General features: G+C 48.5%; 54 protein-coding genes, 1 tRNA gene and 2 pseudogenes. 41 read left to right on the forward strand and 16 right to left on the reverse strand.

Features of this window, described 5'->3' with window-relative positions; all coding sequences use genetic code 11:
* The first annotated feature begins 51 nt into the window (after positions 1-51).
* The 29 genes from rpsJ to rplQ all read left to right on the forward strand — a co-directional run bounded on the left by rpsJ (position 52) and on the right by rplQ (position 14,042).
* Positions 52-363, forward strand: a complete 312-nt coding sequence (gene rpsJ / locus HMPREF2661_RS07005; protein ID WP_002642322.1) for a 30S ribosomal protein S10 — start codon at positions 52-54, stop codon at positions 361-363.
* Positions 364-612: 249 nt separating this feature from the next.
* On the forward strand, positions 613-1,257 hold the full coding sequence (rplC, locus tag HMPREF2661_RS07010) for a 50S ribosomal protein L3 (RefSeq protein WP_003749272.1): 645 nt from the start codon (positions 613-615) through the stop codon (positions 1,255-1,257).
* Positions 1,257-1,877: a 50S ribosomal protein L4 gene (gene rplD / locus HMPREF2661_RS07015; RefSeq protein WP_003684798.1), complete on the forward strand. Its 621-nt coding sequence runs from the start codon at positions 1,257-1,259 to the stop codon at positions 1,875-1,877. Before rplC ends, rplD begins: the two co-directional genes overlap by 1 nt.
* Positions 1,874-2,188 (forward strand): 50S ribosomal protein L23, encoded by a 315-nt coding sequence (gene rplW / locus HMPREF2661_RS07020; protein WP_003749274.1) that lies wholly within the window; start codon positions 1,874-1,876, stop codon positions 2,186-2,188. The genes rplD and rplW overlap by 4 nt, the downstream gene beginning before the upstream one ends.
* A gap of 5 nt (positions 2,189-2,193) precedes the next feature.
* Positions 2,194-3,027 (forward strand): 50S ribosomal protein L2, encoded by an 834-nt coding sequence (gene rplB, locus HMPREF2661_RS07025; protein WP_003684813.1) that lies wholly within the window; start codon positions 2,194-2,196, stop codon positions 3,025-3,027.
* Between the two features lie 5 nt (positions 3,028-3,032).
* Entirely contained in the window at positions 3,033-3,311 is a 279-nt protein-coding gene (rpsS, locus tag HMPREF2661_RS07030) for a 30S ribosomal protein S19 (protein WP_002215422.1), read from the forward strand.
* 8 nt (positions 3,312-3,319) lie between these two features.
* Positions 3,320-3,649, forward strand: a complete 330-nt coding sequence (gene rplV, locus HMPREF2661_RS07035; RefSeq protein WP_003749277.1) for a 50S ribosomal protein L22 — start codon at positions 3,320-3,322, stop codon at positions 3,647-3,649.
* A 9-nt stretch (positions 3,650-3,658) separates the two neighbouring features.
* The gene (rpsC, locus tag HMPREF2661_RS07040) at positions 3,659-4,351 is read left to right on the forward strand and encodes a 30S ribosomal protein S3 (protein WP_003684753.1); all 693 of its coding nucleotides are present in this window, start codon (positions 3,659-3,661) and stop codon (positions 4,349-4,351) included.
* Complete coding sequence (gene rplP, locus HMPREF2661_RS07045; RefSeq protein WP_003749279.1) at positions 4,335-4,751, forward strand: 50S ribosomal protein L16; 417 nt, start codon at positions 4,335-4,337, stop codon at positions 4,749-4,751. Before rpsC ends, rplP begins: the two co-directional genes overlap by 17 nt.
* Positions 4,751-4,942 (forward strand): 50S ribosomal protein L29, encoded by a 192-nt coding sequence (gene rpmC, locus HMPREF2661_RS07050; protein ID WP_003684705.1) that lies wholly within the window; start codon positions 4,751-4,753, stop codon positions 4,940-4,942. The genes rplP and rpmC overlap by 1 nt, the downstream gene beginning before the upstream one ends.
* Positions 4,942-5,205, forward strand: coding sequence for a 30S ribosomal protein S17 (gene rpsQ, locus HMPREF2661_RS07055; RefSeq protein WP_003749281.1), 264 nt, complete (start codon positions 4,942-4,944; stop codon positions 5,203-5,205). Before rpmC ends, rpsQ begins: the two co-directional genes overlap by 1 nt.
* Positions 5,206-5,432: 227 nt before the next feature.
* A complete protein-coding gene (gene rplN, locus HMPREF2661_RS07060; protein WP_002215434.1) occupies positions 5,433-5,801 on the forward strand; it encodes a 50S ribosomal protein L14 in 369 nt (122 codons plus the stop codon).
* Positions 5,802-5,812: 11 nt separating this feature from the next.
* A complete protein-coding gene (rplX, locus tag HMPREF2661_RS07065) occupies positions 5,813-6,136 on the forward strand; it encodes a 50S ribosomal protein L24 (protein ID WP_003684754.1) in 324 nt (107 codons plus the stop codon).
* Between the two features lie 9 nt (positions 6,137-6,145).
* Positions 6,146-6,685 carry a 50S ribosomal protein L5 gene (gene rplE, locus HMPREF2661_RS07070; RefSeq protein WP_003684750.1) on the forward strand — a complete coding sequence of 180 codons (540 nt, stop codon included), beginning with the start codon at positions 6,146-6,148 and terminating at the stop codon, positions 6,683-6,685.
* A 2-nt stretch (positions 6,686-6,687) separates the two neighbouring features.
* Positions 6,688-6,993, forward strand: coding sequence for a 30S ribosomal protein S14 (gene rpsN, locus HMPREF2661_RS07075; RefSeq protein ID WP_003684736.1), 306 nt, complete (start codon positions 6,688-6,690; stop codon positions 6,991-6,993).
* Positions 6,994-7,007: 14 nt separating this feature from the next.
* A complete protein-coding gene (gene rpsH, locus HMPREF2661_RS07080) occupies positions 7,008-7,400 on the forward strand; it encodes a 30S ribosomal protein S8 (protein WP_003684738.1) in 393 nt (130 codons plus the stop codon).
* Between the two features lie 13 nt (positions 7,401-7,413).
* Positions 7,414-7,947 carry a 50S ribosomal protein L6 gene (gene rplF / locus HMPREF2661_RS07085; protein ID WP_003749285.1) on the forward strand — a complete coding sequence of 178 codons (534 nt, stop codon included), beginning with the start codon at positions 7,414-7,416 and terminating at the stop codon, positions 7,945-7,947.
* Between the two features lie 13 nt (positions 7,948-7,960).
* Positions 7,961-8,314: a 50S ribosomal protein L18 gene (gene rplR / locus HMPREF2661_RS07090; RefSeq protein ID WP_003749287.1), complete on the forward strand. Its 354-nt coding sequence runs from the start codon at positions 7,961-7,963 to the stop codon at positions 8,312-8,314.
* 17 nt (positions 8,315-8,331) lie between these two features.
* Positions 8,332-8,850 carry a 30S ribosomal protein S5 gene (gene rpsE, locus HMPREF2661_RS07095; RefSeq protein WP_003684704.1) on the forward strand — a complete coding sequence of 173 codons (519 nt, stop codon included), beginning with the start codon at positions 8,332-8,334 and terminating at the stop codon, positions 8,848-8,850.
* On the forward strand, positions 8,843-9,028 hold the full coding sequence (gene rpmD / locus HMPREF2661_RS07100; protein ID WP_003684808.1) for a 50S ribosomal protein L30: 186 nt from the start codon (positions 8,843-8,845) through the stop codon (positions 9,026-9,028). Before rpsE ends, rpmD begins: the two co-directional genes overlap by 8 nt.
* A 1-nt stretch (position 9,029) precedes the next feature.
* A complete protein-coding gene (gene rplO / locus HMPREF2661_RS07105; protein WP_003749291.1) occupies positions 9,030-9,464 on the forward strand; it encodes a 50S ribosomal protein L15 in 435 nt (144 codons plus the stop codon).
* Between the two features lie 13 nt (positions 9,465-9,477).
* Complete coding sequence (secY, locus tag HMPREF2661_RS07110) at positions 9,478-10,791, forward strand: preprotein translocase subunit SecY (RefSeq protein WP_049323404.1); 1,314 nt, start codon at positions 9,478-9,480, stop codon at positions 10,789-10,791.
* A gap of 4 nt (positions 10,792-10,795) precedes the next feature.
* The gene (infA, locus tag HMPREF2661_RS07115) at positions 10,796-11,014 is read left to right on the forward strand and encodes a translation initiation factor IF-1 (protein ID WP_003684714.1); all 219 of its coding nucleotides are present in this window, start codon (positions 10,796-10,798) and stop codon (positions 11,012-11,014) included.
* Positions 11,015-11,032: 18 nt separating this feature from the next.
* Positions 11,033-11,146 carry a 50S ribosomal protein L36 gene (rpmJ, locus tag HMPREF2661_RS11215; RefSeq protein ID WP_003697674.1) on the forward strand — a complete coding sequence of 38 codons (114 nt, stop codon included), beginning with the start codon at positions 11,033-11,035 and terminating at the stop codon, positions 11,144-11,146.
* Between the two features lie 67 nt (positions 11,147-11,213).
* The gene (rpsM, locus tag HMPREF2661_RS07120) at positions 11,214-11,576 is read left to right on the forward strand and encodes a 30S ribosomal protein S13 (protein ID WP_003749295.1); all 363 of its coding nucleotides are present in this window, start codon (positions 11,214-11,216) and stop codon (positions 11,574-11,576) included.
* Positions 11,577-11,595: 19 nt separating this feature from the next.
* The gene (gene rpsK, locus HMPREF2661_RS07125; protein ID WP_002216249.1) at positions 11,596-11,991 is read left to right on the forward strand and encodes a 30S ribosomal protein S11; all 396 of its coding nucleotides are present in this window, start codon (positions 11,596-11,598) and stop codon (positions 11,989-11,991) included.
* A gap of 19 nt (positions 11,992-12,010) precedes the next feature.
* The gene (gene rpsD, locus HMPREF2661_RS07130) at positions 12,011-12,631 is read left to right on the forward strand and encodes a 30S ribosomal protein S4 (RefSeq protein WP_070822961.1); all 621 of its coding nucleotides are present in this window, start codon (positions 12,011-12,013) and stop codon (positions 12,629-12,631) included.
* Between the two features lie 25 nt (positions 12,632-12,656).
* Positions 12,657-13,643, forward strand: coding sequence for a DNA-directed RNA polymerase subunit alpha (gene rpoA / locus HMPREF2661_RS07135; protein WP_003749298.1), 987 nt, complete (start codon positions 12,657-12,659; stop codon positions 13,641-13,643).
* A gap of 24 nt (positions 13,644-13,667) precedes the next feature.
* Entirely contained in the window at positions 13,668-14,042 is a 375-nt protein-coding gene (gene rplQ, locus HMPREF2661_RS07140; protein WP_003684792.1) for a 50S ribosomal protein L17, read from the forward strand.
* 211 nt (positions 14,043-14,253) lie between these two features.
* Here rplQ and cas2 read toward each other — a convergent pair whose 3' ends face one another.
* From cas2 to HMPREF2661_RS07170, 7 genes and pseudogenes are all read right to left on the reverse strand, one after another.
* Positions 14,254-14,568, reverse strand: coding sequence for a CRISPR-associated endonuclease Cas2 (cas2, locus tag HMPREF2661_RS07145; RefSeq protein ID WP_049323409.1), 315 nt, complete (start codon positions 14,566-14,568; stop codon positions 14,254-14,256).
* Positions 14,561-14,769, reverse strand: a pseudogene (locus tag HMPREF2661_RS11670) (type II CRISPR-associated endonuclease Cas1); the annotation flags it as partial. The pseudogene HMPREF2661_RS11670 and the gene cas2, both read right to left, overlap by 8 nt.
* Positions 14,758-15,285, reverse strand: a pseudogene (locus HMPREF2661_RS07150) (type II CRISPR RNA-guided endonuclease Cas9); the annotation flags it as partial. The pseudogenes HMPREF2661_RS11670 and HMPREF2661_RS07150, both read right to left, overlap by 12 nt.
* Before the next feature lie 102 nt (positions 15,286-15,387).
* A complete protein-coding gene (locus tag HMPREF2661_RS07155; protein ID WP_070822963.1) occupies positions 15,388-16,812 on the reverse strand; it encodes an alanine/glycine:cation symporter family protein in 1,425 nt (474 codons plus the stop codon).
* A gap of 262 nt (positions 16,813-17,074) precedes the next feature.
* Positions 17,075-18,586 (reverse strand): lysine--tRNA ligase, encoded by a 1,512-nt coding sequence (lysS, locus tag HMPREF2661_RS07160; RefSeq protein ID WP_049323415.1) that lies wholly within the window; start codon positions 18,584-18,586, stop codon positions 17,075-17,077.
* A gap of 179 nt (positions 18,587-18,765) precedes the next feature.
* Positions 18,766-20,208, reverse strand: a complete 1,443-nt coding sequence (aldA, locus tag HMPREF2661_RS07165; protein ID WP_049323417.1) for an aldehyde dehydrogenase — start codon at positions 20,206-20,208, stop codon at positions 18,766-18,768.
* Positions 20,209-20,521: 313 nt separating this feature from the next.
* Positions 20,522-20,597 (reverse strand) — tRNA-Lys (locus HMPREF2661_RS07170).
* A 181-nt stretch (positions 20,598-20,778) separates the two neighbouring features.
* Between HMPREF2661_RS07170 and HMPREF2661_RS07175 the strand changes: the two genes are divergently transcribed.
* Positions 20,779-21,210: an Ag473 family lipoprotein gene (locus HMPREF2661_RS07175; RefSeq protein ID WP_049322437.1), complete on the forward strand. Its 432-nt coding sequence runs from the start codon at positions 20,779-20,781 to the stop codon at positions 21,208-21,210.
* A gap of 63 nt (positions 21,211-21,273) precedes the next feature.
* On the opposite strand, the gene HMPREF2661_RS07180 is transcribed toward HMPREF2661_RS07175, so the two are convergent.
* Together HMPREF2661_RS07180 and HMPREF2661_RS07185 are read right to left on the reverse strand one after the other, a co-directional pair.
* Positions 21,274-22,248: a TerC family protein gene (locus HMPREF2661_RS07180; protein WP_049322438.1), complete on the reverse strand. Its 975-nt coding sequence runs from the start codon at positions 22,246-22,248 to the stop codon at positions 21,274-21,276.
* Between the two features lie 33 nt (positions 22,249-22,281).
* A complete protein-coding gene (locus HMPREF2661_RS07185; protein ID WP_036493576.1) occupies positions 22,282-22,731 on the reverse strand; it encodes a CopD family copper resistance protein in 450 nt (149 codons plus the stop codon).
* Between the two features lie 254 nt (positions 22,732-22,985).
* Here HMPREF2661_RS07185 and HMPREF2661_RS07190 point away from each other — a divergent pair, with 254 nt between their 5' ends.
* On the forward strand, positions 22,986-23,198 hold the full coding sequence (locus tag HMPREF2661_RS07190; RefSeq protein WP_003684747.1) for a glycine zipper 2TM domain-containing protein: 213 nt from the start codon (positions 22,986-22,988) through the stop codon (positions 23,196-23,198).
* 64 nt (positions 23,199-23,262) lie between these two features.
* Here the strand turns inward: HMPREF2661_RS07190 and HMPREF2661_RS07195 are convergent, their stop codons facing one another.
* From HMPREF2661_RS07195 to HMPREF2661_RS07215, 5 genes are all read right to left on the reverse strand, one after another.
* Entirely contained in the window at positions 23,263-24,183 is a 921-nt protein-coding gene (locus tag HMPREF2661_RS07195; RefSeq protein ID WP_003749313.1) for a hydrogen peroxide-inducible genes activator, read from the reverse strand.
* Positions 24,184-24,186: 3 nt separating this feature from the next.
* Positions 24,187-24,450, reverse strand: coding sequence for a cell division topological specificity factor MinE (gene minE, locus HMPREF2661_RS07200; protein ID WP_003680625.1), 264 nt, complete (start codon positions 24,448-24,450; stop codon positions 24,187-24,189).
* Between the two features lie 3 nt (positions 24,451-24,453).
* Positions 24,454-25,269, reverse strand: a complete 816-nt coding sequence (minD, locus tag HMPREF2661_RS07205) for a septum site-determining protein MinD (protein WP_049348491.1) — start codon at positions 25,267-25,269, stop codon at positions 24,454-24,456.
* Positions 25,270-25,295: 26 nt separating this feature from the next.
* Positions 25,296-26,015: a septum site-determining protein MinC gene (gene minC, locus HMPREF2661_RS07210; RefSeq protein ID WP_003749320.1), complete on the reverse strand. Its 720-nt coding sequence runs from the start codon at positions 26,013-26,015 to the stop codon at positions 25,296-25,298.
* A gap of 147 nt (positions 26,016-26,162) precedes the next feature.
* Positions 26,163-27,398 (reverse strand): FAD-binding domain-containing protein, encoded by a 1,236-nt coding sequence (locus HMPREF2661_RS07215; protein WP_065423764.1) that lies wholly within the window; start codon positions 27,396-27,398, stop codon positions 26,163-26,165.
* 125 nt (positions 27,399-27,523) lie between these two features.
* On the opposite strand from HMPREF2661_RS07215, the gene HMPREF2661_RS07220 reads away from it, so the two are divergent.
* The 6 genes from HMPREF2661_RS07220 to HMPREF2661_RS07245 all read left to right on the forward strand — a co-directional run bounded on the left by HMPREF2661_RS07220 (position 27,524) and on the right by HMPREF2661_RS07245 (position 36,680).
* Entirely contained in the window at positions 27,524-28,366 is an 843-nt protein-coding gene (locus tag HMPREF2661_RS07220) for an ATP-grasp domain-containing protein (protein ID WP_049322441.1), read from the forward strand.
* Positions 28,367-28,669: 303 nt separating this feature from the next.
* A complete protein-coding gene (locus HMPREF2661_RS07225) occupies positions 28,670-30,061 on the forward strand; it encodes an alanine/glycine:cation symporter family protein (RefSeq protein ID WP_049322442.1) in 1,392 nt (463 codons plus the stop codon).
* Positions 30,009-31,400, forward strand: a complete 1,392-nt coding sequence (locus HMPREF2661_RS07230) for a D-amino acid dehydrogenase (protein ID WP_349267274.1) — start codon at positions 30,009-30,011, stop codon at positions 31,398-31,400. The genes HMPREF2661_RS07225 and HMPREF2661_RS07230 overlap by 53 nt, the downstream gene beginning before the upstream one ends.
* A 380-nt stretch (positions 31,401-31,780) precedes the next feature.
* Positions 31,781-32,773, forward strand: a complete 993-nt coding sequence (locus HMPREF2661_RS07235) for a WG repeat-containing protein (RefSeq protein WP_070822969.1) — start codon at positions 31,781-31,783, stop codon at positions 32,771-32,773.
* Positions 32,774-32,942: 169 nt separating this feature from the next.
* The gene (gene zupT, locus HMPREF2661_RS07240; RefSeq protein WP_002224778.1) at positions 32,943-33,752 is read left to right on the forward strand and encodes a zinc transporter ZupT; all 810 of its coding nucleotides are present in this window, start codon (positions 32,943-32,945) and stop codon (positions 33,750-33,752) included.
* A gap of 96 nt (positions 33,753-33,848) precedes the next feature.
* Positions 33,849-36,680, forward strand: coding sequence for a valine--tRNA ligase (locus HMPREF2661_RS07245; RefSeq protein ID WP_070822971.1), 2,832 nt, complete (start codon positions 33,849-33,851; stop codon positions 36,678-36,680).
* Between the two features lie 72 nt (positions 36,681-36,752).
* On the opposite strand, the gene HMPREF2661_RS07250 is transcribed toward HMPREF2661_RS07245, so the two are convergent.
* The gene (locus HMPREF2661_RS07250) at positions 36,753-37,694 is read right to left on the reverse strand and encodes an ABC transporter ATP-binding protein (RefSeq protein WP_070822974.1); all 942 of its coding nucleotides are present in this window, start codon (positions 37,692-37,694) and stop codon (positions 36,753-36,755) included.
* A gap of 15 nt (positions 37,695-37,709) precedes the next feature.
* Positions 37,710-38,600: an NUDIX hydrolase gene (locus HMPREF2661_RS07255; RefSeq protein WP_070822977.1), complete on the reverse strand. Its 891-nt coding sequence runs from the start codon at positions 38,598-38,600 to the stop codon at positions 37,710-37,712.
* Positions 38,601-38,720: 120 nt separating this feature from the next.
* Between HMPREF2661_RS07255 and HMPREF2661_RS07260 the strand changes: the two genes are divergently transcribed.
* The 4 genes from HMPREF2661_RS07260 to hrpA all read left to right on the forward strand — a co-directional run.
* The gene (locus HMPREF2661_RS07260; RefSeq protein ID WP_049336840.1) at positions 38,721-39,305 is read left to right on the forward strand and encodes a beta-class carbonic anhydrase; all 585 of its coding nucleotides are present in this window, start codon (positions 38,721-38,723) and stop codon (positions 39,303-39,305) included.
* 18 nt (positions 39,306-39,323) lie between these two features.
* Positions 39,324-39,929 carry a nicotinate-nucleotide adenylyltransferase gene (nadD, locus tag HMPREF2661_RS07265; protein WP_070822979.1) on the forward strand — a complete coding sequence of 202 codons (606 nt, stop codon included), beginning with the start codon at positions 39,324-39,326 and terminating at the stop codon, positions 39,927-39,929.
* 58 nt (positions 39,930-39,987) lie between these two features.
* Complete coding sequence (gene rsfS / locus HMPREF2661_RS07270; RefSeq protein ID WP_002246503.1) at positions 39,988-40,374, forward strand: ribosome silencing factor; 387 nt, start codon at positions 39,988-39,990, stop codon at positions 40,372-40,374.
* Positions 40,375-40,482: 108 nt separating this feature from the next.
* Positions 40,483-41,851: ATP-dependent RNA helicase HrpA (gene hrpA, locus HMPREF2661_RS07275; protein WP_070822983.1), on the forward strand; the 1,369-nt coding region annotated here is incomplete at its 3' end.

Consider the following 41,851-nt stretch of genomic DNA (forward strand, 5'->3'; position numbering starts at 1 on the left):
AGGTGCAGGTGTGGTTTCTTCTATTATCGCTTAATTGAGGGATATTGATAAATGGCAAACCAAAAAATCCGTATCCGCCTAAAAGCTTATGACTACAGTCTGATTGACCGTTCTGCGCAAGAAATCGTTGAAACTGCTAAACGCACTGGTGCTGTTGTTAAAGGTCCGATTCCTTTGCCAACTAAAATCGAACGTTTCAACATTTTGCGTTCTCCTCACGTGAACAAAACTTCTCGTGAACAATTGGAAATCCGCACCCACTTGCGTCTGATGGACATTGTGGACTGGACTGATAAAACTACTGATGCATTGATGAAACTGGATCTTCCAGCAGGTGTAGATGTAGAAATTAAAGTTCAATAAGAACTGGAAAACCGAACAGCTTAGCTGTTCGGTTTTTTATAAAATTCTTAGGCCGTCTGAAAATTTCTGATATTTTGTAGTATTCTCCAGAAAAAAAGAGGGGCTTAAGAAGTTAAATTGAAATTTTTGTTGATATTTCTTTGAGTTGTCAATTATAATGGCGGACTTGGTACATCCGTATCAAGTTTAACTTTGTCTGAAAGGCAGGCCAATCGTAGCCCGCCCCTTTACTTAAAAAGGAAAATAATCATGACTTTAGGTCTGGTTGGACGCAAAGTTGGTATGACTCGCGTGTTCGACGAACAGGGTGTTTCTGTTCCGGTAACTGTTTTGGATATGTCTGCCAACCGCGTTACACAAGTAAAATCCAAAGATACTGACGGCTACACTGCTGTACAAGTTACCTTTGGTCAGAAAAAAGCTAATCGTGTCAACAAAGCTGAGGCTGGTCACTTTGCGAAAGCAGGTGTTGAAGCCGGCCGTGGTTTGGTTGAATTTGCTTTGACTGAAGAGAAATTGGCTGAATTGAAAGCCGGTGATGAAATTACCGTTTCCATGTTTGAAGTTGGTCAATTAGTGGATGTAACCGGCACCTCTAAAGGTAAAGGTTTCTCTGGTACGATCAAACGTCATAACTTCGGTGCTCAACGTACTTCCCACGGTAACTCCCGTTCACACCGTGTTCCTGGTTCTATCGGTATGGCACAAGACCCTGGTCGAGTGTTCCCTGGTAAACGTATGGCAGGTCAATACGGTAACACTAAAGCAACTGTTCAAAAATTGGAAGTTGTACGTGTTGATGCTGAACGCCAACTCTTGTTGGTTAAAGGTGCTGTTCCGGGTTCGGTTAACAGCGACGTCGTGGTTCGTCCTAGCGTGAAAGTAGGTGCGTAATGGAATTGAAAGTAATTGACGCTAAAGGACAAGTATCTGGCAGCTTGGCTGTTTCTGATGCTTTGTTTGCTCGTGAATACAATGAAGCTCTGGTTCACCAACTGGTTACTGCTTATTTGGCAAATGCCCGTTCTGGTAACCGTGCTCAAAAAACTCGTGCCGAAGTAAACCACTCTACTAAAAAACCATGGCGCCAAAAAGGTACCGGCCGTGCTCGTTCCGGTATGACTTCTTCTCCGCTGTGGCGTAAAGGTGGTCGTGCATTCCCAAACAAACCTGACGAAAACTTTACTCAAAAAGTGAACCGTAAAATGTACCGTGCCGGTATGGCGACTATTTTGTCCCAATTAGCTCGTGACGAACGTTTGTTTGCAATCGAAGCATTGACTGCTGAAACTCCTAAAACTAAAGTTTTTGCCGAACAAGTGAAAAACTTGGGTTTGGAGCAAGTTCTGTTTGTAACTAAACAGCTCGACGAGAATGTTTACTTGGCTTCACGCAACTTGCCTAACGTATTGGTTTTGGAAGCCCAACAAGTTGATCCTTACAGCTTGCTGCGTTACAAAAAAGTCGTTATCACTAAAGATGCAGTTGCACAATTAGAGGAGCAATGGGTATGAATCAACAACGTTTGACTCAAGTAATCTTGGCACCTATCGTTTCTGAAAAAAGCAACGTATTGGCTGAAAAACGTAACCAAATGACGTTTAAAGTTTTGGCAAATGCAACCAAACCTGAAATTAAAGCAGCAGTTGAGTTGCTGTTCGGTGTTCAAGTTGCAGACGTTACTACTGTTACCATTAAAGGTAAAATTAAACGTTTTGGTCGCACTTTAGGTCGTCGCAGCGATGTTAAAAAGGCTTACGTAAGCCTGGCTGCCGGTCAAGAGTTGGATTTGGAAGCCGCTGCTGCAGCTGCAGATAAGGAATAAACAAAATGGCAATCGTTAAAATGAAGCCGACCTCTGCAGGCCGTCGCGGCATGGTTCGCGTGGTAACAGAAGGTTTGCACAAAGGTGCACCTTATGCACCTCTGCTGGAAAAGAAAAATTCTACTGCCGGTCGTAACAACAATGGTCATATCACTACCCGCCATAAAGGTGGTGGTCATAAACACCATTACCGTGTTGTAGATTTTAAACGTAACAAAGACGGTATCCCTGCAAAAGTGGAGCGTATCGAGTATGACCCTAACCGTACTGCATTTATCGCATTGTTGTGCTATGCAGATGGTGAACGTCGCTACATCATTGCTCCTCGTGGTATTCAAGCCGGCGCAGTATTAGTTTCCGGTGCTGAAGCTGCTATCAAAGTAGGTAACACTCTGCCGATTCGCAATATTCCAGTTGGTACAACTATTCACTGTATCGAAATGAAACCAGGTAAAGGTGCACAAATTGCTCGTTCAGCTGGTGCTTCTGCGGTATTGCTTGCAAAAGAAGGTGCTTACGCTCAAGTTCGTTTGCGTTCTGGTGAAGTGCGCAAAATTAGCGTGAATTGCCGTGCAACTATTGGTGAGGTTGGTAACGAAGAACAAAGCCTGAAAAAAATCGGCAAAGCTGGTGCTAACCGCTGGCGTGGTATTCGTCCGACCGTTCGTGGTGTTGTCATGAACCCTGTCGATCACCCACATGGTGGTGGTGAAGGCCGTACTGGTGAAGCTCGCGAACCGGTTAGCCCATGGGGTACTCCTGCTAAGGGCTACCGCACTCGTAATAACAAACGCACGGATAACATGATTGTTCGTCGTCGTTACTCAAATAAAGGTTAATTAGTATGGCTCGTTCATTAAAAAAAGGCCCATATGTAGACCTGCATTTGCTGAAAAAAGTAGATGCTGCTCGTGCAAGCAACGACAAACGCCCAATTAAAACTTGGTCACGTCGTTCTACCATTTTGCCTGATTTCATTGGTCTGACTATCGCTGTACATAACGGTCGCACTCACGTGCCTGTGTTTATCAGTGACAACATGGTTGGTCATAAATTAGGTGAGTTCTCATTGACCCGTACCTTTAAAGGCCACTTGGCCGATAAAAAGGCTAAAAAGAAATAAGGTGAATCATGAGAGTAAGTGCACAACATAAAAATGCCCGTATTTCAGCTCAAAAGGCTCGCTTGGTAGCTGATTTGATTCGTGGTAAAGACGTTGCCCAAGCTTTGAATATCTTGGCATTCAGCCCTAAAAAAGGTGCTGAGCTAATTAAAAAAGTATTGGAATCAGCAATCGCTAATGCCGAGCACAACAATGGTGCTGACATTGACGAACTGAAAGTGGTAACTATCTTTGTTGACAAAGGCCCAAGCTTGAAACGTTTCCAAGCTCGTGCCAAAGGTCGCGGTAACCGCATCGAGAAACAAACTTGTCATATTAATGTGACAGTGGGCAACTAAGGAAAAGCTATGGGACAAAAGATTAACCCTACAGGCTTTCGCCTGGCGGTAACTAAAGACTGGGCTTCAAAATGGTTTGCTAAAAGCACCGACTTTTCAACTGTTTTGAAACAAGATATTGATGTTCGTAATTACTTGCGCAAAAAATTGGCAAATGCTTCAGTTGGTCGCGTAGTAATCGAACGTCCTGCTAAATCTGCACGTATCACTATCCACTCTGCTCGTCCAGGTGTGGTTATTGGTAAAAAAGGTGAGGATATCGAAATCTTGAAACGTGACTTGCAAGCTCTGATGGGTGTGCCAGTTCATGTAAATATTGAAGAGATTCGCCGTCCTGAGTTGGATGCGCAAATTATTGCTGATGGTATTGCTCAGCAACTTGAAAAACGCGTCCAATTCCGTCGTGCAATGAAACGTGCAATGCAAAATGCAATGCGTTCTGGTGCCAAAGGCATCAAGATCATGACTTCAGGCCGTCTGAATGGTGCTGATATCGCTCGTAGCGAATGGTACCGTGAAGGTCGCGTACCTTTGCATACTTTGCGTGCAAATGTAGATTATGCAACTAGCGAAGCGCACACTACTTATGGTGTACTGGGTCTGAAAGTTTGGGTTTATACAGAAGGTAATATTAAATCTTCTAAACCTGAGCATGAGAAGAAACAAAGAAAGGCAGGTGGACGTAATGCTGCAGCCAACTAGACTGAAATATCGCAAGCAACAAAAAGGTCGTAACACTGGTATTGCTACTCGCGGTAACAAAGTAAGTTTCGGTGAGTTCGGTTTGAAAGCCGTAGGCCGTGGTCGTTTGACTGCCCGCCAAATCGAAGCTGCTCGTCGTACTATGACTCGTCATATTAAACGTGGCGGTCGCATTTGGATTCGTGTATTCCCTGATAAACCAATTACTGAGAAACCTATCCAGGTTCGTATGGGTGGCGGTAAAGGTAATGTGGAATATTACATTGCTGAAATTAAACCAGGCAAAGTATTGTACGAAATGGACGGTGTTCCTGAGTCTTTGGCTCGTGAAGCATTTGAATTGGCCGCTGCCAAATTGCCTATTCCTACAACCTTTGTGGTAAGACAGGTGGGTCAATAATGAAAGCAAATGAATTGAAAGACAAATCTATTGAGCAATTAAACTCTGATTTGTTGGACTTGTTGAAAGCTCAGTTTGGCTTGCGCATGCAAAATGCAACCGGTCAGTTGGGTAAATCTAGCGAGTTGAAACGTGTACGTCGCGATATTGCTCGTATTAAAACCATTTTAACTGAAAAAGGTGCTAAGTAATGAGCGAAGCTAAAAATGTTCGTACTTTGCAAGGCAAAGTGGTAAGCGACAAAATGGACAAAACTGTTACAGTATTGGTTGAGCGTAAAGTTAAACACCCTCTGTACGGTAAAATCATTCGTTTATCAACTAAAATCCATGCACATGATGAAAGCAATCAATATGGCATCGGTGACGTAGTGGTAATCGAGGAGTCTCGTCCTTTGTCAAAAACCAAGTCTTGGGTTGTCAAAGAATTGGTTGAGAAAGCACGTACTGTTTGATTTAAAATACAGTAATGCAGCTTAATAAGAAACGAAGTCTTGCAGCAAAATTAATTTGCGTGTAAACTTCGTTTCTTATCTTCCAGCTTCTTATGGAAGTTTCTCTCCCTTCGGGATCCAAGACTGGTTTACTAGAACCGTGATGGTTTCATTTAATAAGCAGCTTAAAGTAAGGTGCGAGTTATATGAAAGTGGTAAATTAAGTTGGTTAATTTAAAGGTACTAATATGATTCAAATGCAGACCATCTTAGATGTGGCTGATAACTCTGGTGCGCGTCGCGTGATGTGTATCAAGGTATTAGGCGGATCTAAGCGTCGCTACGCTTCTGTTGGCGATATTATTAAAGTTGCAGTTAAAGATGCAGCCCCACGTGGTCGTGTCAAAAAAGGTGATGTATACAATGCGGTAGTTGTTCGTACTGCTAAGGGTGTGCGTCGTCCTGATGGTGCGCTAATTAAATTTGATAACAACGCCGCTGTGTTATTAAATAATAAACTTGAACCTCTGGGTACTCGTATTTTTGGCCCGGTAACCCGTGAATTGCGTACTGAGCGATTTATGAAAATCGTTTCATTGGCGCCTGAAGTATTATAAGGAATAGCGCGATGAATAAAATCATTAAAGGCGATCAGGTTGTAGTGATTACCGGTAAAGATAAAGGTAAGCAAGGTCAAGTAGTTCGAGTGTTGGGTGATAAAGTTGTTGTTGAAGGTGTGAATGTTGTGAAACGCCATCAAAAACCTAATCCAATGCGTGGTATTGAGGGTGGCATTATTACTAAAGAAATGCCTTTGGATATTTCTAATATTGCAATCCTGAATCCGGAAACTAATAAAGCAGACCGTGTTGGTATTAAGCTGATTGAAAATGAAGGCAAAGTTAAACGCGTTCGTTTCTTCAAATCAAATGGCTCTATCATTGGAGCATAAGGAGATAACATGGCTCGTTTGAGAGAGTTTTATAAAGATACAGTTGTTCCTGAGTTGGTTAAACAATTTGGTTACAAATCAGTAATGGAAGTTCCACGTATTGAGAAAATCACCTTGAATATGGGTGTGGGTGAAGCTGTTGCTGATAAAAAAGTTATGGAGCACGCTGTTTCTGATTTAGAGAAAATTGCTGGTCAAAAGCCAGTTGTTACTGTTGCTCGTAAATCTATCGCGGGTTTTAAAATCCGTGATAACTATCCAGTTGGTTGCAAAGTAACATTGCGTCGTGATCAAATGTTTGAATTCTTGGATCGTTTGATTACTATTGCGTTGCCTCGCGTACGTGACTTCCGTGGTGTAAGCGGTAAATCATTTGATGGTCGTGGCAATTACAATATGGGCGTTCGTGAGCAAATTATTTTCCCGGAAATTGAATACGATAAAATCGATGCTTTGCGTGGTTTGAATATTACTATTACAACTACTGCAAAAACTGATGAAGAAGCGAAAGCTTTGTTGTCACTATTCAAGTTTCCGTTTAAAGGATAATCATGGCTAAGAAAGCACTTATTAATCGTGAGCTGAAACGTCAAGCATTGGCGAAAAAGTTTGCAGCTAAACGTGAGGCAATTTTCGCTGTTATTAATGATGCTAATGCGACTGAAGAAGAACGCTTTGAAGCACGTTTGAAATTTCAATCCATTCCTCGTAATGCAGCACCTGTACGTCAACGTCGTCGTTGTGCTTTAACAGGTCGTCCTCGTGGCACTTTCCGTAAATTTGGTTTGGGCCGTATTAAGATCCGTGAAATCGCTATGCGTGGCGAGATCCCTGGTGTTGTTAAAGCTAGCTGGTAATAGGAGTATAAATAATGAGTATGCATGATCCTATTTCCGATATGTTGACTCGTATTCGCAATGCGCAACGTGCTAATAAAGCAGCAGTTGCCATGCCTTCCTCTAAACTGAAATGTGCAATTGCAAAAGTTCTGAAAGAAGAAGGTTATATCGAGGATTTTGCGGTTTCTGCTGATGCAAAACCGGTATTGGAAATTCAATTGAAATACTATGCAGGTCGTCCTGTGATTGAGCAAATTAAACGTGTTTCACGTCCAGGTTTGCGTATTTACAAAGCATCAAGTGAGATCCCTAGCGTAATGAATGGCCTGGGTGTCGCTATTGTTAGTACTTCTAAAGGTGTAATGACTGATCGCAAAGCCCGTTCTGAGGGTGTTGGTGGTGAGTTGTTGTGCATCGTAGCCTAGTGGAGAAATGTAAATGTCACGCGTCGCAAAAAACCCAGTGACTGTTCCTGCTGGTGTAGAAGTAAAATTCGGAACAGATGCATTGGTAATCAAAGGTAAACATGGCGAATTGTCCTTTCCTTTGCATTCCGATGTTGCTATTGAACTAAACGATGGTAAATTGACTTTTGCTGCAAAAAATGACAGTAAACAGGCTAATGCTATGTCTGGTACTGCTCGTGCATTGGTTAATAACATGGTTAAGGGTGTTTCTGAAGGTTTTGAGAAAAAACTTCAATTGATTGGTGTGGGTTATCGTGCCCAAGCGCAAGGCAAAGTTTTGAACTTGTCTTTGGGTTTCTCTCATCCAATCGTATACGAAATGCCTGAAGGTGTTTCCGTTCAAACTCCTAGCCAAACAGAAATCGTTTTGACTGGTGCAGATAAACAAGTGGTTGGCCAAGTCGCTGCTGAAATTCGTGCATTCCGTTCTCCTGAACCTTATAAAGGCAAAGGTGTTCGTTATGTAGGTGAAGTAGTAGTGATGAAAGAAGCCAAGAAAAAATAATTGAGGTTCACTAATGGATAAACATACAACCCGACTCCGTCGTGCACGCAAAACCCGTGCGCGTATTGCGGACTTGAAAATGGTAAGATTATGTGTGTTCCGCAGCAATAATCATATTTATGCTCAAGTAATTAGTGCTGAAGGTGATAAAGTATTGGCTCAAGCCTCTACATTGGAAGCTGAAGTACGTAGTAGCCTGAAATCAGGTAGCAACGTTGAAGCAGCAGCTGTAGTTGGTAAGCGTATTGCTGAAAAAGCTAAAGCAGTAGGTGTTGAAAAAGTTGCTTTTGACCGTTCAGGTTTCCAATATCACGGTCGTGTGAAAGCTTTGGCTGAAGCTGCACGTGAAAATGGTTTAAGCTTCTAATATTTGGAGACTTTCAGATGGCAAAACATGAAATTGAAGAACGCGGTGACGGCCTGATTGAAAAGATGGTCGCAGTTAATCGCGTGACTAAAGTAGTTAAAGGTGGCCGTATCATGGCTTTCTCTGCACTGACTGTTGTTGGTGATGGTGATGGTCGCATCGGTATGGGTAAGGGTAAATCAAAAGAAGTGCCAGTTGCTGTTCAAAAAGCAATGGATCAAGCACGCCGCTCTATGATTAAAGTACCTTTGAAAAATGGTACTATTCATCATGAAGTTATTGGTCGTCATGGCGCTACTAAAGTATTTATGCAACCTGCTAAAGAAGGTAGCGGTGTAAAAGCTGGTGGTCCAATGCGTTTAGTATTTGATGCTATGGGTATCCATAACATCTCAGCTAAAGTGCATGGTTCTACTAACCCTTACAATATTGTACGTGCTACATTAGACGGTTTGTCTAAACTGTATACCCCTGCTGATATTGCCGCTAAACGTGGCTTGACAGTAGAAGATATTTTGGGAGCTAACCATGACTGAGCAAAAAAAGATTAAAGTTACATTGGTTAAGAGCCTGATCGGTACAATTGAATCTCATCGTGCTTGTGCTCGTGGCTTAGGTTTGCGTCGTCGTGAGCATACAGTAGAGGTTTTGGATACCCCTGAAAACCGTGGTATGATTAATAAAATCAGCTACTTGTTGAAAGTGGAGTCTTAATATGTTTTTGAATACTATTCAACCTGCTGAGGGTGCTACTCACGCTAGTCGTCGTGTAGGCCGTGGTATTGGTAGTGGCCTGGGTAAGACAGGTGGTCGTGGCCATAAAGGTCAAAAAAGCCGTGCTGGCGGTTTCCACAAGGTAGGTTTTGAAGGTGGTCAAATGCCTTTGCAACGTCGCCTGCCTAAGCGTGGTTTCAAATCTTTGACTGCTGCCGCTAATGCTGAAGTTCGTTTGAGTGAGTTGAATCTGATTGCTGTAAACGAAATTGATGTTTTGGTTCTTAAACAAGCTGGTCTGATTCCTGCGACTGCTTCTAATGTAAAAGTTATTGCTTCTGGTGAAATTTCAAAAGCGGTTACCTTGAAAGGTGTAAAAGCTACTAAAGGTGCTAAAGCTGCAATTGAAGCTGCTGGTGGCAAAGTAGAAGAATAAGGCTTGCACTATAGTGGCTAATCAACAATCTTTATCAGGATTATCCAAATTTGGAGATCTGAAAAAACGTCTAGTGTTTCTATTAGGAGCTTTAGTCGTTTTCCGTATTGGTGCTCATATACCGGTACCGGGCGTAGATGCTGTTGCATTAGCTAAGTTATACGAAGGCGCTGCAAACGGCATATTCGGAATGTTAAATATGTTCTCGGGTGGTTCGTTGGAGCGCTTTAGTATATTTGCAATTGGTATCATGCCTTATATTTCATCGTCGATTATTGTTCAGCTTGCTTCAGAGATCATTCCTTCTTTAAAAGCTTTAAAAAAGGAAGGTGAAGCTGGTCGGAAAATAATTACGAAATATACTAGGTATGGGACGGTATTATTGGCTGTATTACAAAGCTTTGGTGTTGCAACATTTGTTTATCAACAAGGAGTTGTTGTAACAAGTTCGCTTGAGTTTCATATTTCTACAGTAGTCTGTTTGGTTACAGGTACGATGTTTTTGATGTGGTTGGGGGAGCAGATTACCGAGCGTGGTATCGGTAATGGTATTTCCTTAATTATTACAGCAGGTATTGTATCGGGTATTCCATCTGGTATTGTTCGGTTGTTGACTTTGACTGAACAAGGCTCTATGAGTATGTTAATGGCAGTATCTATTGTTATTGGTATTTTGCTGTTGATCTATGCTGTAGTATATTTTGAAAGTGCTCAGCGTAAGGTTCCTGTGCATTATGCTAAAAGGCAATTTGGCTCTGGAATGATGCCAGGACAAAGCATTCATATGCCGTTCAAGCTAAATATGGCCGGTGTTATTCCTCCTATTTTTGCTTCCAGTATTATTCTCTTTCCATCTACTCTTTTAGGTTGGTTTGGTTCAAATAGTACGAATTCTATTCTTCACAAGGTTGCTGCAATGCTGCAACATGGGCAGCCTTTGTATATTGTATTATTTGCAACAACTATTATCTTCTTCTGCTATTTCTATACTGCTTTAGTATTTAGTCCTAAAGAAATGGCTGAGAATTTGAAGAAAAGTGGTGCATTTGTACCTGGTATTCGCCCAGGTGAGCAAACTTCTAGATATTTGGAAAAAGTTGTACTGAGACTGACATTATTTGGTGCTTTGTATATCACTACAATCTGTCTGATACCTGAATTTTTAACGACAGCATTGAATGTGCCTTTCTATTTAGGCGGAACGTCTTTGCTTATCTTGGTTGTCGTTACAATGGATTTTAGGACGCAAATCAATTCCTACGTAATGAGTAGTCAGTATGAAGATTTGATGAGTCGTCCAGATATGAAATCTTTATCACGTAAGTAGGCTTATGGCTAAAGAAGATACCATACAGATGCAGGGTGAAATCCTTGAGACTTTGCCCAATGCAACGTTTAAAGTAAAACTGGAAAATGATCATGTAGTACTTGGTCATATATCTGGCAAAATGCGGATGCACTATATCCGTATTTCTCCAGGTGATAAGGTAACAGTTGAATTAACTCCTTATGATTTAACCCGTGCTCGGATTGTTTTCCGAGCAAGATAAACGATAAAAGGAAATAAAATGCGTGTACAACCTTCTGTAAAGAAAATTTGTCGCAATTGCAAGATTATTCGTCGTAATCGTGTAGTTCGCGTAATTTGTACTGACCCACGTCACAAACAACGTCAAGGCTAAGAAGTTAGTTTTCTTAACTCTTGATTTTGTGGTATAGTGACATACTTTGCCCTAAAAAGGAAAAAATATGGCTCGTATTGCAGGGGTAAATATCCCTAATAATGCCCATATCGTAATTGGTCTTCAGGCTATTTATGGTATTGGTGCGACTCGTGCTAAATTGATTTGTGAGGCAGCAAATATTGCTCCTACTACTAAAGCAAAAGATTTGGACGAGGCTCAATTAGACGCTTTGCGTGAGCAAGTTGCTAAATATGAAGTTGAAGGTGATTTGCGTCGTGAGGTAACGATGAGCATTAAACGACTGATGGATATGGGTTGCTATCGTGGCTTCCGTCATCGTCGTGGCTTGCCTTGTCGTGGTCAACGCACTCGCACAAATGCCCGTACCCGTAAAGGTCCGCGCAAAGCGATTGCCGGTAAGAAATAAATTTTAAGGAATTTGATTAATGGCTAAAGCAAACACAGCTTCGCGTGTACGTAAAAAAGTACGTAAAACCGTAAGCGAAGGTATTGTGCACGTTCATGCATCTTTCAACAATACCATCATTACAATCACTGACCGTCAAGGCAATGCATTGTCTTGGGCTACCTCTGGCGGCGCTGGTTTTAAAGGTTCTCGTAAAAGTACACCATTTGCAGCACAAGTTGCAGCAGAAGCAGCTGGTAAAGTTGCCCAAGAGTATGGCGTTAAAAATTTAGAAGTCCGCATTAAAGGCCCTGGCCCTGGTCGCGAATCTTCTGTACGTGCTTTAAACGCTCTTGGTTTCAAGATTACCAGCATTACTGACGTTACCCCGTTGCCTCATAACGGTTGCCGTCCGCCTAAAAAACGTCGTATTTAATATTGGAGTGATTTAAAACATGGCACGTTATATTGGCCCTAAATGTAAATTAGCACGTCGCGAAGGTACGGATCTGTTTTTGAAGAGTGCACGTCGCTCTTTGGATTCAAAATGTAAAATGGATTCTGCACCTGGTCAGCACGGTGCGAAAAAACCACGTTTGTCAGACTACGGTTTGCAATTGCGTGAAAAACAAAAAATCCGTCGTATTTATGGCGTGTTAGAACGCCAATTCCGTCGTTACTTTGCGGAAGCTGATCGTCGTAAAGGTTCTACCGGTGAATTGCTGTTGCAATTGCTGGAGTCCCGTTTGGACAATGTCGTTTATCGTATGGGTTTTGGCTCTACCCGCGCTGAAGCACGTCAATTGGTTTCTCATAAAGCTATCGTTGTAAACGGTCAGGTTGTTAATATCCCTTCTTTCCAAGTTAAAGCAGGCGATGTTGTAGCTGTTCGTGAAAAAGCTAAGAAACAAGTACGTATCCAAGAGGCATTGAGCTTGGCTACTCAAATTGGCTTGCCAAGCTGGGGATCTGTTGATGCCGACAAATTGGAAGGTGTATTCAAAAATATGCCGGATCGCTCAGAATTGTCTGGCGATATTAATGAACAGCTGGTGGTAGAGTTCTACTCTAAATAATGCTAGCTCAATGAGGGACAGTTAAATGCAAAATAGCACAACCGAATTTTTGAAACCTCGTCAAATCGATGTAGATACCTTGTCTTCTACTCGAGCTAAGGTGTCTATGCAGCCATTTGAGCGTGGTTTTGGTCATACTTTAGGTAATGCTTTGCGTCGTATCTTACTGTCATCCATGAATGGCTTTGCCCCAACTGAAGTAGTTATTTCTGGCGTATTGCACGAATACTCTACTATTGATGGTGTTCAAGAGGATGTTGTTGACGTTCTCTTGAATATCAAAGGTATCGTATTTAAGCTTCACGGTCGTAATCAAGTTCAGTTGACTTTGAAAAAAGCAGGTGCCGGTGCTGTTGTAGCCGGTGATATTGATTTGCCACATGATGTGGAAATCATCAATCCTGAACATGTTATTTGCCACTTGTCCGACAATGGTCAAATCGACATGGAAATTAAAGTAGAGCAAGGTCGTGGTTATCAATCTGTTTCAGGTCGTCGCGTATTGCGTGATGAGAACAAACAGATTGGTGCGATTCAGTTGGATGCGAGCTTTTCGCCCATCAGTCGTGTTAGCTTTGAAGTTGAACCTGCACGCGTAGAGCAACGTACGGATTTGGATAAATTGGTTTTGGATATTGAAACCAATGGTTCTATTGATCCAGAAGAAGCTGTACGTAGTGCCGCACGTATCTTAATTGACCAAATGTCTATTTTTGCAGATCTGCAAGGTACTCCGGTTGAAGAGGTTGAAGAAAAAGCGCCTCCTATCGATCCTATCTTGCTACGTCCTGTGGATGATTTGGAATTAACCGTACGTTCAGCTAATTGTCTGAAAGCTGAAGATATTTACTATATTGGCGATTTGATTCAACGTACTGAAACTGAGCTTCTCAAGACCCCTAATTTGGGTCGTAAATCTTTGAATGAGATCAAAGAAGTGTTGGCCTCTAAAGGTCTGACATTAGGTTCTAAATTAGAAGCTTGGCCGCCTGTAGGCTTAGAAAAGCCGTAAGTTTGAAGATTAAAGGATAATGACATGCGTCATCGTAATGGCAACCGCAAATTAAACCGTACTAGCAGCCACCGCGCTGCGATGCTGCGCAATATGGCGAATTCCTTGTTGACTCACGAAACCATCGTGACAACTTTGCCTAAAGCAAAAGAATTGCGCCGCGTAGTTGAGCCCTTGATTACCTTGGGTAAAAAACCTTCTTTGGCAAACCGTCGTTTGGCTTTTGACCGCACTCGCGATCGTGATGTTGTAGTTAAATTGTTTGACGAATTAGGTCCACGCTTTGCTGCTCGTAACGGCGGCTATGTTCGTGTACTGAAATACGGTTTCCGTAAAGGCGACAATGCTCCTTTGGCATTGGTTGAATTGGTTGATAAAGCAGCTGATTCTGCTGAATAAGCAAATTAATATGAAAGCACTACCTATTTAGGTAGTGCTTTTTTCATTTAGGAAGTCTCTATTTTATTTTGCAACACTACAAATTTATTGTTTCGTTCAATGGGGGGATATAGTTGTAGCTCCCTTTCTCATTTCGCAGTGCTACAATGTCTCAACGGGAAACCCTTATTATGTAAGGGTTTCCCGTTTTATTTTGTCTAAAAAAGCGGCTTTAAAATAATAATAGTTGGTCGGAATTTACCCTTTTTTCTTGGGTTTTCAGCTCTCCCAATAGTAGTTTCATGGTGGCATATTGCTTTTCTGTTACTTCCAAACAGCGGATGGAACCCTCTTGCGGCAGGTTTGCACATAGCCTATTGTAGTGTTTTTGCAACGAGTCTTGACCTTTGATAATACGGCTGTATACGGAAAGTTGGAGCATTTGGTATCCATCTTTTAATAGAAACTGGCGGAATTGATTGGTGGCTTTGCGCTTGGCCAGTAGGTTGAAGAAGACGATAATCCTTATGAATTTGGCCTCACTCATATTGGTATTCTTTCAATGGTAAGACTTCAGGTAATTCCAGCTGTTTGGCGTTTTTGTCGGCTACGCTGGCTTGAAATGAAGAAACCGTTTTGTCGATGGCAGCCAAGGTGCTGAAGTGCTGCCGTTCGATGCGGATTTGACAGTGAAGGGTCTTGATAAGGTTTTGTTTGATGCCGGGGTCAGTTCAGTCTTCAGACGGCCTGTAATGTCTTCATCGGTTTTGAATAGGGAGAATGCCGTGCCGATTTCATCTTGTAATTCGGGAGAAAGGTTTAATGGGGATTTTTTGTCTTTCAAACCTTCTTTTTCCAGCGCACGGCTGATGGCGTGGTAGGCCTTCATTTCCATCAATGTTGAGGCTTCGGCATTGTCTTTGCCGTAACGCAAGCCTTTGAAAAAGGCGGTATCTTCTAAACCCAGCAGCTTACGGGCTTGTGCGTAAGTCAGTTTAGATTTTCTGTATGGCTCGTCCATAAGCGTGGCGCGTTCGGTATTGGTCAATGGCCGCTCGCTGCCTTGCTCTAAAATACGCAGGTTGTTCAGCTTGGTCAGCCAGATGAAACGTTCGGCTGTGTAGGTGTTTTTAGCGGCTTTCAGCTCTGTCGGTTCGAAGGTGCAATGCCCCAACATTTTTTGAACAGCATCGCCTGACAAGGCAGGGCGTTGCGTCATCAGCAGGGTTTCGATACTTTCTTTAAGGCCGTCTGAAAAGATGTGCCGCAACGCTCTGCCCCTTAAGGCTTCTGCTTTAAGGGGCATCGTTTTGTCTAAATGGCAGGGATTAAAAAGGCCGTCTGAAATTTCAGACGGCCTTTGGTTTTACCAGATATCGGATTTGATTTTGCGTTTCAAGCCTGGGTGTTCAGAGAGTTTGAACTCTGGGTCTTTGCCCATTTTCAGCTTGGCTGTGTAGTCTTTCAACAGTAGGAAGGCAAGTGGGGACAGGAGCAGGATGGCAACGAGGTTAATCCATGCCATGATGCCCATGGCCATGTCTGCCATATCCCATACTAAGGGTACGTTGGCAACTGCGCCGAAGTAGACCCATGCCAAAACCAGCATACGGAAAACGGCGGTAACCAGCCAATGGCTCTTGATGAATTGGACGTTGGACTCGGCATAGGCATAGTTGCCGATAACGGTTGAAAAGGCAAACATAAACAGGATGGCAGCAAGGAAGCCCGCTCCCCATTCGCCTACCTGGCTGACGATTGCCGCTTGGGTCAGCGCCGCACCGCTCAGGTCGCCGTAAGGCTGTTGATAGGTCAAGACGATAAAGGCGGTGCATGAGCAGACGATGATGGTATCGACGAAAACGCCCAGCATTTGAATCATGCCTTGGGAGACGGGGTGTTTTACTTCGGCTGCGGCTGCGGCGTTCGGCGCGGAACCCATACCCGCCTCATTGGAATACAGGCCGCGTTTGATGCCCTGCATTATGGTGGTCGAAATCAGACCGCCGAGGAAACCGCCTGCAGCCGAATCAAAGTTGAACGCGTTGGAGAAAATCTGACCGAACACGTCAGGAATCAGGGAAATATTGGTAGCAATGATGAAGAGTGCTATGACGAGATATAAAACCGCCATCAGCGGAACGATAATTTCCGCGGCTTTAGATACGCGACGGATACCGCCGAAGATAATCGGGGCAGTCAGAATGACCAAGGCGACACCGACATAGTGTTGATCCCAGCCCCATGCCGCTTTGGTGGTATCGGCGATGGTATTGGTCTGTACGGCTTCAAATACAAAGCCGAAACAGAAAATCAGGCTCAGGGCGAACAAAATGCCCAGCCATTTTTGTCCCAGGCCTTGAGTTATGTAGTAGGCAGGACCGCCGCGGAAGTGGTGGTTGTCGTAGTCCCGGACTTTAAAGAGTTGGGCCAGTGAAGATTCGACGAACGCCGAACTCATGCCGATTAAGGCGGTTACCCACATCCAGAATACCGCGCCCGGCCCGCCGAGTTTGATGGCAATCGCCACGCCGGCGATGTTGCCCACGCCTACGCGGCTGGCCAAGCCGGTAACGAATGCTTGGAACGGTGTGATTCCGTGCGGATCATCACCTTGTTTGCGGCCGCCCAGCATTTCTTTGATACTGCGGCCGAAGAGGCGGAATTGTACAAAACCGGTGGTAATAGTGAAAAATAGGCCTGCGCCTAAAAGCATATATACCAATCCCGACCACATTGGGTCGTTGATGGCGTTTACCCAGCCGTGAAGCTGTTCGAAAAATTGATCCATACAAACCTTTCAGAGTTTCTGAATTTTCAGACGGCCTGTGTGTGGAGGCTGTCTGTAACTGGATGTATTCTAGCAGACTGTCAACAAACTGAAAAACGTTTACATATTCTTTTTTATATTATGCTTTTGATTATCATGGAATTTTATTATTATGATGTAAAGGAATTATCGATTTGAATTCTACCGTTTTACATATTTGAACAAAAAGGCCGTCTGAAAACAGAGTCTTGTTTTCAGACGGCCTTGATTTTATTTTAATGCGTTATTCGGGACGCATTTGCGGGAACAGAATCACGTCGCGGATGGTTTGCGAATCGGTCAGCAACATTACCAAGCGGTCGATACCGATGCCGCAGCCGCCGGTCGGCGGTAAACCGAATTCCATGGCGCGGATGTAGTCGGCATCGTAGTGCATGGCTTCGTCATCGCCGGCATCTTTTTGCGCCACTTGCGCTTTGAAGCGTTCGGCTTGGTCTTCCGGATCGTTCAACTCAGAGTAGCCGTTTGCCAGTTCGCGGCCGACAACGAAAAGCTCGAAGCGCTCGGTCAAACCCGGTTTGCTGTCGGATGCGCGTGCCAATGGCGACACTTCGACAGGGTAGTCGATGATGAAAGTCGGGTTCCACAGTTTGCCTTCGGCGCAACCTTCAAACAGGGCAAGTTGCAGGCTGCCGATGCCTGGAGACGGAGGCAGGCTTTCGCCGTGTTTGACGATTTCTTTTTTCAGCCATTCTTCATCGTTCAACTGCTCATCGGTGTAGTGCGGATTGTATTTTTTGATGGCACCGAGAATGGTTAAACGTTCAAACGGGCTTTCCAAATCGACTTCTTTGCCGTTGTAGCTGATTTTCGCCGTGCCGTTTACCGCGCGGGAAGCGTTGCGGATGATGTCTTCCGCCATCTGCATCATGCGCTCGTAGTCGGAGAAGGCTTCGTAGAATTCAATCATGGTGAATTCAGGGTTGTGGCGCACGGACATGCCTTCGTTGCGGAAGCTGCGGTTGATTTCAAACACGCGCTCCAAACCGCCGACCACCAAGCGTTTCAGATACAGCTCGGGAGCGATGCGCAGGTAGAGCGGAATGTCCAAAGCGTTGTGGTGGGTCACGAAAGGTTTCGCCGTTGCGCCGCCGGGAATCGGGTGCATCATCGGGGTTTCGACTTCCAAATAATGCTCGTTCACCATGAAATTGCGCACGGATTGGATGATTTGGCTGCGTTTGATGAAGGTATTGCGCGATTCTTCGTTGGCAATCAAATCGACGTAGCGTTGGCGGTATTTGGTTTCCTGATCGCTCAAACCTTTGTGTTTGTCGGGCAGAGGACGCAGGGATTTGGACAGCAGGCGGATGTTGGACACGCGCACAGTCAATTCACCGTGGTTGGTTTTGAACAAAGTGCCTTCTGCGCCGACGATGTCGCCCAAGTCCCAGTGGTTGAAGTCATCCAAGACTTCTTGGCTCACGCCTTTGTTGTTCAAATAAAGCTGGATTTGACCGGTCACGTCTTGAATGGTGGCGAAGCTGGCTTTGCCCATTTGACGTTTGAGCATCATACGGCCGGCCACTTTGACGGGAATGCCTTGCGGGTCGAGTTCTTCTTTGCTGATTTCGCCGTATTGGGTGTGCAGGTCGGCGGCAAAGCTGTCGCGTTTGAAATCGTTAGGGTAAGCGTTGCGTTCTTTGCGGATGTTGTGCAGTTTTTCGCGGCGCAGGGCGATGATTTGGTTTTCGTCCAACTGCGGCTCGATTTGAGGATTGTTTTGTTCGCTCATGATGTTTTCCGGAAAAATAAGTCAGGCTGCCCATGTGTTCAGACGGCCTGAATAAAGTGAAAAATTAGCTCTATTTTACGCGATGTCGGTATTTTTTTCTATAAAGGCAGAAAGGCCGTCTGAAACTTGAAAAATCAGCTTCAGACGGCCTTTTGCTTCATGAAGGGCAGTATCGGTGGTTAGATATCGGTTTCCAAATAAACAACTTGGGTTTGCAGATATTCTTCCAAACCGTGTTTACCGTCGGCGCCGCCGATACCTGATTTTTTCCAACCGGCATGGAAGCCCTGCATGGCTTCGAAGTTTTCGCGGTTGATGTAGGTTTCGCCGAAACGCAGGCGGCGGGTTACATAAAACGCTTCATTCAGATTGGTGGTATAGACGGAGCTGGTCAGGCCGAACTCGCTGTCGTTTGCCAAAGCGATGACTTGGTCGAGCGTGTCGAAAGTGGCAACCGGCAGGACTGGGCCGAAGGTTTCTTCTTTCATGATGTCCATGCTGTTGTCGGTATCGGTCAGCAGGGTAGGTTCGAAGAAGTAGCCTTTGCCGTCGGCACGTTTACCGCCGCAGACCAGCGTCGCACCTTGTTTGACGGCGCGTTCGACTTTTTCGGCAACGGCTTTGACGGCACGCTCTTCAATCAGCGGGCCCATTTCCAGTGCGCCGGGTTCGGCTTCGGCCGGGTTGCCGTAGCGCACGCCTTTCATGGCGGCAGTCATTTTTTCAATGAACGCGTCTTTCAGGCTGCTGTGGACATACACGCGCTCGGCGCAGTTGCAGATTTGGCCGGTGTTGCCGACGCGCGAAGCCAAGATGGATTTCACTGCCAAGTCCAAATCCGCGTCTTTCAAAACGATGGCAGGGGCTTTGCCGCCGAGTTCCAATGAGACTTTGGTAATGTTGGTGGCGGCGGCTTCCATTACTTGGCGGCCTGCTTCTACAGAACCGGTCAGGCTGACCATGTCGACTTGCGGATGTGATGCCAAGGCATTGCCGATTTCCGCGCCTGGGCCGTTGACGACGTTGAATACGCCGGCCGGTAAGCCTGAAGCATGAACGATTTCAGCAAAAATGTGGCAGTTAATCGGGGTAACGCTGCTCGGTTTGACGACGATGGTATTTCCGGTTACCAAAGCCGGGCCCATTTTGCGGGCGATCAGGAAGAATGGGAAGTTCCACGGCAAAATGCCGGCGATTACGCCCAAAGGACGTTTGAACAATAAAATGTTTTCGCGCGGGCGGTCGCTTTGGATGATTTCGCCTTCATAACGGCGCGCCCATTCGGCTTGATAATCGAGATAGTCGGCAGTGAACATGACTTCTATGCGTGCCAAGTCTTTGGTTTTACCGCCTTCGGCAACAATGGTGTCGGTCAGCTCGTCGGCGCGTTCGCGTATGCCTTGGGCGATTTTGCGCAAGTATGCGCCGCGTTCAACGGCAGGCAAACGCTCCCATGCGGCTTGCGCCTCTCTGGCGGCGGCAACGGCACGGTCAACATCGGCTTTTCCGCCTTTAGGCTCACGCGCGATGACTTCTTCGGTTGCCGGATTCAATACATCGCGCCATGTGCCGTTAAAATCGGTTTCAAAACGGCCGTTGATATACATAGACAGTTGTTTCATCAAACTTTCTCCTGTTTTGTAGTTGAATGTAGTTTTAGTCTATGCCTAAATTGTCTGGCATACAAGAGTATTTAGAGTGGGTTGACGGTAGGTATTTGGAAGTTTTTAGAAAAAGTTGATGGAAGGGGGGGAGTCGGGCTTGGTTGATTAAAGGTGGGTTTGTGCTGGTGTGATGCGTTGGGTAGCATTCAGACGCGGCATTGAGAAAAAGCCTGCATATGGCTTGATTTTGAAGATAGGGGAGGCATCGTATGGAGAAGGGTTTGATAGGGATGTAAAAAAACCTGCTTTTTTTAAAGCAGGTTTTCATATTTGGTGGGTCGTGAGCGATTCGAACGCTCGACCAACGGATTAAAAGTCCGCTGCTCTACCGACTGAGCTAACGACCCGATAAGCTGTGCATTATAGGGAGCTTGTTTCTTTTCGTCAACTGTTTTTTTGAAATTTTTTCAAAAAACGTAAATCGGTTGTTATTTGGCGTTAATTCTCCCGTTTTCGAGTATTAATTATGTTATGATTTTCTAATCTGTCAGTTCTGATGGATATTTTTTAGATCAAAGGATATACAACATGAAAAAATTATTGATTGCTGCGATGATGGTGGCTGGTTTGGCTGCTTGTTCTCAAGAGGCGAAACAGGAAACTCAAGAAGCGGCTTCTGCCGTTGCTTCTGATGTGAACGCTGCTGCTGAACACGCGGCTTCTGCTGCTGATGCTGCTGCTTCCGAAGCTAAAGGCGTTGCTGAACAGGCTGTTTCTGACGCTAAAGAAGCCGGTGCTGATGCGAAGGAAACTGCGGAGAAAGCAATTTCCGATGCTAAAGAAACTACCGGTAAAGCCATCGATGGTGCTAAAGAAGCCAGCGACAAAGCTTTGGACGATGCAAAAGCTGCTGTGGGCGAAGCTAAAGACGCTGCCAAAGATGCGGCTAAAGATGCTTTGGGTAAAGCTGCCGATGCAACTCAAGAAGCTGCCGACAAATTGAAAGATGCTGCTAAATAAGCTGGTGTTTGATATTTGAAAAGGCCGTCTGAAATGTTCAGACGGCCTTTTTATATCGGCAGATTATTTTTTCTCTTGCTGACGCGTGTACACCAAAGAAGTCAGGATGGACGCGCCCAGTGCGCCAAAGACGACGGACAGGGAAATGGAAATCGGGATATGCACCCAGTGCATAATCAGCATCTTGATACCGATAAAGCTCAACACGAAAGCCAAGCCGTATTTGAGGAAAATAAAGCGTTCGGCAAAGTCTGCCAGTAAGAAGTACATGGCACGCAGGCCCAAGATGGCAAAAATGTTGGAAGTGAGGACGATGAAAGGGTCGGTGGTTACGGCAAAAATAGCGGGGATGCTGTCCACGGCGAAGATGACGTCGCTCAATTCGATCATAATCAATACCAGCAAAAGCGGCGTAGCGATGCGTTTGCCGTTTTCAATGGTAAAGAATTTTTCACCGTCAAACTGTGGGCTGGTCGGGATGACTTTTTTGAGCAGGGTCAGGATTTTGTTTTGGGAAAGGTCTTCTTCTTCGTCCGATTCGGGTTTCATCATGTGGATGCCGGTATAGAGCAGGAATGCGCCGAAAAGGTAGAGAATCCATTCGAATTGCTGTACCAGTGCCGCGCCGATGAAAATCATGATGGCGCGCAGGACGATGGCGCCGAATACGCCATAGAGCAGGACGCGGTGTTGGAATTTGGGTTCGACTTTGAAATAGCCGAAAATCATCAGGAAAACGAAGATGTTGTCGACGGCAAGGGATTTTTCGAGCACATAGCCGGTGAAGAATTCGAGGATTTTTTCTTTGGCGACAACGGCCCCGTAAGCCGGGTTACCTGCCATTTCGAAATAGAGCCAGCCGGCAAATGCGCAGGATACGGCCACCCAAATGCCGCTCCAAGCGAGGGCTTCTTTAATGCTGACTTTGTGGGCGCCGTTTTTTTTCAGCGACACCATATCGATGGCAATCATGATTAAGACGGCAATAAAGAAGATGCCGTAAAACATCGGCGAGCCGACGGACGGGTATTGGGTCATAAACAATCCTTGTGTGTGGGGGAGGGGTAAGGTTTACCAAGACAGGTAGAACATTGCTTTGGCAAAAAAGACGATAAACAGCATATGGCTGAATACGACGGCGTGTATGTATTTCGACCAGCCGACGGTGAGGGTGTGCCGTGCCATTTTGACGACGGCGATGGCAAAATGTACCAAAACGCTTACTGCCAACAGGATTTTGATGCTCAGCATAATGCCGAAGGAGCTGTCGAAAGGGTGGTGCAGTATCGGCAGGTAGCGGTTGTACACCATCACGATGCCGCTGATGAACAGGGTAATGACGACAGGCGGCATCACGCGGACGGCACGATAGGACATGGCACGTTCGACTTCGCGGCGCGATTCGCGTGAAACTCGGCCGGTGTGTAAAACGGAGAGGACCAGCATTTCGAAAAATACGCCGCCGACAAAGGCAATCGCGCAATAAACGTGGATGATGTGTGCCAGTGCGTAGATACTCATGACGGGTGTTTCCGGTAATTCAGACAAGTCGTCATTGTATCACTACCGAATACAGTTGATGTATGCGCAATTTTATGCCAAATATATTAAATTTTATAAATATTCTTTTGGAATTACCGTTTGTTTTTGCATTTAACCGTTCATTAAGAGCGTTATCTTAGTTTAATTTGTCTTTACTTATCAGAAAATATATTAATGAAAGGTTGTGCCATACTATTTCATATAAAGCTTAACCTCTGATGGAGAATCAAACCATGAAGAAAACTTTTGCAAAAACTGTGACCTTGATCATGCTGGCCGCTTCTTTGGGCGCGTGTGCCAATATGACTCAAACCCAACGCAACACTGCTGCTGGTGCGGTATTGGGTGGTGTGGCAGGTAACTTGATTGGTGGCGATACCGGCTCTACCTTGGGTGGTGCGGCTTTGGGTGGCGTTATCGGCAGCCAGGTTCATACCCGCTACTAATCCTTTATTCGGTTAAAAATAAAAAAGGCCGTCTGAATGTTCAGACGGCCTTTTGTTTTGCGGTTTATTCGTTGACGAACGTTACACCGGTCAGTTGCGATTGCAAAATGGCAGTGCGCAAGGCAGTCAGTGCTTTCGGGCGGACAAAGTTGCGGCGATAAGCCAAAACGACACGGCGGTGCGGTGCAGTGCCTTCAAACGGGATAATGCTGAAAAGCATATGGTCGTTTTCGGTCAATGCGGTAGCCGGCATGACGCTGATGGCCAGGCCGCTGGCAACCATGTGGCGGATGGTGTTGATGGAGCTGCCTTGTAGGGTATTGGTCAAGCCCTGGATTTTTTGCTTGGAAGCCAATTCGGAACAGCTTGCCAACACTTGGTCGCGCATACAGTTGCCTTCGGACAGCAGCAACACTTGTTCTTCGCTCAAAAGCTGAGGCGTAACGGCATCGAGTTCTTCAAAGTGATGTCCTTTGGGAACGATGACGAAGAAAGGTTCGTCATACAGAGGCTCGGTTACGATGCCCGGCTCTTGGAACGGTTCGGCAACGACGATTGCATCGACATCGCCGCGTTTGAGCGACTCGGTCAGGATGTGGGTATAGTTCTCTTCCAGCATCAGCGGCATTTTCGGCGCGGTTTCACGCAGCGCGGTAATGAGCTTGGGCAGAAGGTAGGGGGCAACGGTAAAAATCAGGCCGAGTTTGAACGCGCCTTCCAATTCGTTTTGCTCTTCATTGGCAAGGTGCTTGATGAGTTCGGCTTCTTCCAGAACCCGGCGGGCTTGGGCGACAATGCGCTCGCCCGCTTCGGTCGTGATGATGTCGTTGCTGCTACGGTCGAACAGGGATACCGACAGCTCTTCCTCCAGCTTTTTGATGGCGATGGAGAGGGTGGGCTGGCTGACAAAGCAGCGTCGTGCGGCACGTCCGAAGTGACGTTCTTGTGCGACGGCTACGATGTAACGCAATTCGGTCAAGGTCATGTGTTAAGCCTTTTTTTGTTCCGGCAGGGTGATGTTCAGCTCAAGAACGTCCAAGCCGTCTTGTTTCTCTTGGGAGATGCGGATGTCGTCCAATGATACGTTGACGTATTTGGACAGGACTTCCAGCAGCTCTTTGCGCAAGGTCGGCAGATAGTCCGGAGCTTGGCCTTCTTGTGCGCGTTCTTGCGCGATGATGATTTGCAGGCGGTCGCGCGCGACGGTGGCGGTTTTCGGCTTTCTGCCGAACAGCATATCGAGCAGTGACATGTATTAACCTCCGAACAGTCGTTTTAAGAAGCTTTTCTTCTCAGCTTCGAGGAAACGCATTTCGCGGTTTTCACCCAAGAGGCGGGCGATAACGTCCTTGTAGGCTTCTGCTGCTGCGGCATTGTCTTGGTGGATGACAGGTTCGCCGGCGTTGGAAGCTTGCAGGACGTTTTGTGATTCAGGAATCACACCGATCAACGGAATACGCAAGATATCGCAGATGTCTTGTACAGACAGCATTTCGCCTTTAGCCACGCGCTCAGGGGAGTAGCGGGTAATCAGCAGGTGCTCTTTAACAGTGCTGCCTTGTTCTGCTTTGCGGGATTTGCTTTGCAAAATACCCAAGATGCGGTCGGAGTCGCGGACGCTGGATACTTCCGGATTGGTAGTGATGATGGCTTCGTCGGCAAAGTAGAGCGCCATCAGTGCGCCTTGTTCGATACCGGCAGGGGAGTCGCAGATAATGAACTCGAAGCCCATTTTTTTGCTGGCCAATTCTTTCATCACGTTGTCCACGCCTTCGCGGGTCAGCGCGTCTTTGTCGCGGGTTTGCGAGGCGGGCAGGATGTAGAGGTTTTCGCAGTTTTTGTCTTTAATCAGGGCTTGGTTGAGTGTGGCTTCGCCTTGGATGACGTTGATGAGGTCATACACGACGCGGCGTTCGCAACCCATAATCAGGTCGAGGTTGCGCAAACCGACGTCGAAGTCGATCACGGCGGTTTTGTGGCCGCGCAGGGCCAGGCCGGTTGCGATGCTGGCGCTGGTAGTGGTCTTGCCTACGCCGCCTTTACCTGAAGTTACTACGATGATTTTGGACACGATATTTCCTTTTTAAGTACTGATGTTTATTCGGCGTCGATTGCGCTGATAACCAGTCGGTTGTCTTGCAATGATACTTGTACGGGTTTTTTGTGCAGATGCTCGGGCAGGTCTTGCTCGAAGTTGCGGTAGATACCGGCAACGGAGACTAATTCGGCCTGCATGGAATGAATAAAGATGCGCGCGTTGGTGTTGCCTTTTGCTCCGGCCAACGCTCTGCCGCGCATGGGGGCGTAAATATGGATGTTGCCGTCGGCGATAAGTTCTGCACCTTGGCTGACGATGCCGGTAACGATGAGGTCGCCGTTTTCAGCGTACACCTGCTGGCCGGTACGCACGGGCGTGCTGACCAATACGGTCGGATTGTTGATGACGGTGGCTTGTACGTCTTGCGGCTGCGGGGCTTGGCGCGGGGTGGGCGCTGCCTGTGTGTCGGCTGCCTGGGTGGCGTTGCCTTGTTTGAAGACCAAGTGGTAACGTGCCGCCGCCGCCGCCCATGTGTCGCTGGTGTGGTGCAGCCCTAAGATTTGCATGCCGTAACGGGCAAACAGGGAAATCATGCCGCCCAAATCGATGGATTCGGGATGGTCGAAATCTTGTACGTCTAAAATAAAGGGAACGAATTCGTCTTGGGACTGGCCTGCCAGTTGGCGCAGGAATTCTTCCAATTCGGTTAGATCTGCGGTGTGCAGATGGATGGATAAGACGTCCAAACGTGACGTTTTTATGTCGAATGCGGGTTTCATTGTAATGAAATAATAAAATTTTTTAATGATGTAAGTTTACCGTGTAAATCTTGGCTATTCAATCTGTTTGGCCGTCTGAAACCAAAATATTTTGTTTGGGCGTTTTTTAGTTGTGTTTAGTGTGGTTTTTTGGTGTGAAGCTCTGTTTCAGACGGCCTTGGGGAAGGGGTAGCCGTGTGTGTCGATGTCATCGGCGGCCGCCCACGGTGTGTGGATGAGGGTGGACGGCAGGTGTGCCAATTCGGGGAGGTAACTGCGGATGTAGCTGCCGTCGGGGTCGATTTGGTGCGAACGGTGAGCATAGCGGACAGTGGTTGTGTCTTGAGCGGCAAGGTGCCAGTTGGCTTGGTTGAGCGCGGGGTCGGTGCCGGTTTGGACGGAGGCTGTCCACGCGATGCCTTGGTTGGGGTCGAGGTTGAGGGCATGGCAGAAATAGTGGGCGCACAGCTGCTGGAGAACAGGGTGTAAGTGGCCGGTGGCTTCGAGGCTGCGGATGGAGGCGTCGATGACGGGTACGCCGGTTTGGCCGTTGCGCCAGTATTCGCGCACCGGGGCGGCATCGGTTGTTTCGGGTAGTCGGCGGTGGTAGGCGAGCTGGTAGCAGTAGTCGCGGAAAATAAGCTTGTCCAGCCACTCGAAATGTCGGTTTGCCAAGCTTTCGGCGGCCAGCAGGCGCGGTGAAATGCAGCCTGCGGACAGGTAGGCATTGAGGAGGCTGGTGTTTTTTCGTGCCGGAAAATTTTGGGTAATCGGGTAGTGAACCAAATTCTGTTTGAACGCGTGCCATTGCGTTAAGGCCGCGGTTTCGCCGCCCTGTTGATAGGCAGGCAATACTGCGCCGGTATGGGCTGGAAACAGTGGAACGTTTTGTCCGGTTTGAACAGGCAATTCGGTTTCAGACGGCCTTTGTCCTGAATAGGCCTGCAACCATGCTTGTTTATAGGCGGCAAAATCGGTGTAGGGCAGGCCGTTGGCATCCATGAGGGGGGCTTTGGCCAAGATACCGCGGTCGTTGGCGTGTTGCAGGGCAATGCCTGCGCGGTCGAAATTGTGCCAGAGAAGGTTGTCTTGGCGGATTTCGGCTTCGGTGTAGGCTTCGTCAGTGATGACGGTATGGGCATGGAGCGAAGCGGCCAAGGGGAGGAGGTCTTCGTCGGAAGCGACGGCATATAAGGGAATATGGTGTGCCGCCAGACGGGTATGTAGCTCTTGCGCGGCTTGATAATGGAACAGGCTTTGACGCGGATTGTGGTTTTCAGACGGCCTTTGGCTGACCCAGACGCAGGCGATGGGCAAACCGCTTGCAACGGCGGCATTAAGCGCGGCATTGTCGTGCAGGCGGAGGTTGCGGCGGAACCAGACAAGGACGTGGGCAGATTTCATGAGCATGTTCCGACGGAAAAGGGGGAAACCATTTTATCAGAATCGGCCTTATGTATCAGGCCGTCTGAAAAATCTTTTGGTTTGATTTCGCTATATAATTTTGGTTTTAGCAACGAGATGCAACCATGACCGAGCAAACCGTTTTGGCACTCATTACCTGCCAAACCTATCCCGAACCGTCGGACAACCTGAAAACATTGGCGGCGCATTTGGAAACCATGGGTGTGAAAACCGTATTTGATGCGTGGCAAAACCATCCGTCCGCGCCGTTTTTGCTGCCTTTGTGCGCATGGGATTATGCCGCCGAACCCGAAGCCTTCCGCCAATGGCTGGAGCAAGCCGGGCAGGCGGGGCAGCGTTTTATCAATCCGCCCGAATTGATGGCTTGGAATATGGAAAAGACGTATTTGTGCGATTTGGCGGCGCGCGGCGCGCAAGTAATTCCCAGCGTGTTCGTTCCCGCGCACAAAGACAAATTGGCCGATATTCTGAAACAACAAGGCTGGACGGAAGCAGTCGTCAAGCCCGCATTCGGTCAGAGCGGCAAAGGTGTGGTCAAAGTTTGTGCGGAGGCATTGGACGTGGATATGGCGGATTATCCGCAAGGCATGATTGTTCAACCGTATATCCGCGAAATCGAAACGGCAGGCGAAACCTCGCTGGTGTTTTTCAACGGCGCATTCAGCCATGCCGTGCGCCGTCAGCCGCCGCAAGGCGAATGGCGCGCCAACTCGGCCTATGGCGTGTCGGTGTTCGGTATCGAGCCGCCCGAGTTTGCCATCAGTGCCGCGCAAGACGTACTGGCCGCCTTGCCGCAAATGCCGGTTTATGCCCGCGTGGACGGCACACTGATTGGCGATACCTTCCTGCTCAATGAGTTGGAACTCATCGAACCTGCCCTGTACCTGCACACCAGCGAAGGCGCGGCGGAGCGTTTTGCCCGAATGTTGGCTGGGTTGTTGGAATAGGATTGCGGCACGCACATTCAGGCCGTCTGAAAGACTTTTTTCAGATGGCCTGAATTTTTTTAAACAGTTGGCAGGAAGATGTTTTAAAGCATGCTTTTATTTGTCATTTTAATTGGGCTGGGGTCTTGGTCTGCTCTGGATTGTAAACAATTTTCTTGGTGTTGATTGGGTTTTATTTAGGGTAAAAATACGAAAAGCTTTTGAAAATAAATATGTTGTAATCTTAAACATTCTGTGCTGAAATTACAGGGCACTACAAAAAAGTGGTGTTTTAAAAAATAAAACAGACAAAGGAGAAAAACCATGCAATTGCTTTTAGACAATCTCAAAGCCTTTTTTGAAACCATCAGCGGCTGGGTCTGGGGGCCTATTATGTTGATGCTGCTGGTCGGTACGGGCATTTTGCTGACCGTTTTGCTGAAAGGTTTGCAGTTCACCATGTTGGGTTATGCACTGAAACAGGCGTTTGTGCCGTCAAAGAAGCATGAAGACGGCGAAGACCATGAAGGCGATATTTCCCATTTTGCAGCGTTGATGACCGCGCTGTCGGCCACCATCGGTACGGGCAATATCGCCGGCGTGGCGACTGCGGTGGTAACCGGCGGCCCGGGCGCGGTATTTTGGATGTGGATGACCGCTATTTTCGGCATGGCCACCAAATACGGCGAGGGCGTGTTGGCGGTGAAATACCGTGTGACCAACTCCAAAGGCGAAATGTCCGGCGGCCCGATGTATTACATCGAAAAAGGCTTAGGCAAAAACTGGAAATGGATGGCCGTCGCGTTTGCCCTGTTCGGCACATTCGCTTCCTTCGGTATCGGCAGCTCGGTGCAGTCCAACTCGGTTGCGCAGGCAGTGCAAACCAGCTTCGGCGTCGAACCTGCCTACACCGGCGTGATATTGACCGTATTAACGGCCATCGTGCTTTTAGGCGGCATTAAGGGCATCGCCAAAGCGGCGTCCTTTATCGTGCCTGCTATGGCCGTATTTTATGTAGTGGGCGGTATTTCCATTATTGTCGTGAATTCTGACGCACTGATGCCTGCCGTCAAACTGATTTTCTCCGATGCGTTTAGCGCGCAAGCCGTGGCCGGCGGCGCCATCGGCACGGTCATCCGCTACGGCGTGGCGCGCGGTGTGTTCTCCAATGAAGCGGGCATGGGTTCTGCGCCGATTGCCGCCGCCGCCGCGAAAACCGACCATCCCGTCCGCCAGGCCTTGGTTTCCATGACCGGTACGTTTTTGGACACCATCGTTGTCTGCTCGATTACCGGTATCGTGTTGGTCATGGGTCTGCTCGGCGCAGGCGGCGAGTTTGTCAAACCTGAATTGAGCGGCGCGGCGTTGACAACCGTCACTTTCCAAAAAATGCTGCCCGGCATCGGTGGCTGGATTGTGACCATCGGCCTGATTTTCTTTGCTTACTCAACCATTCTCGGCTGGTGTTATTACGGCGAGAAATGCGCGGTGTACGTTTTCGGCGAACGCTTTGCCGCCCTCTACCGCGTGGGTTATGTTTCTTCCGTTATGCTGGGAACCGTGTTGAGCCTTGATTTGGTGTGGCTGGCTTCGGACACATTCAACGGCTTGATGGCATTGCCCAACCTGATTGCGCTTTTGTTGATGGCGAAAGTCATCGTCAATGAAACGCGCGACTTCAAACAAAAAATCAAAAACGGTGAATTGCCGCATTGATGTCCAAGGCCGTCTGAAACGGAACATTCAGACGGCCCGATGTATATCAGTTTGTTTTGAAAAAAGTCAGAGGAGGAGAAAAATGAAAGTGCTGGTTTTAGGTGCCGGAGTTGCCGGCGTATCTTCCGCGTGGTATCTGGCAGAGGCCGGACATGAAGTAACGGTCATCGACCGCGCCGAGGGCGTGGCGATGGAAACCAGTTTTGCCAACGCAGGCCAGCTTTCTTACGGCTATACCACGCCCTGGGCTGCACCCGGCATCCCGACCAAAGCGCTGAAATGGTTGTTTAAAAACCATCCACCTTTGCTGTTTCGCCCCGACGGCAGCCTGTATCAAATCGAATGGCTGTGGCAAATGCTGCAAAACTGCACGGCAGCGCGCTATCAAATCAATAAAGAGCGCATGGTCAGGATTTCCGAATACAGCCGTGAAATGTTCCGTCGTTTTGAAGCGCAAACCGGCATGAATTTTGAAGGGCGCAAAAAAGGGACGTTGCAGATTTTCCGCCAAACCAAAGAAGTCGAAGCGGCAGAACAAGACATTGCCGTTTTGGAACGCTACGGCGTGCCCTACCGCCGTCTGAAGCCCGAAGAATGCGCAGAATTCGAGCCTGCGCTGGCGCACGTTACCGCCAAAATTGCCGGCGGCCTGCACCTGCCTACAGACGCAACCGGCGACTGCCACCTCTTCACTGAAAACCTATACAAATTGTGTCAGGAAAAGGGCGTACAGTTTCATTTCAACCAAACCATCCGCCGCATCGAACACAGCGGCCAGCGCATCAGTGCAGTCGAAACCGAAACAGAACGGTTTGAAGCAGATGCCTTCGTCTGCGCGCTCGGCTGCTTCAGCAGGACGGTTTTGGCGCAGTTGGACCTCAATCTGCCGATTTATCCCGTCAAAGGCTATTCCTTGACCCTGCCGGTCACAAATTCCGACGGCGCGCCGGTTTCCACCGTTTTGGACGAAAGCTACAAAGTCGCCATCACACGATTCGACAACAGAATCCGCGTCGGCGGCATGGCGGAATTATCGGGCTACGAAATCAAACTGCCCGAAAAACGCCGCGAAACCCTGGCTTTGGTCGTCAACGACTTGTTCCCCGAGGGCGGCGACTTGAATCAGGCATTGTTCTGGAGCGGCCTCAGACCAATGACGCCCGACAGCACACCGTTAATCGGCCGCACCCGTTTTGAAAACCTGTTCCTGAATACAGGCCACGGCACTTTGGGCTGGACCATGTCGCTGGGTTCGGCAAAATTGACCGCCGATATCGTGAGCGGCAAAGACACCGAAATCCGCAGCGACGACTTGGGCCTGTCGCGCTATCAGGCTTAAGCTGGAAAGCGATAAGGTTTGGTGATATTTCAAACTTAAGGGCCGTCTGAAAACCATTTTTCGGACGGCCTTTTGTTCCCAGTATGTCTTGTTATACTGCAATCGGACTGACGTAAAGATTTTTTGTAAAAGAAATACGGATGGATTTGAAAAAAGTTTGTGGCCTGTTCTTCATGTTGGCGATATTGCCGGTATTTTCCAAAGGCAGTGTGATTTAGCAAAACAACCCGTTTGTGGCTATGTTGAGGGACGGTAGCAGCTTGGGAAAAGCGTAGGAGATTGTCCCATATTTCCTTTCAGTAACATTGCCGTTTTTGAAGATGGACATGCCTTATAATTTTTTTATAGAATCTATACATCATTTTTAAAAAGGTTAATGTGTGAAGAAAATATTTTTAGGTGTTTTTATTGCATCAGTGTATATGCCTCTTGCGCTGGCTGATACTTGCGAAGAACCAAAATTAACCGGTAGAGAAGGTTACAGCACGGTTGATTGCCTTAGTGAAGAAGGCTTGTCTATGGTTACTAAGCCGGGTAACAAGAAGGCTCCTTATTTGTATGGTTTTGTCAATCGACAAGGGAAAGTTGTTGTTCCGCTCAAATATTACACTGCAAATGATTTTTCTGAAGGATTAGCAGCAGTATGTAAAAACGTAGGAAAATCAGATCAGCTTTTATGTGGCTACATCAACGCCAGTGGCAAAGAAGTTATTCCTTTAAAATTTGAAAACTTGCCTGGTGATTTTTTACAAGGCCTTGCCCCTGTCAAACAAAAAGGCAAATGGGGTTTTATTGATACAAAGGGTAAAGTTGTCCTCCCATTTCAATATGTTAAAATCGACTTATTCAGTGAAGGACTGGCGGTAGTTGTCACTGCTGATACAAATAAATATGGCTATATCAATATAAAAGGTGAGATGGTTATTCCACCAAAATATGAAGGGGCTTTTGATTTTAATGAAGGTGTAGCTGCTGTTCAGATTCTTGATAAATGGGGTTATATCGATAAACGAAATCAGTGGGTAATTCCTGCGCGATATAAAAGTGCTTCTAATTTTAATGATGGTATGGCAAGAGTTTCACAAAATGGTAAATATGGCTATATCGATAAAAAGGGAAAGGTAGTTATCCCTTTTAAATATGCATATCTAGGTTCATTGAGTGAAGGTTTGATCGGTGCAGAATTAAACGGCAAATTCGGTTATTTAGATAAAACCGGTAAAGTAGTTATACCGTTCAAATTTGGTACTGTTAATGATTTCCAAAATGGTGTGGCATTTGTCAATATGAAGAATGAATTTAAAGACGAAGATTTTAGTGAAGATGAATTCTTTTATATTGATAAGCAAGGCAAACCAGTTGAGATTGAATAGCAATTCCTGAATTTTTTGTCAGTAGGTAGGGCCGTCTGAAAACCATTTTTCAGACGGCCTTTTGTTTCAAAATCCGTGTATTCAATCAATAAAATAAATAATAACTATTATCATATGCATTAAAAAGTGTTAGTCTGAACCTGTCCCAGCTTTTAGCGCAGGTTTTCTCATGCCCGATTTTTCGATGTCTAATTTGGCCGTTGCCTTTTCCATCACGTTGGCTGCCGGTTTGTTTACCGTATTAGGCAGCGGTTTGGTGATGTTTTCCAAAACGCCCAATCCGCGCGTGTTGTCGTTTGGTTTGGCATTTGCCGGCGGTGCGATGGTGTATGTTTCCTTGACGGAGATTTTCAGCAAATCCAGCGAGGCGTTCGCTGAAATTTATGATAAAGACCACGCGTTTGCGGCGGCGACCATGGCATTTTTGGCCGGTATGGGCGGCATCGCGCTGATCGACCGCCTGGTGCCGAACCCGCATGAAACTTTAGATGCGCAAGACCCGTCGTTTCAAGAAAGCAAACGCCGCCATATCGCGCGAGTCGGCATGATGGCGGCGTTTGCGATTACGGCGCACAATTTCCCCGAAGGCTTGGCGACGTTTTTTGCCACCTTGGAAAATCCGGCGGTCGGGATGCCTTTGGCCTTGGCGATTGCCATCCATAATATTCCGGAGGGCATTTCCATCGCCGCACCGGTTTATTTTGCCACCCGCAGCCGGAAGAAAACGGTATGGGCGTGTCTGCTATCCGGCTTGGCCGAACCTTTGGGGGCGGCTTTGGGCTATTTGGTTTTACAGCCGTTTTTGTCGCCTGCCGTGTTTGGCTCGGTGTTCGGCGTGATAGCCGGCGTGATGGTGTTTTTGGCGTTGGACGAGCTGTTGCCGGCCGCCAAACGCTATTCAGACGGCCACGAAACCGTTTACGGCCTGACAACGGGCATGGCGGTGATTGCCGTCAGCCTGGTATTGTTCCATTTTTAAAACCCGTATGCCAAAGGCCGTCTGAAATGATTCAGACGGCCTTTTTGCGTTATAATCCGCACATCAAAAATAACCTTAATTTCACAAAGTTCCATCATGTTAGACAAATACAATCCAGCCGAAATCGAATCCAAACATTATCAAAACTGGGAAAAGCAGGGCTATTTCCAACCTGATATGGATTTGACCAAACCGTCTTTTTCCATCCAACTGCCGCCGCCTAACGTAACCGGCACGCTGCACATGGGCCATGCCTTCAACCAAACCATCATGGACGGCCTGACCCGCTACTACCGCATGAAAGGCTGCAACACCGCCTGGATTCCGGGCACCGACCACGCGGGCATCGCCACGCAAATCGTGGTCGAGCGTCAGCTTGCCGCGCAAAACGTGTCCCGTCATGACTTGGGTCGTGAAAAATTCTTGGAAAAAGTGTGGGAATGGAAAGAAGTTTCCGGCGGCACGATTACGCAGCAGATGCGCCGCGTGGGCTGCTCTGCCGACTGGACGCGCGAGTATTTCACGATGGACGACGTGCGCGCCGAAACTGTTACCGAAGTGTTTGTGCGCCTGTATGAACAGGGCTTGATTTACCGCGGCAAACGCTTGGTGAACTGGGATCCCGTGCTTGGTACAGCAGTATCGGATTTGGAAGTGGAAAGCGTGGAAGAACAAGGCTCTATGTGGCACATCCGCTATCCACTGGCGGACAATCCTGCCGAAGCCGTTATCGTGGCGACCACCCGTCCCGAAACGCTGCTGGGCGACGTGGCCGTAGCCGTCAATCCTGAAGACGAACGTTATACCCACTTAATCGGCAAGGAATTAATCCTGCCGCTGACCGGCCGCACCATTCCCGTGATTGCCGACGAATACGTCGAAAAAGACTTCGGTACCGGCTGCGTAAAAATCACGCCTGCGCACGACTTCAACGACTACGAAGTCGGCAAACGCCACGACACGCGCCTGATTAATGTGTTCGACTTGGAAGCCAAAGTGCTGGCAAACGCCGAAGTGTTCAATTTCAAAGGCGAAGCGCAACCAGGCTTTGCCCTGCCTGAAAAATACGCAGGTTTAGACCGCTTTGCCGCGCGCAAACAAATGGTTGCCGATTTGCAGGAACAAGGCTTGTTGGTCGAAATCAAAGCGCACACGCTGATGACGCCGAAAGGCGACCGTACAGGTTCAGTGATTGAACCGATGCTGACCAGCCAATGGTTTGTCGCCATGTCCGCTACCCCAAGCGGCGGCGAGCCTGACAGCGAATTCAAAGGATTAAGCCTTGCCGACAAAGCCAAAAAAGCCGTTGACAGCGGCGCGGTGCGCTTTATCCCTGAAAACTGGGTCAACACCTACAACCAATGGATGAACAATATCCAAGATTGGTGTATCTCGCGCCAACTGTGGTGGGGCCATCAAATCCCTGCGTGGTACGACAACGAAGGCAATGTTTACGTTGCCCGCAATCAGGAAGAAGCCGAAAAACAAGCCGGCAAAACAGGCTTGACCCGCGAAGAAGACGTATTGGACACATGGTTCTCCTCCGCCCTCGTGCCGTTCTCCACGCTCGGCTGGCCGTCTGAAACCGACGAACTCAAAGCCTTCCTGCCGTCCAACGTCTTGGTAACCGGCTACGAAATCATCTTCTTCTGGGTGGCGCGCATGATTATGATGACCACCCACTTCACCGGCAAAGTACCGTTTAAAGACGTGTACATCCACGGCATCGTGCGCGACCACGAAGGCAAAAAAATGTCCAAATCCGAAGGCAACGTCATCGACCCTGTCGATTTGATTGACGGCATCGACTTGGAAAAACTGTTGGTAAAACGTACCACTGGCCTGCGCAAACCCGAAACCGCGCCGAAAGTGGAAGAAGCAACCAAAAAACTCTTCCCTGAAGGCATTCCGAGCATGGGCGCGGACGCATTGCGCTTCACCATGGCGAGCTACGCCAGCCTCGGCCGCAGCGTCAACTTCGACTTCAAACGCGCCGAAGGCTACCGCAATTTCTGCAATAAATTGTGGAACGCTACCAACTTCGTGTTGATGAACACCGAAGACAAAGACTGCGGTCAAGACGAAATGCAGCCGTTGGCGTTTACCTTCGCCGACCAATGGATTATCGGCAAACTGCAACAAGCCGAAGCCGCCGTTGCCGAAGCCTTTGAAACCTACCGCTTCGACCTTGCCGCGCAAACGCTGTACGAATTTGTGTGGAACGAATATTGCGACTGGTACATCGAGCTGGCAAAAGTGCAAATCCAAACCGGCTGCCCGACAACCCAGCGCACTACACGCCGCACCCTCGTGCGCGTACTCGAAACCATCCTGCGCCTGCTGCACCCAATCATGCCGTTCATTACCGAAGAGCTGTGGCAGGTCGTTGCGCCTCTGGCGAATGCCAAAACCGCCGACAGCATCATGTTGGCCGCCTATCCGCAAGCCGATAAAGAACAAATCGTTCAGACGGCCTTCGACAAAATGGCCGCATTGAAAGATTTGGTGGAAGAAGTGCGCAAACTGCGCGGCGAAATGGGTATCGCGCCAAACGTCAAAGCGCCGCTCTTTGTCGAAGGTAGCGCAGAACTCGAAGGCCTGCTCAAATACCTGCCGTCGCTGACCCGACTGACCGAAGCCAAGCTGGTGGACAACCTGCCCGAAGCGGAAGACGCACCTGTCGCCGTCTGCAACGGCGCGCGCCTGATGTTGAAAGTCGAAATCGACAAAGCCGCCGAAACCGCCCGTTTGAGCAAAGAAGCTGAGAAACTGCAAAAAGCCTTGGACAAACTCAATGCCAAACTCTCCAAACCCGGCTACACCGAAAAAGCCCCGGCGCATTTGGTGGAAAAAGACAAAGCCGATTTGGCGGAATTGGAAGACAAAATGGCGAAAGTTCAAATTCAGTTGGCGAAGTTGAAAGACTGATTTTGATTGAATAGACAAGGCCGTCTGAAACTTAAATTTCAGACGGCCTTTTTCTTTTTTAATCCATCAAATTCAATCAAACCAAACAATCTGACTTTCATCCACGCTGATGCGGATTTCCTGTCCGGTTTGCGGTTTGTCCGTATCGTGGTCGGCATGGGGATACCAAATCAAATCGCTGTATTGCGGATGGGCGAGGGTGAGGCGTGTGCCTTCGGCGAGGGGGATGGCTTCGCTGATGCGGACGGCTGTGCCGTTTGGGTCGAATCGGATGGCGTGTTGGGGGATGTAGCGTGTGTCGCCGGTGTTGGCCAAACCGAGCAGCAGGGCGGCTTGGGCGTTGACGGGACGGCGGATAAGGGTTTCCGGCGTGCCGTGTTGGAGGATGCGGCCTTCGTGCATGATGGCGATGGTGTCGGCCATGGTGCAGGCTTCTTCGGCGGAGTGGGTCACGAGGATGGCGGGGATGTTTTGACTGCGGATGCGTTCGGCGGTCAGGGTACGCAGGTGGTGGCGTAGGTGGGTATCGAGGCTGGAGAAGGCTTCGTCCAAGAGCAACAGCGACGGGCGCGTGATGAGGGCGCGCGCGAGGGCGAGGCGTTGCTGTTCGCCGCCGGAGAGGCTTTCGGGTTTGCGTTGCGCTTCGTGTTCCAAACCGATGTCGCGCAAGGCCTGCATGGATTGTTCTTCGATTTCGGCTTTGGGCAGGCGGCGCATTTTGAGGCCGAAACCGACGTTGTCGAGGGCGGTTAAATGCGGCAAAAGGGCGTAGTCTTGAAACATCAGCGAGATATTGCGTTTTTCAGACGGCATGTCGGTGATGTTGTCGCCGTTGAGCCAGACTTCGCCGCTGTCGGGACGCACCAGGCCGACGATGGTTTTGAGCAGGGTGGATTTACCGCAGCCGGAGCGGCCAAGTACGGCGAGGATTTCACCTGCTTCGACGTTTAGGTTGATGTCTTGGGCAACGGTTTTGCTGCCGAAGCGTTTGTTGATGTTTTTGAGTTGCAACATGGTTTCAGACGGCCTTTAAAAATGTGGTCGGCAACGGATGCTGTCGAGCCATGCGGACAGCGGATGTTTGGGGTCGATCAGGCCGTATCGACGGCAGGCTTCGATCGTGACCAACTGGGCATCGTGCATCATGTGCCCGCTCAACATGGCATCGAGCAGGGTGGGGATGTCCATCAGTTCAAAACCGGCAACTTCGCCGTCTTGATTGGTGGGTTGGAAGCCTTCGGGCAGGATGATGTCGAAGATATACAGGATTTCGTTGTGGACACCGCGATTAACCGGGCGCAAACTATATATTTGGGCAGTCGGTCGGATATGGGGGGTTAACGAAGTGGGAATGCCTGCTTCTTCTTCACCTTCGCGACAGACAGCTTCAGACGGCCTCTCGCCGCTGCTGATGCCGCCTCCGGTCAGATTGTCGAGTTTGTTCGGATCAACGGCTTTGTGCGGACTGCGGCGGCCTATCCAAAAGCGCAAACCGTCTTCTGTTTCGACCAATCCGTTCAAATGCACTGCCTGACTCATTAGGCCGAACGGACGGAAGGCGGCGCGTTCGAGTGCGCATAAAGGCTTGCCCGACTGGTCGCAGATGTCGAACTTTTCACCGCGCCAACCTTTGAGCCAACCGCACTCGCGCCATTGTCGCGCCAGCGTTTGCAAATTGTCGCCCATCTGAGCCCAGCTGTCGGTTTCCAAATTCAGACCGTCTGAAAGGGTTGACTGCCTGCCTGTCCAATCGCGCCCGAGGCGTTCGCGCCATAACGGGTTCAGACGGCCTAAAGGCAGGCCGTTGAGATATAGAATGCACCAATCGTCGGATGCGCCATAGCTGGTTTGCGCCCAATCCCACAATGCGTCGTGGACATCGGACGCGAATACCCGTTCAAAACGGAAAGACTGAGACATGGCGCATCCTCCAAAAGAACTAAAGATACGTCGATTTTAGCCGTTTACGGCGAATTTGCAAAACAACCGCACTACCCGAAAACCGCTATAATAGAGTAAACCATCCGAAACGAGCACATCATGAGCGAATTGAGCGAAATCCTCGCCTATAACCAACATTTCGTCGAAACGGGCGAATACGAAAAATATTTCACCAACAAATACCCCGGCCGTGAGCTGGCCATCCTCTCCTGCATGGACGCACGCATTATCGAGCTGCTGCCCAATGCCTTGGGCTTGAAAAACGGTGACGCCAAGCTCATCAAAAACGCCGGCGCGCTGGTGACCCATCCTTGGGGTTCTGTGATGCGCAGTTTGTTGGTGGCCGTATTTGAACTCAAAGTCAAAGAAATCATGGTCATTGCCCACCATGACTGCGGTATGCGCGGATTGCACGCCGAAGAGTTCCTCCAACGCGTACACGACAGCAATATCCCCGACGACCGTATCGAAACCCTGCGCAATGCCGGTATCGATTTGGACGGCTGGCTGACCGGTTTTGACGATGTCGAAGACAGTGTGCGCCATACCGTCGAGCTGATTCGCAAACATCCGCTGATGCCCGACAACATCGCCATCCACGGCCTGGTCATCCACCCGACCACAGGCAAGCTCAACCTGATTGTTGACGGCAGCCTGCCTGCTTCAGACGGCCAAAACATCTAACGCAGACACCACCACGAAATGAAAAACATCGGATTATTCGGCGGCACGTTTGACCCCATCCACAACGGCCACCTCCACATCGCCCGCGCCTTCGCCGACGAAATCGGTTTGGATCTCGTTGTCTTCCTGCCGGCAGGCGACCCGTACCACAAAGACAGCACGCGCACGCCGGCACAAGAGCGCCTCAATATGGTTGAACTCGCCATCGCCGACGAGCCGAAATTTGCCGCCAGCGACTGCGACATCGTCCGCGACGGCGCGACTTATACGTTTGATACCGTCCAAATCTTCCGCCAGCAGTTTCTCGGCGCGCAACTGTGGTGGCTGATGGGCAGCGACAGCCTGATGCAGCTGCACACATGGAAAAAATGGCAAACCCTCGTGCGCCAGACCCATATCGCCATCGCCATGCGCCAAGGCGACAACCTCAACAAAACCCCGCGCGAATTACACGCATGGCTCGGCGAAGCCCTGCAAAACGGCAGCGTCCGCATCCTCAACGCGCCGCTGCACAACACCAGTTCCACCCAAATCCGTGCCGATCTCGCCAAAACGCACCATTCAGACGGCCTGCCGCAACCCGTTGCCCAATACATCCGCCAACACAAACTCTATGAAAAATAGCGTTTATTCAGGCAGATAAGCTATAATGCCGTCTGAAAATATTTCAACTAGGAAAACAATGAACGAACAAGAATTGCAAGACCTGCAAAAAATGGTCGAAGTGGCCGTAAACGCCCTTGAAGACATTAAAGCCAAAGACATCTCTGTTTTGGAAACCCAAGACAAAACCTCCCTGTTCGCCCGCATGATTATTGCCAGTGGCGACAGCACACGCCAAGTCAAAGCATTGGCCAACAACGTTGCCGTCGATTTGAAAGAAGCCGGTTTTGAAATCCTCAGCACCGAAGGCGACAGCGGCGAATGGACGCTCGTCGACGCAGGCGACCTCGTTGTCCACGTCATGCTCCCTGCCGTGCGCGACTTCTACGACATCGACACCTTGTGGGGCGGAGAAAAACCGAGTTTCCACGCCGGTATGCAAAAACCTTGGCACGCCGCCGACTAAAACGGTTTATCCATGCAAAGGCCGTCTGAAACTTGAAAGCAAGCAAGTTTCAGACGGCCTTTTGCTATAATTCCATTCTTTTCACATTATTTAATTTATTGCACCATCATGCCGCAACCCGATTTCGCCCAAACCCTCTCCAAAGATCGCCATTTTCTGCGATCTGCCTTTAAAAACCCCAATAAATACGGCGGCTTGGCCAAGGTTGAGGAAAAATACAAAAAATCGCACGACCTCTATCTACAACGCCTGTCCAAACTGCCCAAACCCGAATTCGACAACACGCTGCCCGTTCACGAAAAACTCGACGAAATCAAAAAAGCCATTGCCGAGAATCAGGTAACGATTATTTGCGGCGAAACCGGTTCGGGCAAAACCACACAGTTGCCCAAGATTTGTTTGGAACTCGGGCGCGGGGCGGCAGGATTGATCGGGCATACCCAGCCGCGCCGTTTGGCCGCGCGTTCGATGGCAGAGCGGATTGCTGAAGAATTGAAATCAGAAATCGGCAGCGCGGTCGGCTATAAAGTACGCTTTACCGACCACACCTCGCGCGATGCCTGCATCAAGTTGATGACCGACGGTATCCTGTTGGCAGAAACCCAGACCGACCGTTATCTCGCCGCCTACGACACGATTATCATCGACGAAGCACACGAACGCAGCCTGAACATCGACTTCCTCTTGGGCTATTTGAAACAGCTCCTGCCGCGCCGCCCCGATTTAAAAGTCATCATCACCTCGGCAACCATAGATGCGGAACGCTTCTCCCAACACTTCAACGGCGCGCCCGTTTTAGAAGTGAGCGGGCGCACCTATCCCGTCGAAATCCTCTACCGCCCGCTGACCAGCAAAGACGAAGACGACGCAGAAGTCGAGCTGACCGACGCGATTGTCGATGCAGCCGACGAATTGGCGCGCTACGGCGAGGGCGATATCTTGGTGTTCCTGCCGGGCGAGCGCGAAATCCGCGAAGCCGCCGAAGCCCTGCGCAAATCCACGCTGCGCCGCAACGACGAAATCCTGCCCCTGTTCGCACGCCTGTCACACGCCGAGCAGCACAAAATCTTCCACCCTTCAGGCGCGAAACGCCGCATCGTGTTAGCAACCAACGTCGCCGAAACTTCGCTCACCGTACCGGGAATCAAATACGTCATCGACACCGGCCTTGCACGCGTCAAACGCTATTCCGCACGGGCGAAAGTGGAACAGCTTCATGTAGAGAAAATCTCCCAAGCCGCCGCCCGCCAACGCTCCGGCCGCTGCGGCCGCGTCTCCGCAGGCGTGTGTATCCGACTGTTTTCAGAAGAAGATTTCAACAGCCGCCCCGAATTCACCGACCCAGAAATCGTCCGCAGCAACCTCGCTGCCGTCATCCTGCGCATGGCATCGCTGAACTTGGGCGATGTGGCGGCATTTCCATTTTTAGAAATGCCCGATTCGCGGTATATCAATGACGGTTTTCAGGTATTGCTGG

The sequence above is a fragment of the Neisseria sp. HMSC061B04 genome, from assembly GCF_001836705.1.
In the GTDB taxonomy this organism is placed as follows: Bacteria; Pseudomonadota; Gammaproteobacteria; order Burkholderiales; family Neisseriaceae; genus Neisseria.

What these genes read in the sequence shown, in the direction of transcription:
- rpsJ (WP_002642322.1), top strand. Translation starts at nt 52, where the DNA reads ATGGCAAACCAAAAAATCCGTATCCGCCTAAAAGCTTATGACTACAGT.
- rplC (WP_003749272.1), top strand. Translation starts at nt 613, where the DNA reads ATGACTTTAGGTCTGGTTGGACGCAAAGTTGGTATGACTCGCGTGTTC.
- rplD (WP_003684798.1), top strand. Translation starts at nt 1,257, where the DNA reads ATGGAATTGAAAGTAATTGACGCTAAAGGACAAGTATCTGGCAGCTTG.
- rplW (WP_003749274.1), top strand. Translation starts at nt 1,874, where the DNA reads ATGAATCAACAACGTTTGACTCAAGTAATCTTGGCACCTATCGTTTCT.
- rplB (WP_003684813.1), top strand. Translation starts at nt 2,194, where the DNA reads ATGGCAATCGTTAAAATGAAGCCGACCTCTGCAGGCCGTCGCGGCATG.
- rpsS (WP_002215422.1), top strand. Translation starts at nt 3,033, where the DNA reads ATGGCTCGTTCATTAAAAAAAGGCCCATATGTAGACCTGCATTTGCTG.
- rplV (WP_003749277.1), top strand. Translation starts at nt 3,320, where the DNA reads ATGAGAGTAAGTGCACAACATAAAAATGCCCGTATTTCAGCTCAAAAG.
- rpsC (WP_003684753.1), top strand. Translation starts at nt 3,659, where the DNA reads ATGGGACAAAAGATTAACCCTACAGGCTTTCGCCTGGCGGTAACTAAA.
- rplP (WP_003749279.1), top strand. Translation starts at nt 4,335, where the DNA reads ATGCTGCAGCCAACTAGACTGAAATATCGCAAGCAACAAAAAGGTCGT.
- rpmC (WP_003684705.1), top strand. Translation starts at nt 4,751, where the DNA reads ATGAAAGCAAATGAATTGAAAGACAAATCTATTGAGCAATTAAACTCT.
- rpsQ (WP_003749281.1), top strand. Translation starts at nt 4,942, where the DNA reads ATGAGCGAAGCTAAAAATGTTCGTACTTTGCAAGGCAAAGTGGTAAGC.
- rplN (WP_002215434.1), top strand. Translation starts at nt 5,433, where the DNA reads ATGATTCAAATGCAGACCATCTTAGATGTGGCTGATAACTCTGGTGCG.
- rplX (WP_003684754.1), top strand. Translation starts at nt 5,813, where the DNA reads ATGAATAAAATCATTAAAGGCGATCAGGTTGTAGTGATTACCGGTAAA.
- rplE (WP_003684750.1), top strand. Translation starts at nt 6,146, where the DNA reads ATGGCTCGTTTGAGAGAGTTTTATAAAGATACAGTTGTTCCTGAGTTG.
- rpsN (WP_003684736.1), top strand. Translation starts at nt 6,688, where the DNA reads ATGGCTAAGAAAGCACTTATTAATCGTGAGCTGAAACGTCAAGCATTG.
- rpsH (WP_003684738.1), top strand. Translation starts at nt 7,008, where the DNA reads ATGAGTATGCATGATCCTATTTCCGATATGTTGACTCGTATTCGCAAT.
- rplF (WP_003749285.1), top strand. Translation starts at nt 7,414, where the DNA reads ATGTCACGCGTCGCAAAAAACCCAGTGACTGTTCCTGCTGGTGTAGAA.
- rplR (WP_003749287.1), top strand. Translation starts at nt 7,961, where the DNA reads ATGGATAAACATACAACCCGACTCCGTCGTGCACGCAAAACCCGTGCG.
- rpsE (WP_003684704.1), top strand. Translation starts at nt 8,332, where the DNA reads ATGGCAAAACATGAAATTGAAGAACGCGGTGACGGCCTGATTGAAAAG.
- rpmD (WP_003684808.1), top strand. Translation starts at nt 8,843, where the DNA reads ATGACTGAGCAAAAAAAGATTAAAGTTACATTGGTTAAGAGCCTGATC.
- rplO (WP_003749291.1), top strand. Translation starts at nt 9,030, where the DNA reads ATGTTTTTGAATACTATTCAACCTGCTGAGGGTGCTACTCACGCTAGT.
- infA (WP_003684714.1), top strand. Translation starts at nt 10,796, where the DNA reads ATGGCTAAAGAAGATACCATACAGATGCAGGGTGAAATCCTTGAGACT.
- rpmJ (WP_003697674.1), top strand. Translation starts at nt 11,033, where the DNA reads ATGCGTGTACAACCTTCTGTAAAGAAAATTTGTCGCAATTGCAAGATT.
- rpsM (WP_003749295.1), top strand. Translation starts at nt 11,214, where the DNA reads ATGGCTCGTATTGCAGGGGTAAATATCCCTAATAATGCCCATATCGTA.
- rpsK (WP_002216249.1), top strand. Translation starts at nt 11,596, where the DNA reads ATGGCTAAAGCAAACACAGCTTCGCGTGTACGTAAAAAAGTACGTAAA.
- rpsD (WP_070822961.1), top strand. Translation starts at nt 12,011, where the DNA reads ATGGCACGTTATATTGGCCCTAAATGTAAATTAGCACGTCGCGAAGGT.
- rpoA (WP_003749298.1), top strand. Translation starts at nt 12,657, where the DNA reads ATGCAAAATAGCACAACCGAATTTTTGAAACCTCGTCAAATCGATGTA.
- rplQ (WP_003684792.1), top strand. Translation starts at nt 13,668, where the DNA reads ATGCGTCATCGTAATGGCAACCGCAAATTAAACCGTACTAGCAGCCAC.
- cas2 (WP_049323409.1), bottom strand. Translation starts at nt 14,568, where the DNA reads ATGAGTGAGGCCAAATTCATAAGGATTATCGTCTTCTTCAACCTACTG.
- HMPREF2661_RS07155 (WP_070822963.1), bottom strand. Translation starts at nt 16,812, where the DNA reads ATGGATCAATTTTTCGAACAGCTTCACGGCTGGGTAAACGCCATCAAC.
- lysS (WP_049323415.1), bottom strand. Translation starts at nt 18,586, where the DNA reads ATGAGCGAACAAAACAATCCTCAAATCGAGCCGCAGTTGGACGAAAAC.
- aldA (WP_049323417.1), bottom strand. Translation starts at nt 20,208, where the DNA reads ATGAAACAACTGTCTATGTATATCAACGGCCGTTTTGAAACCGATTTT.
- HMPREF2661_RS07175 (WP_049322437.1), top strand. Translation starts at nt 20,779, where the DNA reads ATGAAAAAATTATTGATTGCTGCGATGATGGTGGCTGGTTTGGCTGCT.
- HMPREF2661_RS07180 (WP_049322438.1), bottom strand. Translation starts at nt 22,248, where the DNA reads ATGACCCAATACCCGTCCGTCGGCTCGCCGATGTTTTACGGCATCTTC.
- HMPREF2661_RS07185 (WP_036493576.1), bottom strand. Translation starts at nt 22,731, where the DNA reads ATGAGTATCTACGCACTGGCACACATCATCCACGTTTATTGCGCGATT.
- HMPREF2661_RS07190 (WP_003684747.1), top strand. Translation starts at nt 22,986, where the DNA reads ATGAAGAAAACTTTTGCAAAAACTGTGACCTTGATCATGCTGGCCGCT.
- HMPREF2661_RS07195 (WP_003749313.1), bottom strand. Translation starts at nt 24,183, where the DNA reads ATGACCTTGACCGAATTGCGTTACATCGTAGCCGTCGCACAAGAACGT.
- minE (WP_003680625.1), bottom strand. Translation starts at nt 24,450, where the DNA reads ATGTCACTGCTCGATATGCTGTTCGGCAGAAAGCCGAAAACCGCCACC.
- minC (WP_003749320.1), bottom strand. Translation starts at nt 26,015, where the DNA reads ATGAAACCCGCATTCGACATAAAAACGTCACGTTTGGACGTCTTATCC.
- HMPREF2661_RS07215 (WP_065423764.1), bottom strand. Translation starts at nt 27,398, where the DNA reads ATGAAATCTGCCCACGTCCTTGTCTGGTTCCGCCGCAACCTCCGCCTG.
- HMPREF2661_RS07220 (WP_049322441.1), top strand. Translation starts at nt 27,524, where the DNA reads ATGACCGAGCAAACCGTTTTGGCACTCATTACCTGCCAAACCTATCCC.
- HMPREF2661_RS07225 (WP_049322442.1), top strand. Translation starts at nt 28,670, where the DNA reads ATGCAATTGCTTTTAGACAATCTCAAAGCCTTTTTTGAAACCATCAGC.
- HMPREF2661_RS07230 (WP_349267274.1), top strand. Translation starts at nt 30,009, where the DNA reads ATGAAACGCGCGACTTCAAACAAAAAATCAAAAACGGTGAATTGCCGC.
- zupT (WP_002224778.1), top strand. Translation starts at nt 32,943, where the DNA reads ATGCCCGATTTTTCGATGTCTAATTTGGCCGTTGCCTTTTCCATCACG.
- HMPREF2661_RS07245 (WP_070822971.1), top strand. Translation starts at nt 33,849, where the DNA reads ATGTTAGACAAATACAATCCAGCCGAAATCGAATCCAAACATTATCAA.
- HMPREF2661_RS07250 (WP_070822974.1), bottom strand. Translation starts at nt 37,694, where the DNA reads ATGTTGCAACTCAAAAACATCAACAAACGCTTCGGCAGCAAAACCGTT.
- HMPREF2661_RS07255 (WP_070822977.1), bottom strand. Translation starts at nt 38,600, where the DNA reads ATGTCTCAGTCTTTCCGTTTTGAACGGGTATTCGCGTCCGATGTCCAC.
- HMPREF2661_RS07260 (WP_049336840.1), top strand. Translation starts at nt 38,721, where the DNA reads ATGAGCGAATTGAGCGAAATCCTCGCCTATAACCAACATTTCGTCGAA.
- nadD (WP_070822979.1), top strand. Translation starts at nt 39,324, where the DNA reads ATGAAAAACATCGGATTATTCGGCGGCACGTTTGACCCCATCCACAAC.
- rsfS (WP_002246503.1), top strand. Translation starts at nt 39,988, where the DNA reads ATGAACGAACAAGAATTGCAAGACCTGCAAAAAATGGTCGAAGTGGCC.